41 protein-coding genes and 1 pseudogene (1 of these 42 running past the window's edge) are annotated in these 57,671 nt (G+C 72.7%); 18 read left to right on the top strand and 24 right to left on the bottom strand.

What is annotated here, in order from left to right; all coding sequences use genetic code 11:
* Together ACH4OA_RS14465 and ACH4OA_RS14460 are read left to right on the top strand one after the other, a co-directional pair.
* Positions 1 to 306: the 3' end of a dihydroxyacetone kinase subunit DhaK gene (locus tag ACH4OA_RS14465; protein WP_397936013.1), read on the top strand. Its footprint begins 660 nt before the window's first position; only the last 306 of its 966 coding nucleotides appear in the window; the start codon falls outside the window, past its left edge; its stop codon occupies positions 304 to 306.
* Between the two features lie 29 nt (positions 307 to 335).
* Positions 336 to 1,109: a DAK2 domain-containing protein gene (locus ACH4OA_RS14460; RefSeq protein ID WP_397936012.1), complete on the top strand. Its 774-nt coding sequence runs from the start codon at positions 336 to 338 to the stop codon at positions 1,107 to 1,109.
* A gap of 906 nt (positions 1,110 to 2,015) precedes the next feature.
* On the opposite strand, the gene ACH4OA_RS14455 is transcribed toward ACH4OA_RS14460, so the two are convergent.
* The gene (locus tag ACH4OA_RS14455; RefSeq protein WP_397936011.1) at positions 2,016 to 2,765 is read right to left on the bottom strand and encodes an HAD family hydrolase; all 750 of its coding nucleotides are present in this window, start codon (positions 2,763 to 2,765) and stop codon (positions 2,016 to 2,018) included.
* A gap of 237 nt (positions 2,766 to 3,002) precedes the next feature.
* Complete coding sequence (locus tag ACH4OA_RS14450) at positions 3,003 to 4,019, bottom strand: ScbA/BarX family gamma-butyrolactone biosynthesis protein (protein WP_397969216.1); 1,017 nt, start codon at positions 4,017 to 4,019, stop codon at positions 3,003 to 3,005.
* A 121-nt stretch (positions 4,020 to 4,140) separates the two neighbouring features.
* On the opposite strand from ACH4OA_RS14450, the gene ACH4OA_RS14445 reads away from it, so the two are divergent.
* The 6 genes and pseudogenes from ACH4OA_RS14445 to ACH4OA_RS14420 all read left to right on the top strand — a co-directional run bounded on the left by ACH4OA_RS14445 (position 4,141) and on the right by ACH4OA_RS14420 (position 20,159).
* Complete coding sequence (locus tag ACH4OA_RS14445) at positions 4,141 to 4,818, top strand: ScbR family autoregulator-binding transcription factor (RefSeq protein ID WP_397969214.1); 678 nt, start codon at positions 4,141 to 4,143, stop codon at positions 4,816 to 4,818.
* A gap of 363 nt (positions 4,819 to 5,181) precedes the next feature.
* Positions 5,182 to 6,037, top strand: a pseudogene (locus ACH4OA_RS14440) (MerR family transcriptional regulator).
* Positions 6,038 to 6,193: 156 nt separating this feature from the next.
* Complete coding sequence (locus ACH4OA_RS14435) at positions 6,194 to 8,005, top strand: acyl-CoA dehydrogenase (RefSeq protein ID WP_397969213.1); 1,812 nt, start codon at positions 6,194 to 6,196, stop codon at positions 8,003 to 8,005.
* 660 nt (positions 8,006 to 8,665) lie between these two features.
* Positions 8,666 to 13,090, top strand: a complete 4,425-nt coding sequence (locus tag ACH4OA_RS14430; RefSeq protein WP_397969211.1) for a LamG-like jellyroll fold domain-containing protein — start codon at positions 8,666 to 8,668, stop codon at positions 13,088 to 13,090.
* Between the two features lie 151 nt (positions 13,091 to 13,241).
* Complete coding sequence (locus ACH4OA_RS14425) at positions 13,242 to 19,610, top strand: RHS repeat-associated core domain-containing protein (RefSeq protein WP_397969210.1); 6,369 nt, start codon at positions 13,242 to 13,244, stop codon at positions 19,608 to 19,610.
* Between the two features lie 108 nt (positions 19,611 to 19,718).
* The gene (locus ACH4OA_RS14420) at positions 19,719 to 20,159 is read left to right on the top strand and encodes a hypothetical protein (protein WP_397969208.1); all 441 of its coding nucleotides are present in this window, start codon (positions 19,719 to 19,721) and stop codon (positions 20,157 to 20,159) included.
* A gap of 28 nt (positions 20,160 to 20,187) precedes the next feature.
* Here ACH4OA_RS14420 and ACH4OA_RS14415 read toward each other — a convergent pair whose 3' ends face one another.
* Complete coding sequence (locus ACH4OA_RS14415) at positions 20,188 to 20,586, bottom strand: nuclear transport factor 2 family protein (protein ID WP_397935999.1); 399 nt, start codon at positions 20,584 to 20,586, stop codon at positions 20,188 to 20,190.
* Positions 20,587 to 20,684: 98 nt separating this feature from the next.
* On the opposite strand from ACH4OA_RS14415, the gene ACH4OA_RS14410 reads away from it, so the two are divergent.
* On the top strand, positions 20,685 to 21,308 hold the full coding sequence (locus ACH4OA_RS14410) for a TetR/AcrR family transcriptional regulator (RefSeq protein ID WP_397969206.1): 624 nt from the start codon (positions 20,685 to 20,687) through the stop codon (positions 21,306 to 21,308).
* 119 nt (positions 21,309 to 21,427) lie between these two features.
* Positions 21,428 to 22,132, top strand: a complete 705-nt coding sequence (locus ACH4OA_RS14405; protein ID WP_397969205.1) for a hypothetical protein — start codon at positions 21,428 to 21,430, stop codon at positions 22,130 to 22,132.
* Between the two features lie 14 nt (positions 22,133 to 22,146).
* Here the strand turns inward: ACH4OA_RS14405 and ACH4OA_RS14400 are convergent, their stop codons facing one another.
* Complete coding sequence (locus ACH4OA_RS14400) at positions 22,147 to 23,109, bottom strand: LysR family transcriptional regulator (RefSeq protein ID WP_397946485.1); 963 nt, start codon at positions 23,107 to 23,109, stop codon at positions 22,147 to 22,149.
* Between the two features lie 170 nt (positions 23,110 to 23,279).
* Between ACH4OA_RS14400 and ACH4OA_RS14395 the strand changes: the two genes are divergently transcribed.
* Complete coding sequence (locus ACH4OA_RS14395) at positions 23,280 to 24,524, top strand: MFS transporter (protein WP_397935993.1); 1,245 nt, start codon at positions 23,280 to 23,282, stop codon at positions 24,522 to 24,524.
* A gap of 73 nt (positions 24,525 to 24,597) precedes the next feature.
* Here the strand turns inward: ACH4OA_RS14395 and ACH4OA_RS14390 are convergent, their stop codons facing one another.
* The 4 genes from ACH4OA_RS14390 to ACH4OA_RS14375 are packed head-to-tail and all read right to left on the bottom strand — an operon-like array spanning position 24,598 to position 28,374.
* The gene (locus tag ACH4OA_RS14390; protein ID WP_397946483.1) at positions 24,598 to 25,515 is read right to left on the bottom strand and encodes a TauD/TfdA dioxygenase family protein; all 918 of its coding nucleotides are present in this window, start codon (positions 25,513 to 25,515) and stop codon (positions 24,598 to 24,600) included.
* A 54-nt stretch (positions 25,516 to 25,569) separates the two neighbouring features.
* Positions 25,570 to 26,415: an ABC transporter ATP-binding protein gene (locus ACH4OA_RS14385; protein ID WP_397946482.1), complete on the bottom strand. Its 846-nt coding sequence runs from the start codon at positions 26,413 to 26,415 to the stop codon at positions 25,570 to 25,572.
* Positions 26,402 to 27,448, bottom strand: coding sequence for an ABC transporter substrate-binding protein (locus tag ACH4OA_RS14380; RefSeq protein ID WP_397935987.1), 1,047 nt, complete (start codon positions 27,446 to 27,448; stop codon positions 26,402 to 26,404). Before ACH4OA_RS14380 ends, ACH4OA_RS14385 begins: the two co-directional genes overlap by 14 nt.
* A gap of 59 nt (positions 27,449 to 27,507) precedes the next feature.
* A complete protein-coding gene (locus tag ACH4OA_RS14375) occupies positions 27,508 to 28,374 on the bottom strand; it encodes an ABC transporter permease (RefSeq protein WP_397969203.1) in 867 nt (288 codons plus the stop codon).
* 494 nt (positions 28,375 to 28,868) lie between these two features.
* On the opposite strand from ACH4OA_RS14375, the gene ACH4OA_RS14370 reads away from it, so the two are divergent.
* The gene (locus ACH4OA_RS14370) at positions 28,869 to 29,612 is read left to right on the top strand and encodes a class I SAM-dependent methyltransferase (protein ID WP_397969202.1); all 744 of its coding nucleotides are present in this window, start codon (positions 28,869 to 28,871) and stop codon (positions 29,610 to 29,612) included.
* 412 nt (positions 29,613 to 30,024) lie between these two features.
* Here ACH4OA_RS14370 and ACH4OA_RS14365 read toward each other — a convergent pair whose 3' ends face one another.
* The 5 genes from ACH4OA_RS14365 to ACH4OA_RS14345 form a co-directional block, all read right to left on the bottom strand.
* Positions 30,025 to 31,026 carry a hypothetical protein gene (locus ACH4OA_RS14365; protein WP_397969200.1) on the bottom strand — a complete coding sequence of 334 codons (1,002 nt, stop codon included), beginning with the start codon at positions 31,024 to 31,026 and terminating at the stop codon, positions 30,025 to 30,027.
* A 242-nt stretch (positions 31,027 to 31,268) separates the two neighbouring features.
* The gene (locus ACH4OA_RS14360; protein ID WP_397969199.1) at positions 31,269 to 32,309 is read right to left on the bottom strand and encodes a LacI family DNA-binding transcriptional regulator; all 1,041 of its coding nucleotides are present in this window, start codon (positions 32,307 to 32,309) and stop codon (positions 31,269 to 31,271) included.
* Between the two features lie 101 nt (positions 32,310 to 32,410).
* Positions 32,411 to 34,921 (bottom strand): glycoside hydrolase family 3 C-terminal domain-containing protein, encoded by a 2,511-nt coding sequence (locus ACH4OA_RS14355; RefSeq protein WP_397969198.1) that lies wholly within the window; start codon positions 34,919 to 34,921, stop codon positions 32,411 to 32,413.
* 26 nt (positions 34,922 to 34,947) lie between these two features.
* Positions 34,948 to 36,699, bottom strand: a complete 1,752-nt coding sequence (locus ACH4OA_RS14350; protein ID WP_397969196.1) for a discoidin domain-containing protein — start codon at positions 36,697 to 36,699, stop codon at positions 34,948 to 34,950.
* Positions 36,700 to 36,855: 156 nt separating this feature from the next.
* Complete coding sequence (locus ACH4OA_RS14345; protein WP_397935975.1) at positions 36,856 to 37,950, bottom strand: DUF1996 domain-containing protein; 1,095 nt, start codon at positions 37,948 to 37,950, stop codon at positions 36,856 to 36,858.
* A 385-nt stretch (positions 37,951 to 38,335) separates the two neighbouring features.
* On the opposite strand from ACH4OA_RS14345, the gene ACH4OA_RS14340 reads away from it, so the two are divergent.
* The gene (locus ACH4OA_RS14340; protein WP_397935973.1) at positions 38,336 to 40,138 is read left to right on the top strand and encodes a coagulation factor 5/8 type domain-containing protein; all 1,803 of its coding nucleotides are present in this window, start codon (positions 38,336 to 38,338) and stop codon (positions 40,136 to 40,138) included.
* Here ACH4OA_RS14340 and ACH4OA_RS14335 read toward each other — a convergent pair.
* On the bottom strand, positions 40,129 to 40,704 hold the full coding sequence (locus ACH4OA_RS14335) for a GNAT family N-acetyltransferase (protein WP_397969194.1): 576 nt from the start codon (positions 40,702 to 40,704) through the stop codon (positions 40,129 to 40,131). The genes ACH4OA_RS14340 and ACH4OA_RS14335 overlap by 10 nt on opposite strands.
* 117 nt (positions 40,705 to 40,821) lie before the next feature.
* Here ACH4OA_RS14335 and ACH4OA_RS14330 point away from each other — a divergent pair, with 117 nt between their 5' ends.
* Positions 40,822 to 41,319 carry a hemerythrin domain-containing protein gene (locus tag ACH4OA_RS14330; RefSeq protein WP_397969193.1) on the top strand — a complete coding sequence of 166 codons (498 nt, stop codon included), beginning with the start codon at positions 40,822 to 40,824 and terminating at the stop codon, positions 41,317 to 41,319.
* Between the two features lie 96 nt (positions 41,320 to 41,415).
* Here the strand turns inward: ACH4OA_RS14330 and ACH4OA_RS14325 are convergent, their stop codons facing one another.
* The 3 genes from ACH4OA_RS14325 to ACH4OA_RS14315 are packed head-to-tail and all read right to left on the bottom strand — an operon-like array spanning position 41,416 to position 42,592.
* Positions 41,416 to 41,847 (bottom strand): PRC-barrel domain-containing protein, encoded by a 432-nt coding sequence (locus tag ACH4OA_RS14325; RefSeq protein WP_397935969.1) that lies wholly within the window; start codon positions 41,845 to 41,847, stop codon positions 41,416 to 41,418.
* Positions 41,844 to 42,449, bottom strand: a complete 606-nt coding sequence (locus ACH4OA_RS14320) for a PRC-barrel domain-containing protein (RefSeq protein ID WP_397969191.1) — start codon at positions 42,447 to 42,449, stop codon at positions 41,844 to 41,846. Before ACH4OA_RS14320 ends, ACH4OA_RS14325 begins: the two co-directional genes overlap by 4 nt.
* Complete coding sequence (locus ACH4OA_RS14315; RefSeq protein WP_397969189.1) at positions 42,446 to 42,592, bottom strand: hypothetical protein; 147 nt, start codon at positions 42,590 to 42,592, stop codon at positions 42,446 to 42,448. Before ACH4OA_RS14315 ends, ACH4OA_RS14320 begins: the two co-directional genes overlap by 4 nt.
* Positions 42,593 to 42,837: 245 nt before the next feature.
* Between ACH4OA_RS14315 and ACH4OA_RS14310 the strand changes: the two genes are divergently transcribed.
* A complete protein-coding gene (locus ACH4OA_RS14310; RefSeq protein WP_397935967.1) occupies positions 42,838 to 43,086 on the top strand; it encodes an XRE family transcriptional regulator in 249 nt (82 codons plus the stop codon).
* Between the two features lie 135 nt (positions 43,087 to 43,221).
* On the opposite strand, the gene ACH4OA_RS14305 is transcribed toward ACH4OA_RS14310, so the two are convergent.
* A complete protein-coding gene (locus ACH4OA_RS14305) occupies positions 43,222 to 43,785 on the bottom strand; it encodes a DNA starvation/stationary phase protection protein (RefSeq protein WP_365883559.1) in 564 nt (187 codons plus the stop codon).
* Between the two features lie 201 nt (positions 43,786 to 43,986).
* Between ACH4OA_RS14305 and ACH4OA_RS14300 the strand changes: the two genes are divergently transcribed.
* Positions 43,987 to 45,555 carry an FMN-binding glutamate synthase family protein gene (locus ACH4OA_RS14300; protein WP_397969371.1) on the top strand — a complete coding sequence of 523 codons (1,569 nt, stop codon included), beginning with the start codon at positions 43,987 to 43,989 and terminating at the stop codon, positions 45,553 to 45,555.
* A 14-nt stretch (positions 45,556 to 45,569) separates the two neighbouring features.
* The gene (locus tag ACH4OA_RS14295; RefSeq protein WP_397969187.1) at positions 45,570 to 47,333 is read left to right on the top strand and encodes a thiamine pyrophosphate-dependent enzyme; all 1,764 of its coding nucleotides are present in this window, start codon (positions 45,570 to 45,572) and stop codon (positions 47,331 to 47,333) included.
* 43 nt (positions 47,334 to 47,376) lie between these two features.
* Here the strand turns inward: ACH4OA_RS14295 and glgX are convergent, their stop codons facing one another.
* The 4 genes from glgX to ACH4OA_RS14275 form a co-directional block, all read right to left on the bottom strand.
* A complete protein-coding gene (gene glgX / locus ACH4OA_RS14290; protein ID WP_365941934.1) occupies positions 47,377 to 49,527 on the bottom strand; it encodes a glycogen debranching protein GlgX in 2,151 nt (716 codons plus the stop codon).
* A 193-nt stretch (positions 49,528 to 49,720) separates the two neighbouring features.
* A complete protein-coding gene (locus ACH4OA_RS14285; protein ID WP_397969186.1) occupies positions 49,721 to 50,497 on the bottom strand; it encodes a phosphatase PAP2 family protein in 777 nt (258 codons plus the stop codon).
* Positions 50,498 to 51,451 carry a YihY/virulence factor BrkB family protein gene (locus ACH4OA_RS14280; protein ID WP_397969184.1) on the bottom strand — a complete coding sequence of 318 codons (954 nt, stop codon included), beginning with the start codon at positions 51,449 to 51,451 and terminating at the stop codon, positions 50,498 to 50,500. It abuts the gene before it with no gap.
* Positions 51,452 to 53,191, bottom strand: coding sequence for a diacylglycerol kinase family protein (locus ACH4OA_RS14275; protein WP_397969183.1), 1,740 nt, complete (start codon positions 53,189 to 53,191; stop codon positions 51,452 to 51,454).
* 246 nt (positions 53,192 to 53,437) lie between these two features.
* Between ACH4OA_RS14275 and ACH4OA_RS14270 the strand changes: the two genes are divergently transcribed.
* Positions 53,438 to 54,631 (top strand): phosphatidylserine/phosphatidylglycerophosphate/cardiolipin synthase family protein, encoded by a 1,194-nt coding sequence (locus ACH4OA_RS14270; RefSeq protein ID WP_397935954.1) that lies wholly within the window; start codon positions 53,438 to 53,440, stop codon positions 54,629 to 54,631.
* A gap of 66 nt (positions 54,632 to 54,697) precedes the next feature.
* Here the strand turns inward: ACH4OA_RS14270 and ACH4OA_RS14265 are convergent, their stop codons facing one another.
* Together ACH4OA_RS14265 and ACH4OA_RS14260 are read right to left on the bottom strand one after the other, a co-directional pair.
* Positions 54,698 to 56,314: an MDR family MFS transporter gene (locus ACH4OA_RS14265; protein ID WP_397969181.1), complete on the bottom strand. Its 1,617-nt coding sequence runs from the start codon at positions 56,312 to 56,314 to the stop codon at positions 54,698 to 54,700.
* 58 nt (positions 56,315 to 56,372) lie between these two features.
* Positions 56,373 to 57,581 carry a glycosyltransferase gene (locus ACH4OA_RS14260; RefSeq protein WP_397969179.1) on the bottom strand — a complete coding sequence of 403 codons (1,209 nt, stop codon included), beginning with the start codon at positions 57,579 to 57,581 and terminating at the stop codon, positions 56,373 to 56,375.
* Positions 57,582 to 57,671: the final 90 nt, after the last annotated feature.

Genomic DNA, 57,671 nt, shown 5'->3' with positions numbered 1-57,671 from the left:
GCGCTGGACGAGCTGGTCACGAAGATGACGGAGGCACTGCTGACGGCGCTGGGCCGGACGGCCGGCGAATCGGTCATCGCCCTGGTCAACGGGCTCGGCGGGGTGACGCGGCTCGAACTGTACGGCGTGGCGCGGCAGCTCGCGCTGCGGCTGGAGCGGTGGGGACTGGTCCTCGAACGCGTCCTGGTGGGCGACTTCGTGACCGCGCTGGACATGCGAGGGTTCTCGCTCACGCTCATGGGGGCGGACCCCGAGACGGTCAAGTGGTTCGACGCGCCGGCGCACACGGCCGCATGGCCCCGGTGAAGGACCGAGGGCGGGCAGGAGGTGGCACGATGCTGGAACACTACTCGGCGGAGGACGACACGACATCAGCCAACACCGGGATCATCGAGACGACGTCGACGCACATCCCGGCCACGGACGCCGTGTTCACGGAAGGCTGGATACGAAGGTTCGCCACCACCGTCCGGGCCACCGAGGCCCAGCTCACCGCGCTCGACCAGCGGGTGGGCGACGGTGACTTCGGCACCAATCTCAGGGCGGGACTCGACGCGGCCGTCCGCGTCCTGGACCAGCAGGCGGCGGTGTCCGCGCTGGCGGCCGGCCGGGCCGCGCAGGCCGGCGGACCACTGCGCACGGCGGCAACGGCTTTCCTGGACGGGGTCGGTGGCACCAGCGGACCGCTCTTCGGGCTGCTGCTGGAGGAGTTGGCACTGGCAGCGTCCGGACCGGTCCTGGACGTGACCGCGCTGCGGGCGGGCCTCACCGGTGGACTCGCCGCCGTACAACGCGTCGGTGAGGCACGGCCGGGAGACAAGACCCTGGTCGACGCGCTGTACCCGGCCTGCGAAGCACTGCGGGTGTGCCCGCGGGAGGCCGGCAGCCGGGTGGCCCTCGCCCACGCGTCGCGCGCCGCGTGGGAAGGGGTACGTTCGACCGCGCGCCTGCGGGCGCGCCGGGGCAGGGCCAGTTACGTCGGTGAGCGGGGCAGGGGCGTGCCGGACCCCGGTGCGGTGGGCATCGGCCTGCTCCTCTCCTCGGCCGACGCCGTGGTCACCGAACTCCCCCCGTCCGCAACGAACCCGGTCCCGGAACAACCGGGTTGAGCCGGGCGCGCCCCCGGTGCCGGGTCGTCCGGCGCCTGGCCGTTCGGGGCCAGACCGTCCGGTGCCGGGTCGTCCGGTGCCCGGCCGTCCTGTGCCGGATCGGCTGGCGTGGGCTGTCCGGCGCCAGGCCGGTCCGCGCCAGATCGGCCGGTGTGAGGTGGTCCGGTGCGGGGCGTCCGGGCCGGACGGGCGGTCCGGTGCCGTAACGACCCAACCGGGCCGCACTGACCGCTGCTGTTGCAACGGCCGGGCAGGCCAGGCCGTTTGGCGCGAGCCCGGCCGGGTCGAGCCGGGGGCGTCCGTGCCAGCCAGTCCAGGCCGGACGGGTGGCCCGGCGCCGTAACGACCCAGCCGGACCAGACCGTCCGGCGCGAGGTCGTCGGATGCCGGGGCGCCCCAACCCGGGCGGCGACCCGGCGCCCAACAACCCTGCCAGGCCCGGACGTTCGGCCGACCACGCTGAGCCAGGGGCTCCCGTCCCAGGCCGTCAGACGCCGGAGTGCCCCGGCGGATCGGGCGGTCCGGAGCCGCAACGACCGCACCGCACCGCGTATTCGGTGTGAGGCCGACCGGGCCGAACCAGGTGCTCGGTATGAGGCCGACCGGGCGGTGCCCGCTGTTCGGTGTGGCGTCGACCGGACCGAACCGGGTGCTCGGTGTGGCGCTGGCCGAGCAGGACTCGGTGTTCGGTGTGGTGTCGAGCGGGCCGAGCCGGGTGTTCGGTGAGGTGCCGGGTCGGTCGGGCCGGATCTTCGGTGTGGTGTCGGCCTGCTGGGGCCGGCGGGGGATGTCGGTCCGCGTGGGTCCACCGGGCGGCGCGGGGCCCGGGCGGGTGGAGGGTGCCGCGCCGGCCGAGGGTGGGACCGGGCCCGCTTCACGGGCCGGCCGGGTGGTCCGCCGCCGTGTTCACTGGGCCGCGGTGCGCAGCCCGGCCCCGGTCGGCGAGGGCGCCTGCGCGGGCTTGGGCGGCGAGGTGCGCAGCGGCGTCCGCTCCGTGGCCCAGCGGATGATCCTCGGGTCGTCCAGCGTCTCGACCCACAGGTCGGTCAGGCCGGCGGTGTCGTCGCCCGGCCAGGGGCCGACGCCGAGTACCCGCAGTCCGGCCCGGTTCGCCGCGAGGATCCCGCACCGGGTGTCCTCGACGGCCATCGTGTCGGCCGGGTCCGCCCCGCAGTGCCGGGCGGCCGCCAGATAGACGTCCGGTTCCGGCTTGGGCCGCACCGTGTCGTCCGGCACCACCACGGCGCGGAAGTGACGGAGCAGCCCGGCCGTCTCCAGACCGGGTTCGACCACCTCTCGGGGGCAGTTGCTGGCCACGGCCAGCGGGGCGAAGGCGGCGGTGGCCCGTACGACGTCGCGGGCGCCCGGCATGGTCACCGGGTGTTCGCAGACGAGGGCACGGAAGTGCCGCAGCAGCCGGTCGGCGAGGTCCCGTCCCAGATCGGGACGGCCGCCTTCGTCGGCCATGAGCTGCCCGCACTCGGTGTAGTGCAGGCCCTTGGAGCGTTCCGCGAAGCCCGCCGAGACGGCGAGTCCCACGTCGTCGAGGACGCGCTGCCGAGCGGTCTCCCAGTGGCGTTCGCTGTCCAGCAGGGTGCCGTCGCAGTCGAAGACGACGGCCGCCGGGGTCCAGGAAAGGATGCGATGAAGCGTCATCTTTGTGCTTTCCGTTCGGAGGGGCCGCGTGACCGCGGGCCGGGCCGCGACGTCCTCTCACCGAACGAAGGCGAGGGGTGCCGACGGGTCACCCGGTGCGCGGAGCGGCACAGGGTTCCGGCAGGGCCGGGAGCCGTACGGACGGTCAGGAGCGCCGTACGAACCTGTCCCACCAGGGAACATAACGATCGTTACGCTAGGTTTGGTCACCTGTGGGAGTCAAGTGATCGCGCTGGGTTACGCTCGCACGAGTGACGGGTAGTGCAGAACACCGAAAGCGCGTTGCTGTCCGTCCTGGACGAACCGGAAGACACACGTGCGGTGATGCGGTACGCAGACGACCCGTGCGGACGGGGCGAACTCGGTGAAGCGCCGCGCCGTCAGCCGCGCACCGGTCGGCTGGGACAGCGCTCCGTCGCTCGCCAGCGCGGCGGCCTGCCGCGCCGCTTCCAGCAGGACCATCCCGGGGACGTGGTCGGTGTCGTGGTCGAAGAAGAAGGGATGCCAGGGGTCGGCCGCGTCCACCAGCACCTCCCGGGCGGGCGGCCGGAGCCGGGGGTGCCGGCCGTCCGCGCCGTCGGGCAGGGCGCGTCGGTGTTCTCCGGACAGGGCGCGTCCGTGTTCCCCGGCGAGTCCGACGACCACGTCCCGGGCGTGGGGCACGCCGAGGCGCGCCGGGTCGGGCCGCAGCAGTGCGTCCGACGCGGGCGGCTGGCGGGTGCCGGCGAACGGCCCGCGCAGGGCGGCGTACCGCTCGGGGGAGAGGAACCGCGCACCGCCGCCGGCCCTGGCGAACACCGCGCCGTCGGCCAGGAACTCCGTGTGCAGCCGCAAGCCGCCGGTGGCGCCGTCGGCGCCGGTGCGCAGCCCGGTGACCCGGACCCGGCAGGTCACCTCGGTCGCCGCGGGGCAGGCCCGCGGCTGCGCGTCGGGTTCCGTGGTGAAGAAGACGTCGGTGATGAGCATCCGGGTGTCCACCGGCAGGCCGAAGTACCGCAATGGGATGAAGATGCCGAGCTGCCGCAGCGTCTCGACCACCATCAGCGGATGATGGACGGCACGGCCGTCGACGGGGAACGTCGGGTGCGACCGGGACCAGCACGCGGCCGCCGTGAAACGGGTTTCGTCGAGGCGCAGTACGTCGGTGAGCAGCACCTCCGCCACCGAGACCCGGTGGACCAGCTCCCGGGCGACCGTGCGCGACCAGCTCAGGGCCCGCGGCTCTTCGACGGTGCCACGGATTCGAGCGTCCATTCCCCCAGCAGACCGCAGTTCGGCTGGTTCCGCACACCGACTCGACCCGTCCGGCGGTTTCAGGTATTACATTGCCTACCGGCAGGAGAGGTACGAGAACCCCGGAAAAAGGTTGCGACGCGTGCAAGCGAATCTGACACGGCGGGCTCTGCTGGAAACCGCGGCACAATTGTTCGATGAACGGGGTTACGCCGGGACCAGCATCAGCGATATCAGCGCCCTTTCGGGGCGTACCAGCGGCGCCATCTACTTCCATTACGCCAGCAAAGAGAAACTGGCGCTCGCCGTGGTCGAGGAGCACTTCGCCTCGTGGCCGCGCATGATCGAACGCCATCGGTCCACCGACGGCCCGGCCCTGGAGAAGCTGGTGGGGCTGAGCTTCACCGTCGCCCGTGCCTTCCGCGACGACGTTGTCGTACGGGCCGGTTCACGTCTCTGGATGGAGCGCAAGGCCATCGCCGCCCCGCTGCCCACCCCCTTCGTGGACTGGATCGAGGTCGTCGGCGAACTGCTCGCCGAGGCGGGCGCCCACGGTGAACTGGCTCCCGGAGTCGACCCGTTCACCGCCGCGCACAGCGTGGTCTGCGCCTTCTTCGGCATCCACACCGTCTCCGACGCGCTGGACGGCCGCGAGCACATCGAACAGCACCTGCACGACCTGTGGCGGCTGCTGCTCCCCGCGCTCCAGGCCGAGCCGGACCCGGCGGCCCTGCTGGACCGCGTCCCCGCCCAGCCGCCGGCCGCCGCGCCGGGGGGGCCGCCGGCCGACAGCGCCGTCCTCGCGCGGACGGAGGCGTAACCCTCCCGCGCGGCGCCGGCCACCTCCGTCAGCCGCGGATTTCCCGGACCCGGCCGGCCACCGCCGGCCGGGTCCGGCGCAGCGGCGACAACCTCTCCGGTCGGCGGGTCCGGCACCGTGCGCTGCCCGGAGTCCGTCGGCGGTTCCGGTACCGCGGGCTGCCCGGAGTCTGGCGGCGGTGCCGGTACCGCGCGCGCCCGGAGTCCGCAGGCGGGTCCGCACCGCGTACGCGCTGCCCGGAGTCGCGCGGCCGTAGCGGCCGGGGGCAGTGGCCCCGTCCGGCACACTGGCCGGGCACGCGCCCCCGCCCTGGTCCGGCCTCTTGACCCTCACACCGTGTCAGGCGGTCGACTCGGAGACATCATGTTCACCATCGGAGACTTCGCCCGGCACGGTCGCGTCTCGGTCCGGATGCTGCGTCACTACGACGCGACCGGCCTGCTGCGCCCGGCCCACGTCGACCCGGCCAGCGGTTACCGCTACTACACGGCCGCACCAACTCGCCCGCCTCAACCGGATCATCGCGCTCAAGGAACTCGGCTTCACGCTCCAGCGGGTCCACGACATCGTGGACGACAAGGTCGGAGCCGAGGAACTGCGCGGCATGCTGCGGCTGCGGCGGGCCGAACTGGAGACCGCCATGACCGCCGCGGCGGCCCGGCTGGTCCGGGTCGAGGCGAGGCTCCGAGCGATCGAGAGCGAGGGGCACATGCCCGCGAACGACGTCGTCATCAAGCCCGTTCCCGCCGTCCGGGTCGCGGAACTGACCGCGACGGCCGCGGGATTCCAACCCGAGGACATCGGCCCGGTCATCGGCCCGCTCTACCAGGAACTGTTCCGGCGCCTCGACGCGGCGGGCATCACGCCCACGGGTCCCGGCATCGCCTCCTACGAGGACGCCCCGGAGGGCGGCGGCAGGATCCGCGTCCACGCCGCCGTCCAGGTCTCCGCGCCCGTCCAGGACGGCGCCTTCCGCGTCCTCGACCTGCCGGCCGTCGGCCAGGCGGCGACCATCGTGCACCGCGGCCCGATGGACACCGTGGTCCCCACCGCCCAGACCCTCGCCCGCTGGATCGACGCCCACGGCTACCGGGCGACGGAGTATCCGCGGGAGGTCACCCTGGAATGCCCGGAGAACCTCGCCGACTGGGTGACGGAGCTCCAGGCGCCGGTGACCGCGGCGACCACGGAACCCCCGGCACCGGTGACCGCGGACTGACCGGCCGTGCCCTGAGCGGGGCCCCTTAAGGGAAGCGGCCTTCGGCGGGCGTCCGGGAGCCGGTGTGCGCCCGGGCCGCTTCCACACCTGGCCCGCGGCCAATCGTGTTGATCGTCACGCTGTTGGGGAGTGATCGATTCCACTATCTTTTCGATCGTGACTGCCTCTCAACTGCCGTACATACCAGGGATATCAGCAGAATTCGTCCGTATTCTGTTCGGGCCGCACGCGGAGCAGCTCCACGAGCCCTGGAAGCGTCTGTTCGACGGGCCCCGGTTCGCCTTTCAGGAGGGCCTGGGTCCGCAGGAGCGGACGGCGCTTTCCTACGAGCGGCTGCACTTCGTCAACGACGCGTTAAGGGATCCGGTCGCCCTGGCGTCGGACATCGAGGCGCTCACGGCGATGCACGAATGGGCCGGGGTCGTCGACCCCGGCATGGCGACGATCGCGAGCATCCACTGGAACCTGCACCTCGGCAGCCTCCTCGACCACGATCCCGGTGGCCGGGACCTGCACCCGTACAGGTGGATGGAGCGGGTCGGGACCTTCCTGTGCACCGAGCTGGACCACGGCAACGACGCCGCCTCGCTGGAGACGACCGCCACGTTCGACCGCGGGACGGGCGGGTTCGTCCTCGACACCCCGACGCCGGGTGCCTGCAAGTGGATGCCGAACACCTCCGGCACCGGTGGCGCCAAGAACGCCGTGGTGGCGGCGCGCCTGGTGGTGGACGGCACCGACCACGGAGTCTTCCTCTTCCTCACCCCGCTCACCGACAGCGAGGGCCGGCACTACGCGGGCGTGGAGGTACGGCCCCTCCCGCAGACCGCCAGCGCTCCCGTCGACCACTGCGCCACGTCCTTCCATGGCGTGCGGCTCCCGTTCGAAGCCATGCTCCAGGGCGAACACGGACGCCTGTCGCGGGACGGCGAGTTCGTCAGCACGCTGGGCAACCGGCGCAAGCGGTTCCTCGCCTCCGTCCGGCGCGTCCACGCCGGGAAACTGTGCATGAGCGCCTACAGCCTCGGTGTGACGCGGCACGCCCTGGCCGTCGCCATGCGCCACTCCCACCGGCGGCTCACCTCCGGGATGACGACCGGCCGCAAGGTCTCGCTCATCGAGCACCGCAGCCATCACGCCCCGCTGCTGTCCGCGGTCGCCACCACCTACGCGGCCACCTTGCTGCACCGCGAGGTCGTGCGGCGGTGGACGAACGGCGCGGAGGCCGAACGCGAGGAGACCGAGCGCCTGGCCGCCGTGGCCAAGGCATGGATCACCTGGCAGGCCAGGACGGTCATGACCGAATGCCGTGAGCGCTGCGGAGCGCAAGGTCTCCTGCTGTCGAACGGCATCGCCTACCAACTGGCCGCGAACGAGGGGACCATCACCGCCGAGGGCGACAACCGGGTCATCTGGGTGAAGGCCGCCGGCGAGATGCTCATGGGCGGGTTCACCCCGGCCCCGCCCTCCGAGGCGCCCGCGGCCGGCCGCCGCCTGGACGACTCGGGCCATCTCCAGGAACTGCTCGGCGACATCGAGCGGATCTGGCACGGCAGGGCACGCGGCCGACTGCGCGGCGGGCGCCGCGGTGACCCTCTCGCGCGCTGGAACGGCACCGTGACACCGGCCCTGCAGCTCGTCGAAGCCCATGTGCACCGTCTCGCTGCGCAGGCGCTGCTGGACGCCGTCGGCAAGGCGTCCGACCCGCAGGCCCGGGTGGTCCTCGCGCGACTGCACCGGCTGTTCGCCCTGCGCCAGGTGAAGGCGCACAGCGGCGACCTGCTGGCCGCCGGCCACCTCACCGCGGAGCACATCCACCACCTGCCCGACGCGGAGGAGGCACTGATGGAGACACTCGTGCCGTACGCCCTGCCGCTCACCGACGGTTTCGCCGTCCTGGAAGGTGTCATGGACGGGCATCCGGTGCTGGGCGCCGCCGCTCCCGCCGCCGAGAAGGTGCCCGCGTAACCGCACCGCCCCGGCCACCACCCGCCGGGGGGGCCCCCCCCCCCCCGGCCCGGCGGGGGGGGGGGGGGCGGGCCGGGGGGGGGGGGGCGCGGCGGGGGGGGGGGGGGGGGGGGGGGGCCGCCGCCCCCGCCGCGTATTTGGGGCCGGGCCCCCCCCCCCCCCCCGCCCCCCCCCGGCGGGGGGGCCCCCCCGGCGGGGCCCCCCCCGGCCGGCGCGCCGTCCGCACGCGGCGGAACGGAACGCGCCGGAGGTCATGTGCTTTCCCGGGACCAGCGGCAACTCACGGGCGGATCCGGTCCCCTGACTCTCGGCAGACCATGGGGCAGGAGCTCATCCAGGTGCCGGGACCGTTCACGAGACGCCATCACCGTCGGCCGGTCGGCCCCACGGCGCGGTGCCCCGCTCGGCGGCCGCACCCCGGCAGCGGCCAGAGGCGCCGTCGTCCGGACGGTACGCGTCGGCCGGGGAACTCCCGCGGGAGCGCTCGCTTTAAGCCAACGAGCCTGCATCGTCAAGGGTGTTCAGCGTCACTTGCGCCTCGGTGTAAATGCCCGATATGCAGCGCGGACGCGAGTAGCTCTTAACTTTTTCCTTACGTAGCATTCGCCCGTTGATCATTTCTTCAGTGGTTTCTCACTGATCTCTCACCAAGGGGCTTGAATGCGGGGGCGCGTGCTGACGCGAAGACATAGCCGGATCGTGGCCTTGGCGCTGACGCTGGTGACGGCCGCGGGGACCGCGCCCGCGGCCTCGGCGGCCGCCGGCCTCGGGGCGGTCCCGCTCCGTGCGGACACGGCGGCCGGGACCGGGACCGGTGCCGGCCCGGCCGCGCCGTCGACCACGGACGAGGCCCTGGCCCAGGCCAGGGAAACGGGCAAGAAGGTCGAGGTGGCCGCGCTGCGCTCGGAGAGCGCCGACGTCTACGCCACACCCGACGGGAACCTGGAAGCCCGCGAGTACCTGCGTCCCGTGCGGACCCGGGTCGACGGCGCGTGGAAACCGGTCGACACCGACCTGTCCAGGACGGCCGAGGGGACGGTGGCCCCCGGCGCCACCACGGTCGGGCTGGAGTTCTCCGCCGGCGGGGACGCCCCGCTGGTGCGCATGGAGAAAGCCGGCCGCGAACTGAGCCTGTCCTGGCCGGGCAAGCTGCCCGCTCCCGTCATCGACGGCTCGACGGCCACCTACCGGGACGTGCTCCCGGACGTGGACCTGCGCATGGGCGCCCAGGAGGACGGCTTCACCCAGCTGCTCGTCGTCAAGTCCGCCGAGGCCGCCGCCAGCGAGCAACTGGCCCAGCTGCGGCTGAAACTGTCCGCCGACGGCATGGACGTACGGGAGAACGCGCAAGGCGGTCTCGAAGCGGTCGACCCGGGCGCCGGGAACGCGGTGTTCGAGGCGCCCCGCCCGGTGATGTGGGACTCCAGCCCCGGCGCGGCCACCGCCCAGGACACCACCGGACGGACCGCCACCCGGCAGCCGGCCGCCAAGACCCCGGCCGTGAAGTCCGCTTCCCGCACGGCCACGACGGCGAAAACCGCGTCCTTGACGGCCACGGCAACGACGGCGAGGACCGCGTCCCTGACGGCCACGGCCGCGCCGGCGAGCACCGCCGCCCCGGTGGACGAGCCGGCCGCCGGACCGGGCGACGAGCCCGCGGCGGGGGAGTCGGCCAAGCTGGCACCCGTCGCCGTGGACGTCCCCGCCGGCGACAAGGAACTGGTGCTGACCCCGGACGCGAACGTGCTGAGGGGCAAGGACACCGTCTACCCGGTCTTCATCGACCCGCAGTGGTACTCGCCGCGTGCCTCGGCGTGGACCATGGTCTCCAAGTACTGGGCCTCCTCCCCGCAGTGGAAGTTCAACGGCGAGGACAACGCGGGCCTCGGCTACTGCGGCTGGTACTACTGCAAGCCGTACGACACCAAGCGGCTCTTCTACCGCATCCCGGTGTCGAAGTTCGCCGACAAGACCATCCTCGAAGCCGAGTTCGTGGTCCGCAACGTCTGGTCGGCCTCGTGCAGCGCGCGCAGCGTGGAGCTGTGGCGGACCAAGGACATCTCCTCGTCGACCACCTGGAACTCCCAGACGGCGAGCGGCTTCTGGATCGACAAGCTGAAGACGGACTCCTTCGCCTACGGCTTCGAGGGCTGCTCGGCCAAGGACGCGGAGTTCGACGTCAAGTCGGCGGTGCAGTCGGCCGCCAACGCCAGGTCGGCGACGATGACGTTCGGCATGCAGGCATCCAGCGAGACCGACATCTACGGCTGGAAGCGTTTCTCCGACAAGGCGTACCTGCGGGTGAAGTACAACCGCCCGCCCGCCCAGGTCAAGATGAGCCAGCTGACCATGGAGTACGGCGGCACCTGCAAGAAGCCGGAAGCCGCCGCGCGCGTGCGCACCCTCGGCAAGATCTACGCCAACGACATCACCGACCCCGACGGCGACACCATCGCCGTGGAGTTCCAGGCCGCCTGGGACACGGGCGACGGCAAGGGCAGCGTCGCGCGCTGGAAGCCGGCGCGCACCGGCTACAAGAAGTCCGGCTCGGACTTCGTGATCACCCTGCCCTCCTCCATCCCGGAGAACAAGCAGATCAGCTGGTACGTGCGCAGCTACGACGGCGCGCAGTACTCGCCGTGGTCCTACACCGGCGACCCCACCTCCTGCTACTTCGTCTACGACACGAAGGTGCCGAAGGCACCCTCGGTCACGTCCAGCGACTATCAGGCCTCCGATCCGGAGGACCCGGAGGACCCCTGGTACGACGGAGTGGGCCAGTACGGGGCGTTCACCCTCAAGGCCGCCGACACCGACGTGACCAAGTACTGGTTCGGCGTCAACGGCGACCCCACCTCCGCCAACGCGATCACCACCGCCTCCGGCGCCGCCAAGGTCGCCCGGATGCTGCCGGCCAAGCCGGGCCTGAACTTCGTCACCGCACGGGCCTTCGACACGGCCGGCAACGCCGGTGAGATCCGCACCTACCAGTTCCGCGTCAAGGCCGGCCAGCCCGAACGCGCGTCCTGGCAGCTCGACGACGCCGCCGGTTCCGCCGCGGCGAAGGGCCAGGCCGCGGAACGCACCGCCGAACTGCGCGGCGGCCCCGCCCCGCAGGCCGAAGGGGCCAAGGGCACCGCGGTGTCCTTCGACGGTACCGACGACTACGCGGTCACCGACATCCCCACCGTGGACACCTCCGGCAGCTTCTCCGTGTCGGCGTGGGCGAAACTGTCCGCCCTGCCGGACCACGCCGCGGTCATCGCGGCCCAGCCCGGCAACCACTCCCCGGGCTTCGAGCTGTACTACTCCAGCAGCCTCGACCGCTGGGTGTTCAACCAGTACACCGCCGACAGCCCCGACGCGGGCATCGTCCGGGCCATGCCGTCCGTCGCGGGAGGCGCCAAGGCCGGGGAGTGGACCCACCTGGTGGGCACCTACAGCTCCGGCAGCGACCAGTTGAGCCTGTACGTCAACGGCACCCTCGCCGGCACCACGGCGTACAGCACGCCGTGGAACGCGCGCCGCGGTCTGCAGATCGGCGCCGGTTCCTACAACGGTCGTCCGGGCTCCTTCTTCCCCGGCGCGATCGACGAGGTGCAGCTCTTCGACAAGCCGCTCTCCGGCGGCGAGGTGACGCGGCTCTACGGCAAGGACTCGCTCATCGGCGGCCGGGGCGCGCGAGCCCGCTTCCCGATGGACGAGCCCGCCGGCGCCACCAGCCTCACCGGCGCCGCCGAGGTCCCCGACGCCACGTTCTACGGCGGCCCGGCCGCGGGTACCCAGGGCATCGCCGGCAAGGCGCTGACCCTGGACGGCACCGACGACTACGCGAGCACCGGCCGGCCCCTGCTGAACAACCAGGCCAGCTTCGCCGTCTCGGCCTGGGCGAAACTGCCCAAGACCAAGCCGGACCACGCCGCGGTCGTCGTCACCCAGGCGGGCGTGCACCGGCCGGGCATGGAGCTGTACTACAGCAAGTCCTACGACCGCTGGGCGTTCAACCAGTACGCGTCCGACGCCTCGGACGCCCAGCCGGTCCGCGCGCTCCAGGCCGAGGGCCAGACCGCGTACGGCGACACCTGGACCCATCTGGTGGGCGTGCACGACACGGTCGCCAACAAGCTCATCCTCTACGTCAACGGCGTCCAGGCGGGCTCCACGGACCTCCAGGCCGGCTGGTACGCGGGCGGCGCGCTCCAGATCGGCGCCGGCAACTACGACGGCGCGCCCGGGTCCTTCTTCCCCGGGCAGATCGACGACGTCCGCCTCTTCGACCGGCCCGTCTCGGCCGACGAGGTGCGCCAGCTGTTCCGTCAGCGCCCGCTGCTCGGCGCACGCTGGAAGCTGGACGCCGGCGACAGCGCCGCTCCCTCGCCGGACGACGCCGGCCGCGCCTCCGCGCTCACCCTCCAGGGCGGCGCGAAGATCGGCACCGGCTTCATGGACGGCGGCCTGGAACTGGACGGCACCGCGGGCTACGCCAGCGCTCCGGCCGTACCGGTCGACACCAGCGCCAGCTTCACCGTGACCGCCTGGGCGCAGGCGGCCTCCACACCCACCCGGAACGCGACGGTGGTCAGCGCCGAAGGCACCAGCCAGAGCCCCTTCGCCGTACGCTTCGTGCCCGATCCGGCCCACCCGGACGGCCTGGGCAACTGGGAGATCGCGCTGCCCGACAAGGACGGCACGGACGCCTCGACGGTACGGCTGGCCAGCACCGAGTTCAGCAGCGTCACCGACTGGAACCACCTGGCGCTGGTGTACGACGGCTTCTCCAAGCAGGCCAGCCTGTACGTCAACGGCATCCTCCAGGAGGTGCCGTGCGAGGACGCCGACGGTGACGGGCAGGCCGACAGCGCCTCCTGCCAGGACCTGGTCGCCTGGGGCGAGAACGTCCTGACCGCCAAGGCCGGCAAGTCCTTCCAGGTCGGCCGGGTCAAGACCGGCAGCACCGGAGCCGAGTACTTCCCCGGGCTGATCGACGACGTGTGGGTCTTCCAGGGCGCGCTCGACGACAGCCAGGTCGAGGAACTCGCCGGCTCCTGGTTCGACGTGCCCACCGAGGTACCGGCCGGCAGCTGACGCCCGCCGGCACGGGTGGGGCCCGCGGTCCCCTGAACGGTCCACGGACCCCACCCGCCCCTCCTTCCGCAATCCGCCCTTATCGCACGGCGCTGCCGGTGCGCCCCGACCGGCGCACCGGCACGCCACTCAGCCATGGACGGCATCACGCATGAAACGCACACCACCACCACGCCTCGCCCCGGCGGCACTGCACAGGCCCGTCTCCCTGGTCCTGTCCGCCCTGCTGGTCGGCGGACTGATCCAGGCCGCCGCCTCACCCGCCGCGGCGGCCGGCCACCCGATGCCGGGCGTCCCCGCGGCCGACAAGCCCGTGCCCGGCACCAACGGCCTGGAGGCCCGGCCCCGCACCCTCCCCAAGGGCCCGCGGACCCCGGCCGCACCGCCCCACCGCTCCTGGCCCCGGCCCGGCACCGCCACCGTGGAGATACCGCGGCACGGCTCCGGCCGGCCCGGCGGCCTTCCGCTGCGCGTCGCCGCGCCGAAGACCCCGAAGCACGCCGCCCACGGCACCGTCGAGGCCCGGCTGCACAGCCGCGCCCAGGCCCGGCGCGCCGGCGTCGACGGGCTGCTGTTCACCCTCAAGGCCAAGGACCACGCGAAGAAGACCGCCCCGGCCGGCGCCGGCCAGGTCGCCGTCACCGTCGACTACGCCGGCTTCGCCCAGGCGTACGGCGGCGGCTACGCCTCGCGGCTGCACCTGGTCGAACTGCCCGCCTGCGCCCTGACGACACCCGCCAAGGACGCGTGCCGCAAGAGCACCCCGCTCGCCACCCGCAACGACACCGGCCGGCAGACGCTGACCGCGAGCGCGGTGAACCTCCGCTCCGCCGCGGCGACCGTCCTGGCCGCCGAGGCCGAGACCGGCGGCGCGAAGGGCGACTTCAAGGCCACCTCGCTGGCACCGTCGGCGACCTGGAGCACCCAGCTCAACACCGGTGACTTCACCTGGTCGTACGACATGCCCGTGCCGGACGTCCCCGGCGACCTCACCCCCGAAGTGGGCCTGGACTACTCCTCCGGCTCCATCGACGGCCGCACAGGCACCACCAACAACCAGGGCTCCTGGGTGGGCGACGGCTTCGAACTGTCCCCGGGCTTCATCGAGCGCCGCTACAAGCCGTGCGCCGACGACGGCGAGAAGAACGCCGACGGCAACAAGCCGGGCGACCTGTGCTGGGCCTACGACAACGCCTACCTGACCTTCAACGGCAAGGGCGGCGAGCTGGTCCCCGTCGGCAACGACGAGTTCAGGCTCCAGCAGGACGACGGCACCCGGATCGCCCACCTGACCAGCACCGAACGCGGCAACGGCGACAACGACGGCGAGTACTGGCGGCTGACCTCGCCCGACGGCACCCGCTACTACTTCGGCTACCACCGGCTGCCCGGCTGGGCCGACGGCAAGGAGACCACCGACTCCGCCTGGACCGTGCCGGTCTTCGGCAACAACACGGGCGAGCCCTGCCACGGCACCGACTTCGCCGGCTCCTGGTGCCAGCAGGCCTGGCGGTGGAACCTCGACTACGTGGTGGACACCCACGGCAACGCCATGGGCTACCACTACGCCAAGGAGACCAACTCCTACGGCCGCAACCTCAAGGCCGACGCCGACACCCCGTACGTCCGCGGCGGTTACCTCCAGCGCATCGACTACGGCCTGCGCTCCTCGCGCATGTTCGCCGACAAGCCGTCGGCCCAGGTCGTCTTCGACAGCGCCGAGCGCTGCCTGCCCCAGGACGGCGTCACCTGCGCGCCCGACACCATCGACACCAAGTCGTACTACTGGTACGACACGCCGTACGACCTGAACTGCAAGCCCGGCACCAAGTGCGACAGCGGCCGGCTGACGCCGTCGTTCTGGACCCGCAAGCGGCTGACCTCGGTCACCACCCAGCTGCTGAAGTCCGACGGCACCTACGGCAAGGTCGACTCCTGGCAGCTCACCCACCGCTGGGGCATGGCCGACACCGACTACCAGCTCCTCCTGGACAGCGTGCAGCACTCCGGGCACACCGCCACGCCGTCGATCACGCTGCCCAGGACGACCTTCGCGTACACGCAGCTCGCCAACCGGCTGGACCGCACCGGCGACGGCTACGCGCCGTTCATCAAGGCGCGCCTGTCCACCGTGGCGGACGAGTCCGGCGGGCAGATCGACGTCAACTACTCCGCCCCGGCGTGCGACGCCGACGCGCTGCCGACGCCCGAGACCAACACCACCCGCTGCTTCCCGCAGTTCATCGGCGGTGACAGCAGCGACGCCCCGGACCGCGAGTGGTTCAACAAGTACGTCGTCACCTCGGTGACGGGGACCGACCGCACCGGCGGAGCCCCGGACCAGGTCACCGCCTACGACTATCTCGACGGCGCCGCCTGGCACTTCGACGACGACGACGGCCTGACCAAGGAGAAGTACAAGACCTGGTCGCAGTGGCGCGGCTACGGACACGTCCGGGTCCGCACCGGCGGGCAGGGCGGCGCCGCGGCCATGAAGTCGCAGCAGGAGCACTACTTCCTGCGCGGCATGGACGGCGACCGCAAGACCACGACCGGCGGCACCAAGTCCGTCAGCGTCCCGCTCGGCACGGGCGAGGGCGACCCGATCACCGACGACGAGACGGCCGCGGGCTTCGAGTACCGCACGCTCGCCTTCGACCAGCCCGGCGGCAAGGTCCTGGAGAAGACCGTGAGCCGGCCCTGGCACCACGAGACGGCCCGCAAGGTCCGCGACTGGGGCACCCTCACCGCCGACTTCACCGGCACCTCCGAGACCAGGCACTTCACCTCCCTGGACGACGGCGCCGGCGCCAAGTGGCGCACCACGGCCGCCTCCACCGGCTACGACACCGTCGCCGGCCGGCCCACCCGGGAAGAGGACCTGGGCGACCTCTCCACGACCGACGACGACCAGTGCAAGCGCACCACCTACGCCACCAACACCGACAAGAACATCCTGCTGCTGCCCGCCCGGGAGGAGACCGTCGCCAAGGCCTGTGACGCCACGGTCGACCGCAGCAAGGACGTCGTCGAGGACATCCGCACCGCCTACGACGGCGGCGCCTACGGAGCGGCACCCGTCAAGGGCGACGCGACGGCCACCGCGCCGCTGAAGAGCCACGACGGCACCAAGGCGACCTACCTGGAGGCCGGCGCCGCCTACGACGACTACGGCCGCGAGACCGCCACCACCGACCTGACGGCCAACGTGACCGTGACCGGTACCGCCGACCCGGTGCGCACCGCCCGCACCGACGGCCGCACCACCACCACGGCCTACCTCCCGGCCACCGGCCTGCCCACGCAGACCAAGACCACCACGCCGCCCGCCGACCCGGCCGACGCCGCGAGCGCGCAGACCACCACCAAGGACCTCGACCCGCTGCGCGGACTGCTGCTGAAGCAGACCGACACCAACGGCAACGTCACCACCTACGCCTACGACGCCCTCGGCCGCTCCACCAAGGTGTGGCTCGCCGACCGGGCGACGACCGGCGTGCCGACGTACGAGTACGGCTACTCGGTCACCGAGGGCAAGCCCGTCACCGTGGCCACCAAGCTGCTCAACAACGAGGGCGGCCAGATCACGTCGTACAAGCTGTACGACGGCTTCCTGCGGGAGCGGCAGTCGCAGGCGCCCGGCCCGGACGGCGGCCGGATCATCTCCGACGTCTTCTACGACGAGCGGGGACTGACCACCAAGACCTTCGCCCCGTACTACGCCACCGGCAGCCCCGTCGCCGAGCTGTTCCAGCCGGCCGACGCGCTGGGCGTGGAGACCCAGACCCGCACCTTCTACGACGGCCTGGGCCGCCAGGTCGAGGAGCGGCAGATCGCCGGCAACGGCGACGGCGGCACCGTCCTGTCCACCAGGAAGACGATCTACGGCGGCGACCGCACCACCCTGATCCCGCCGGTGGGCGACACCACCGTCACCTCGCTGGTCGACGCCCGCGGCAACGTCACCGAACTGCGCCAGCACCACACCCGGGACCCGCAGTCCGCCTACGACAGCACCACCTACGAACACACTCCCTCCGGTGACCTGGAGCGGGTCACCGACCCGGCCGGCAACCACTGGAGCTACACCTACGACCAGCTCGGCCGCCAGGTCTCCTTCAGCGACCCGGACCGCGGCGACACCGACACCACGTACGACGACCACGGCCAGGTGATCTCCAGCACCGACGACCGCGGCACCACCCTGGTCACCGCCTACGACGGACTGGGCCGCAAGACCGAGGTGCGCGAGGGCTCCGCCACCGGCAAGCTGCGGATCAAGTGGACCTACGACACCGTCACCGGTGCCAAGGGCCAGCTCGCCGAGTCGATCCGCTACGTCGACGGCCAGGCGTACACCACCGCCGTGACCGCCTACGACAAGCTGTACCGGCCCGTCAAGACGGCCACCGTGATCCCGGCGGCCGAGGGCGCGCTGGCCGGCACCTACCAGTCCGGCACCGCCTACAAGCCCTCCGGCCTGGTCGCCTCGCTCAGCTACTCCGCCGCCGGCTCGCTGCCGGGCGGCTCGATCAACTACACCTACGAGGACCAGACCCTGCGGCCGGTGTCCGTCTACGGCCAGGGCATGACCTCGACCGCCACCTACAGCCAGACCGGCAAACCGCTGGTGTACAGCTTCGGTCTGACCAGCGGCGGGAAGAAGACCCAGGTCACCAACACCTACGAGTTCGGCACCCAGCGCCTGGCCACCACGCGCGTCGACCGCGAGGGACAGGCCGGCGTCGACCAGAACGTCAGCTTCCGCTACGACGAGGCAGGCAACGTCCTCTCCCTGCGCGACGTCTCCCGCACCGGCACCGACAACCAGTGCTTCGGCTACGACTACCTGCGCCGGCTGACGGAGGCGTGGGCCCAGGGCGACCAGACCTGCGCCGCCGCCCCGTCCGCCGACAAGCTGGGCGGTCCGGCCCCGTACTGGCAGTCGTACACCTACGACAAGGCCGGCAACCGGCTGACCGACACCCGGCACGACCTCGGGGGCGACTCCGCCAAGGACGTCAGGCACACCTACGCGTACCCGCCCGCGGGCACGCCGAAGGCGCACCAGCTGACCTCGCTCACCACCCAGGCGCCGACGGGCACCAGCCGTACCGACTACGTCTACGACGCGACCGGCAACACCACCGACCGCGGCAGGCAGCACCTCGACTGGGACGCCGAAGGGCTCCTGGCCAAGGTCACCGAGCCCGTCGACGGCAAGCCGGACAAGGTCACCGCGTACCTGTACGACGCCAACGGCAACCGGCTCATCGACCGCACGGGCGACCGGACCACCCTGCACCTCGGGCACACCGACGTCACCCTCGACAAGGGGGCGGCCAAGGCCAAGGCGACCCGCTACTTCGACCTCGGCAGCGGCCACCAGGCCGTGCGCGCCGACGACGGCAGCTTCTCCTTCACCCTGGCCGACCACCACGGCACCGGTCTGCTGGCCGTCGCCGCCACCGACCTCGCCCTGACCCAGCGCCGCGTCCTGCCCTTCGGCGAGACGCGCGGCACGGCACCGGCCTCCTGGCCCGGGACCAAGGGCTTCGTCGGCGGCATCGACGAGACCAAGGACACCGGTCTCACCCACCTGGGGGCCCGCGAGTACGACCCGCAGACCGGCCGGTTCCTCTCCGTCGACCCGATCATGGACCTGGCCGACCCGCAGCAGATCAACGGCTACACCTACGGCAACAACAACCCGCTGGTGTACTCCGACCCGGACGGGAAGTTCTTCGGCTTCCTGGACCTGTTCAAGCTGCTGAAGAAGACGATCGACTTCTTCCTCAACAAGGTCCCGAACAAGAACCCGGGCTTCATGCAGCGCCGGGCGCAGGCACCCGCCGTGAGCAACACCAGACTCCGCGGCGCGCTGCAGCAGATCTACCCGAAGGCGCAGGCCAAGCAGGTGTTCGGCAACGGCAAGCTGTCGACGGCCCTCATCCACGAGTTCAACACCGGCAAACCCCTGCCGTCCAAGACCCAGCTGCACCTGCAGAAGGGCTGGGAGACCATGAACGCCCTCTCGGACATCCTGGAGAACGACCGCAAGGCCAGGGAGACGGGCAAGAACACCAAGAAGACCCCCATGCTGTCCGACGCCGATCAGAAGGTGGCCAAGGCCGAGGCCCGGGAGCTGTGGGACGCGCTCAACTCCCGCGACGTCACCGGCAACATCAGGAAGCGGATGGACGCCGACACCAGCATGAAGGAGGCCGTCAAGACGGGCTTCGACGAGGTGGCCAAGACACCGGCCGTGAAGGACCTCACGGGAACGGAGTTCAAGCCGGTCAAGTTCAAGAGTCCCGAGCCGATCGGCCAGCCCACCCGGCTGCGCGGATTCTCCCGGACCCTCGGTATCGTGGGCAGCATCGCGACGGTCGCCGAGACGCCTTCCTACGTACGCCAGTACGGATGGAAGGACGGAGTGTGGGAGCTGACCAAGGACACCCTGGACCCGTTCGGGTTCCACGAGGCCCTGGAGCCTTCCACGACCGAGAACTGGGCCTGACCCCGATCACCGAGGGCTAGTCTGGCGATGAGAACGGGGTCCGCCGTGCACCTGGCACGGCGGGCCCCGCGTCGTGGGACCCGGCCACCGCACACACGACAGGAAGCCATGAGCGACACCCCCGCCGAGAAGATCCCGGTCGAGGAGATCCCCTCTCTGCTGCTGCGCATGATCCCGGAATCCGCCGAGGCCATCGCCGAGCTGTACGACCGGCCCGCGGAGGCGGTCGTCAGGGCCGAGGACACGTGGAAGCGGCTGTACCGGCTGCTGGCCGAATGCTTCACGACACCCGTGCTGATGCCCGAGCTGGAGAGCGGCAGTCCCGACGCCGAGCTGCTCGGCCGGTGCTGGGACTTCGTGGAGCGCATCGTCGTCCACCCCAGCGAACTCGTCAGCGGCGCCGTCTACTTCGAGGTGCTCGAACAACTGCTGAACGCCGAGGGGCTGGTCGAGGCGGCCTGGCCCTATATGAAGGACCGCACGCGGACCGCAACCCTGCGCATGCTGGACGGCTACGACGTCCGCCTCCCCGGCATCAACCGCCGCTGAGCCGCCCGGCGCGGGACTGCCGGAGTGGTCAGACGAAGAACGCGTTCATGCCTTGGACGTCGGACAGGTACGTCTCGATGCTCGCGATCCTGCCGTCGCGCAGCCGGCAGACGGTGGACAGGTGCTCGTCGAGCCGGACGTCGCCGCGCCGGGCGGTGTTGTGCAGGGACAGCGCCATGTTCTCGCGGCTGACCAGGATGTGCAGCAGCCGGAAGTCGAGGCCGTAGGAAGCGATCTTCCTGGCCCGCTCCACGACCGCGTCGGCGCCCACCGCCGTGCCCGAGACGGTGTTGTCGCCGGGCAGCGTCCAGGTGGCGTCGTCGGTGAGCAGGCTGCGGATACCGTCCCAGTCGCCGGCGGCGAGGAAGGCGTGGAACCGCTTGCCGAGCTGGTGGGCGGCCTCGTACCGGTCCTCGTGCTGAGGCATGTCTCCTCCACGGAAAACAGTTAAAGCGGTGATCATTGCGTTAGTCAGCGTAGGACGTTCGCTCGCTAAAGCGCAAACTTTTGCTTTAAGCTGGGGGTATGCCCGCCAAAAGCAACGACAGCCGCCCCGGAGGCCGCAGTGCCCGCGTCCGCGCCGCCGTGCACCGGGCGGTGGTGGACCTCGTGCGGGAAGTCGGCGCCGACAAGGTGACCGTCCCCGCGGTCGCGCGCCGGGCCGGCGTCAACCCCAGCTCCGTGTACCGCCGTTGGGGCACGACCGCCGCCCTCCTGGCCGACGTGGCCGCCCGGCGCCAGGACGAGGAGACACCCGAACTGCTCGGCGACCTCCGCCAGGACCTGGAGCGGGTGGCGGTGTGGACGCTCCGGGACCTGTCCCGGCCGGACGGCGTGGCGTTCTTCCGCGCCGAGGTGGCACCGGACGTGGACGAACGCCGGGCCGGACTGCGCGCCTGCCTGGACCGGGTCAGCGCCCGCTTCCGGGCCCCGCTGGACGCCGCCGCCCGGCGGGGCGAGACGCCGCCCTCGCTGGAGCGCGTACTCGACCGGATCGTCGCCCCCCTCTACTTCCGCGTGGTGTTCTCGGTCCCCGGAACGGACGAGCGGTTCGCCCGGGAACTGGTCGCCGGCTTGTGCGGCCCCGGCCGCGCGGCCGCCGCGTCTCCCGGCCCGGCCGGCGACAGCGACGTTCCTTCCTTCGGGTGATCTCCTCGTGGACCGGCGGCGCCCGGACCCGGCGGGCGCGGATCGTGGGACGGGGGCGGTCCGTCGGCTGACCGCCTTCGGGACGGCCTCACCCACACCACCACCGCCGGGAGCACACCGTGACCTCCACCGCGGCCACCCTGGCCCAGGTACGGAGCAGCCTCGCCACGGGCCGGGCGGTCGTCCTGCCCAATCCCGCGCCGCTGACCCACGTGATCACCGCCACCGGGCCGCGGGCCGTCAACGAGGCCAAGGGCCGGCCCCCCGGCCGGCCGGTCGCCCTCTGGGCCCACCACCCCGGCACCCTGCGCGCACTCGACCCGCTGTGGGACCTCACCCCGCGCTGCCGGACGCTGGCCCGGTGGCTGCTCGCCGAGGAGCACCTGACCGTCCTCCTGCCGCTGCGCCCCCGCGCCACGTGTCCCGCCTGGCTCGCCCCGGCGGAGAAGGACGGCTGGATCCTGCTGTTCGGCGCCCGCTGGGACCCGCTGCGCCCGGTACTGGACGCACACCCGCTGCTGTACGTCAGCAGCGCCAACCGCACCGGACGCCCGCCGGCCGCCACCACGGCCGAAGCCCTCGCCATGTTCCCCGCCACCGTGCCCGTCCTCGCCCCGCCGCCCGCCGCCGGCCCGGACACCCCGCGCGAGGCGGTGCCCCGGCAGGCGACCACCACCGTGCGGCTCCACCCCGACGGACGGCTGCTGCTGCACCGCGACGGAGCCCAGAACCGGCCCTACCCCCGCCCCGAGGACTACCTCGCCCGCCTGCGGGCCCGCGCCGGCGGCCGGGACACCGGCCGGCCCGGCCCGCGCCGCACCTGAGCGGGAAGGCGTGATCAGCGCGGGATCACCCAGTCCGGCGTCCAGGTCCCGGCGGCGTCGTGGCCGGCCGCCGCGGCGGCGAGGTGCGCGCGGAGCGTGACCAGCGCCGGGTGCGGGTTGTCGCGGTGCCACAGGAGCGCATGCGGGTAGACCGGCGTCGGGTCGGTCACCGGGATGCGGCGCAGTCCGTGACCGGCGGGCCCGACAGCCTCGTCACCGGCCGGCGGCAGCCGCGGGAGGGTGTGCTCGCCCATGAAGGTGGCCAGGTCCGGGGTGCCGGCGATGGTGTCGAGCAGCGCGTCGGAGCCGAAGTTGGGCCCGGTCGCCTCGATGGTGAGGCCGAACTCGGCGACCAGATCGTCGTAGTAGGCGCCCCACTCGGTGCCGGGGACGACACCGGGCATCCAGATCCGGTGCCCGGCGAGCCGCGCGAGGGGCACCGACCGGGCACCCGCGAGCGCGTGGCCGGGGCCGGTGAGGAGCTGGAGCGGCTCGTCCAGCACCCGGACGCACGCGATGTCCCGGGGGAGGGGCCGGCCGGGCGCGGCGACGGCGCGGAAGGACGCGTCGATGCTGCCGGACCGGAGGGCGGCGACGGCCGTCTCGACCTCGTGCAGCATCACCACGTCGAGGTCGATCCCGGGGTGCGCGCGGTGGAAGTCGCGCATCAGGCCCGCCGGCGCGACGCGCGAGGCGATCACGTCGACGCGCAGGGGACGGCGGCCGGTGTGCACGGAGGCGGCCGCGCGCTCGGCGACGCGCAGCAGTTCGCGTGCGTGCGGCAGGAACGCCTGTCCGTCGATGGTCAGCCCGACGCCGCGCGCGCCGCGGGTGAACAGCCGCACGCCGAGGCCGCGCTCCAGCGCGGCGATGCGCTTGGAGACGGCCTGCTGGGTGACCGCCAGCTCGACGGCGGCCTCCTGGAACCGTCCCGTGTCGGCGACGGCGACGAAGGTCCGGACGGTGTCGAGATCCATGGCGCCCACCCTACGGCCACAACCGTTGGTTGTGGCGGGCGTCTCCGCGGTTGTTTGCTCCCGGGCCGCCGGGCTCGCTTGGATGTCCCGAACGCGGATCGAACGCGGATCGGACGCGGATCGGTCGGTCGCGGGCACGGACGGTGGCACGAGTGGCGGGGCGTGGTGGCATGAGCAGCGGGTACCGGCTGGGGCGACGGTTCGGGTGGCTCTGGGCGGCGTACGGAACCAGCGCGCTCGGCACCTGGCTCGCCTTCGGCGCCTTTCCGCTGATCGCCGTCCACGTGCTGCACGCCGGGCCGGCCAAGGTCGCCGCGCTGTCCTCCGCGGGCGTCGCGGTGGGCGCGGCCGTGGCGGTGCCGCTGGGCCCCTGGGTGGAGTTCCGTCGCAAGCGGCCGGTGCTGATCGCCATGGACCTCGTGCGGTGCGCGGCGCTGCTGACGGTCCCCGTCACGTTCGCCCTCGGCGTGCTCACCTTCGTCCAGCTCCTGCTGGTGTCGGTCGTCGTCGCGGCGGCCGACATCACCTTCCGCGCCGCCTCCGGGGCGTATCTGAAGGGGCTGCTGCCGGCCGAGGACCTGCTCGTCGCCAACGCCCGGCTGGAGTCAACGTCCTGGACGACCACGATCATCGGGCCACCGCTGGGCGGCGTCGCGTTCGGGCTCCTCGGTCCGGTGGCCACGGTGCTGGCCGACGCGGTCAGCTATCTGCTCTCGGCCCTGGGCATCCGCGCGACGGGCGGCCCCGAACCGCGCCCCGGACACCGAAAGGCCCCGCGCGTACGGGTCCGGGACCTGCGCGACGGCTGGCGCTCCCTCCTCGCCGACGCGACCCTGCGCCCGCTGTTCTTCCACACCGCCCTGTTCAACGGCCTGGTGATGGCCACCGAGCCGCTGGTGGCCTTCCTCCTGCTCGCCCGGCTCGGGTTCACCCCGTGGGAGTACGGCCTCGCCTTCGCCGCGCCCTCGGTCGGCGGGCTGCTCGGCTCCCGGCTGGCCCGGCCACTGGTCACCCGGTTCGGGCAGCACCGGGTCCTGCTCGTGGCCGGCACGGCACGCGCGGTCTGGCCCCTCGGCCTGGCCTTCCCCGGGCCGGGCACCGGCGGGCTGCTGCTGGTGATGGGCGTCGAACTCGGGCTGATCTTCTGCTGCGGCGTCTTCAACCCCGTCTACGCCACCTACCGCCTCGAACGCACCGCCGCCGGCCGGGTCACCCGCACGCTGTCCGCCTGGACCGTGACGACGAAGGCCGCCACCGCGCTGCTGACGGCCGTCTGGGGTGTGCTGGGCGGTCTGCTCGGCCCGCGCACGGCCATCGGCCTGGCCGGCGTGCTCCTGCTGGCGACCCCGCTGCTGCTGCCCCGCCGCGTGACACCGCTGCCCGCCGCACCGGAACCGGCCCCGGCCCGTACCTGACCGGGCGGCCCCTGGCCGCCCGGTCAGGCGACATACGGCGGGATACGGCGGGATACGGCGGGATACGGCGGCCCTAACCGAGGAAGCCCGGCGTCCCGGAGGCGGGACCCTCCCCGGCGGCGGCCGGTCCCACCGGGACGTCGCCGCGCAGGGTGATGCGGTGCATGACACGGTGCTGGTCGCCGTAGTCGCGGTTGGCGTAGTGCGCCGTGCCGCGGTTGTCCCACAGCGCCACGTCACCGGGCTGCCAGCGGTGCCGTACGACGTGTTCGGGCTTGGTGAGGTGGGCGTAGAGGATGTCGAGGATGCCCCGGCTCTCGTGCTCCGAGACACCGACGATGTGCGAGGTGAAGCCGGGGTTCACGAACAGGCCCTTGCGGCCGCTCTCCGGGTGCACCCGCACCACGGGGTGCTCCACCGGGGTCAGCTCGGTGAAGACCTCGCCCTCCCACAGGTTGCCGCGGCCCTTGCGGCGCTGGGCCAGGTAGTAGCCGAACTCCCGGGTGCCGTCGTGGACGGCGGTGAGCGTGTCGACGTACGCCCGCAGCCCGGGCGACAGCGACGCGTACGCGAGCTGGCTGTCGGCCCAGTTCGTGTCACCGCCGCTCGGCGGCAGGACCACGGCCCGCAGCACGGAGATCGCGGGCGGCCGCCGTACGAACGTCACGTCCGTGTGCCACACGTCGGCGAACCCGTTGTCCTGGCTGTCCAGGGAGTACACCTCGGGCGCCACGTCACCGGAGTCGTGCACCGGATGCCCGGTCGTGACCTCGCCCAGCCTCCTGCCGAACTCGATCTGCGCGGCGTCGTCGAGGCCGTGCTGTCCGCGCACGAAGAGCACCTTGTACCGCACGAGTGCTTCCCGGACCGCGCGGACCTGCTCGTCGTCGAGCCGGCCGAGGTCGATGCCGTGGATCTCGGCGCCGAAGTGCGGGCCGAGTTCCACGACCGCGAGCCCGGCCGCCGCGGGCCGGTCGCTGAGAACGCTCATCGGGGTGTCCTTTCTGCTGCCGCGAGGCAGGGATACGGGAAAGGGGTACGGCGGTCAGGCCGCCGCCGCGGACTTCACCGCGTGCGCCACCCGGGCGCGCAGCTCGCCGAACTCGCGGGACTCGCGCAGTTCCTCGGCGTCCACGTCGCCGCGCGGCAGCGGGATCGGCAGATCGAGGGCGACCGTGCCGGGGCTCTTGGTGAGCACCACGATGCGCGAGCCGAGGAACACCGCCTCGTCCGCCGAGTGCGTCACGAACACGGTGGTCCGCCCGGTCTGCGCGGCCACCTGGCGCACGTCCTCCTGGAGCCGTTCCCGGGTCAGCGCGTCCAGCGCCGCGAAGGGTTCGTCGAGCAGGAGGAGCGGACGTTCCGCGGCGAGGGCCCGCGCGATGGCGACGCGCTGCTGCTGGCCGCCGGAGATCTCCCACGTGCGCCGCTTCGCGGTCCCTTCCAGACCGACGCGGGCCAGCAGCCGCGCCCGCCGCTCGGCCCGCCGGTCGGGTGCCACGCCCGCGTACCGCAGGGCCAGGTCGATGTTGCCGCCCACCGTCCGCCACGGGAACAGCCGGGGCGTCTGGAAGACCACACCGGCCGTCTCCCCGGGCCGGGGCGCGGTGCCGGACACCCGCACGGAGCCGTGCGTGGGCTGCTCGAACCCGGCGATCAGCCGCAGCAGGGTGCTCTTGCCGCAGCCGGAGGCGCCCACCAGGACGAGGAACTCCCCGGCGGGAACGGTCAGATCGACGGGACCCACGGCGGTGACGGCGCCGTACCGGTGCGTGACCTCGCGCAGCCGCACGGCACCGGTCCGCTCACCGCCGCCCGCGCCCTCACCGGAATCGGCGGTCCCGGCGGTCCGGGCGTTGTCGGCGGTCTCGGCGGTCTCACTTGAGGACATCGGGCAGCCCCTTCAGATAGAAGGCCTTGCGCACGGCGTCCTCGGCCGGTGCCGCGTCGATCTGCTTCTGGCCGGCCAGGAAGCGGGCGGTGTCGGTGACGTAGGAGAGCAGCTTGCCCGGAGCGCCGTCCGTGCCCAGCCAGTCGGCGGACACCACCTGTTCCGGAGTGAGGAACACGCCCTGGTCGAGCTGCGCCTTGGCGTCCGCGGCGCTGATGCCCAGTTCGGCGGCGACCGCCTTCACCGAGCCGTCCGGGTCGGACTTGAGCAGGCGCAGGGCCTGTGCCTCGGCCGCGCGCCAGGCGTCGATCGCCTTCGGATCGCGGGCGATCAGCTCGTCCGAGACGACGGCCAGGTCCAGGGTCGGCTTGCCGGCGGCGCCTATCCGTCTGCTGCTGGTGAGCTGGGTGCCGGTGCGGCGCAGCTCGTCCAGGGTGGGCAGCCACACATACGCGGCGTCGATGTCACCGCGCTGCCAGGCGGCGAGGATCGCCTGCGGCTGGAGGTCGACCAGCTTGACGTCGGAGGTCTTCAGACCGGCCGTGTCCAGGGCGGCGAGCAGACTGTAGTGCGAGGTGGAGGCGAACGGTGTGGCGACCGTCTTCCCCTTGAGTCCGGCGACCTCCAAGACACCGGCGCCCTTGCGCGCCACGAGCGCCTCGTTCTCACCCGCCACGTCCAGGATCCAGGCGACCTTGTAGGGGATCGGCGACGGCCCGGACACGCCCCGGGCGAACGGGCTGGACCCGAGGGCGGCGATGTCCAGGGACTTGCCGACGAAGGCCTGGTTGACGCTCGCACCGGAGTCGAACTTGATCCAGGTGATCGTGTGGTCCGGCAGCGCCTTCTCCAGCAGCTTCCTGTTCTTCATGACGAGGTCGCCGCTGGGGAAGGCGAAGTAGCCGATGCGCAGCCGCTTGCCGCCGGACGAGGTGTCACCGTCCGAGGAGCAGCCGGTGAGTGCGGCCGAGGCGGCGGCGAGAGCGCCGGTGAGCAGCAGCCGGCGGGAAGGGCCTTGGGGGACAGGGGACATGGCGGAGCCGTTTCTGTGCAGGGGGACGAGTGCGCGGTGCGGGGAGGGGAGCGCGGGGCTCACACGCGGCCGCGCCAGGGGACGACGGCGCGTTCCAGCCGTAGCAGCAGGCCGTCGATGACCAGGCCGGATATCCCGATGGCGATGATGCCGACGAGCACCACCGGGGTGTTGTTGTAGTTGGCGGCGTCCTTGACCATGCCGCCGATCCCGGGCAGCCCGTTGACCAGTTCGGCGGCCACCAGGGAGGAGTAGGCCACGCCCACGGCCAGCCGGATGCCGGTGAGCGTCTCCGGCAGGGCGGACGGCACGACCACGTCCCTGACGGCGTCCCACCGGGAGGCGCCGAGCGCGCGGGCCGCCTCCACCAGACTCCGCGGTACGGCGGCCACGGCCGTGGTGGTGGACACCGCCACCGGCGGGAAGGCGGCCACGGCGAGCAGCGTGATCTTCGGCTCCTCGTTGATGCCGAGCCAGATGACGAGCAGCGAGAAGTACGCCAGCGGCGGCAGCGTCCGCAGGAAGGTGATCCACGGCTCGAACAGCGAGCGCAGCGGGCGGACGGTGCCCATCAGCAGTCCGAAGACGACCCCGGCGGCGATGCCGAGCCCGGCCCCGAACGCGATCCGGCGCAGACTGATGCCCAGATGCTCGATCAGATAGGTGCCGTTGTAGCCGCGTACGCCGTCGTGCGTGGTGGACACGGTGACGAACGCGTCCCACACCTTGGCCGGCGGCGGCACGAGCGTCTCGCTCCACGTCCCGCTCGCCGCCAGTGCCTGCCACAGCACGAGGAACAGCACCAACGAGCCGAGCGGCAGGGCGAGATGACGTATCCGTTCCGGCGCGCGGGAACGGCGGCGCACCGGCTCCCCACCGGGCGCGGCGAGGGGATCGGTCTCTTCCGGCAGGGATGTCGGGGACACGGGCGGCCTCCAGGGGGCACCGGGGCAGGGCGGGCAGCCGTCCGCCGGGCGACGGCGGACGGCCCCGCGCCCGGGCGGGGACGGTCAGGGTGCGGAAAACGACCCCATGACGAGGCAGGGGTGTGCGCAGCGGCGGCCGGGTGGCATCACCGGCCGGGAGGCGGCGTCAGGGACGCGCGGTCACGGACAACACGAGACGGGACGGCGGCACAGGTCGATGACCAGGCGGCGTACCAGCGGCTCGGGCGTCATGAGGCCTATTTCTACAGCAGCCCGCCGCGCCACACCAACCACCCGTCCACCTGCTGGAACACCGGCCGCGCCGCCGGGACGAGCGGCGTGCCGCCGGCCGGGGCATCGCGAGAACCCCGGCGGTCGGCGTTGGGTGAAACGAAGGTCACCGGCCGGGTTCTTCGTGTCATCCGCCAGTACGGCGGCCGGACGGACGCGGTGGAGACTTCCTGCCACCACGAACCACACGAGGGGGGCCGCACATGAGCGTGCAGCAGTACGACGAGATCGGCGAGGCGTTCGAGGGGTTCAAGTCCCTGCCGGTCATCCGCTACGGCGAGGTGCCCAGCTTCCTGGACATGGCCGGGGACGTGCGCGGCAAGTCGGTTCTCGACCTGGCGTGCGGCACCGGCTTCTACAGCAGGGAGTTCAGGCGGCGGGGCGCCTCGGAGGTCCTAGGCGTCGACATCTCCGGCGAGATGATCGCCGCGGCGCGGCAGTTCGAGCGGCGCGAACCGCTGGGTGTGCGCTACGAGGTCGGTGACGTGGCCGAACTGCGGCCGCTCGACCGGCGCTACGACATCGCGCTGGGCGTGCAGTGCCTCAACTACGCGCCGGACATCGCGACGTTGGAGCGGATGTGCCGCGCCGTCCACCGGAGCCTGGTGCCGGGCGGCGAGTTCTTCGTGTTCGCGCAGAAGCCCGACTACCGGTTCGACTGTCCGTCGCTGGACAAGTACGGGTTCCGCTGCGAGCCGACCGGCGAGGAGGCCGAGGCGGGTCCATGGGTCCGGGTCACCGCCCTGCTCGAACCGAAGCCGATCAGCATCCTCGGCGTGGTCCCGCGGCGCGAGGTCTACGAGGACTGCCTGCGGGCGGCCGGGTTCGGCGCGCTGGAGTGGCTTCCGCTCCGGGTGTCCGAGGCCGGCATCCGCGCCTTCGGTGCGGACTTCTGGGCGGACCTCCTCGCCCACCCGCCGCTGGAACTGCTGCGCTGCCGCGCCTGACCGGACCCCGGGCCGCCACCGGCCGACCGGCAGGGCCCGCAGCGTGTCCGGTCGACGGCCCGCCGCATGGCCGGTGCCCGGACCGCCGCCTGCCCGGACCGCGGGCCTCGGGCGCGGCGGGGCGCCGATGGCGGGCACCTTCCCGCCGTCGGCCGGCCCCGGTCCGCACCGTGCCCGCGCCCGGTGCCCGCACCCTCGCGCTCGGCGTGAGGCGGCCTGCGGACCTAGGGCCTCTCGTCTGGATCATGCCGGGCTCGCGGGCCCTGGCACCTCCCCCAAGCTCTTCGAGCAGGGGGTGCCCCCAGCGGCGTTGTCGTCGGTTGCCATGGCTCCGCCATGGCGCCCTCCTCCGCCTTGCGATGCACGGCACCAGACCCCGCTCCCTGATCCGGCCTGATCCAGACGAAAGACCCTAGTCCTGCGGGTAGTCCGCGCCGGTCGAGTCGTGGCCCTCGGACACGGCAACGCCCACCGCGCCGGCGAAGAAGCCCTTCATGAGTTCGCCGAGGTCCAGCTTCTTGGCACCGGCCGGGGCGGTGGGCGTGGTGCCGTCGCCCACCCGCAGGGTCAGGCCCAGCTTCTTCACCTTGGCGTCCTCGGCCAGCTTGGCGAGGTCCACGTCCACCTCGGACAGCTCACCGTTCTTGAGCGTGAAGTCCGCCGTCACCTTGGAGTTGGGAGCGTCCTTCAGGTCCTTGTCCGTCGGCAGGTCCATACCCGGCGGCAGGTCCTTGGCCAGCGGACGGATCTCGCCGAACAGCTCGGTGACCAGCGTGCGGAACGGAGCCGTGGCGGTGATGTGCTCGGTGCCGTCCTCGCCGCCGGCCGTCTTGAACCGCACCTCGCGGGCGACGACCTCGCGCAGGGACTTCACCAGCTTCTTCTGCGTCCCGGCGTCCAGGGACGGGGCGGGCGCCGGACCGCCCGAGGCCTTCCTGCCGTCGGCGGCGGCCTTCTCCATGTCCTTGGTGCTGAACTTCACCCACTTGCCCGCGAGGACGTCCTTGAACGCCCCGGCCTCCGGAGGCAGGTCGGCGGCGGCCGGCACAGGGCTGCCCATCAGCGTGCCGAGGGTCTTCATGTCGGCCCGGACGTAGGCGTAGTCGCCGACGAGCCGGTACTCGGCGAGGTCGCCCTCCGGGCTGCTGATCTTCATGGCCATGCCGACGAAGTCCTTGTCCCCGGACTCCTCGAACGGCTTCTTCGACTGGACGGTCAGCGCGATCTTCGCGCCGCTCATCAGCTTGGCGGCCTCGTCCGGGATCTCTTCGCCGGGCTCGGGATCGGACTTGGCGTCCAGCGCCTTCAGGGAGGCGACGTCGGTGTCCAGGTCGAACTCGAAGGAGAGCGTCTTCTTCTTGCCCAGCTCGTCGAAGGCACGGTCCAGCTTCTTGCCGGCGGAGAGCTGCTCCACCGTTCCGCAGGCGGCGGAGCCCGCGAGGACGACACCGACGACGGCGGCGGCGGTCAGGGTCTTGTGTATGGCGCTGATGATGGTCTCCTTGTTGTCCGATCACCGGGTGATCGATCAGAAGACTCACCACCGGCCCGCATGGTTGCCCCCGGAGTCGGTGCGGTGTCCGCGCGGGCGCGTTTCCCCGTGCGGAGCCGGTCCGGCGCCTCGGCATACCGGACCGCCGCGCGTGACCGGCACGCCTACGCGGAGACCCGTACGACCAGTTCGGGGTCGAAGACGACGGACGTGGGCTCGGTCCGCTCGCCCCGGATGTGTTCGTCGAGGAGCCCGGCCATCCGCGCCGCCATGCGCTCGACCGGCTGGCGGACCGTGGTCAGCGCGGGGCGGCAGGCCAGGGCGATGCCGGAGTCGTCGAAGCCGACGACCGCGACGTCGTCGGGCACGCGCCTGCCGTGTTCCCACAGCACCTGGCAGACCCCTTGGGCCATCAGGTCGTTGGCCGCGAACACCCCGTCCACGTCGGGCCGTTCGGCCAGCAGCCGGATCATGGCCGCGACCCCGCTGTCGAAGGTGAAACCGCCCTCGACGACAGGCGTGTACGGATGGCCGTGGCGGGCCAGCGTGTCCCGGAAGCCGGCCAGCCGGTCCTGGCTCGCGCCGACGGCGAGCGGCCCGGCCACCGTGGCCGGCCTGCGGCAGCCGCGCGCCAGCAGGTGCTCCGCGGCGAGCCGGCCGCCCTCCCGGTGGTCCAGGTCCACATAGCTCAGCGGCACCGGGCCGGCCGGCCGGGCGAACAGCACGGTGGGCAGCCCCGCCTCGGCCAGCAGTCCGGGCAGCGGGTCGTCGGCGTGCGTGGAGACGAGGAGCGCGCCGTCGGCGCGGCCCTGCCGCAGATAGGTGAGGACCTCGCAGCGGTCCGCGGCCGACTCGGCGAACATCAGGACCGGATGCATGGAGCGCGGACGCAGGAAGCCGACGACCCCGGCGACCACCCGCCCGAAGAAGGGGTCCGCGAAGACCCGGGCCGCGAAGGCCTCCTGGCTGTCCTCCGGGGCGTCCCCGGCCCCGGAGACCACCAGCGCGACGGTCTCGGTGCGCCGCGTCACCAGCGACCGGGCCGCCCGGTTGGGGGCGTAGCCGGTCTGCTCGATCGCCCGGCGGACCAGCTCCTGGATCGTGGGATCGACATTGCGGACGCCGTTGACGACCCGGGACACGGTCGCCCGGGACACCCCTGCCTCGCGGGCGACGTCCTCCAGCGTCGGGGCCTGTTTGCTCATGGCCTGCACCCTAACGGCACGCCGGGCGCACCGTATAGAGCGCTCTCCCGGAGGCCGGCGCCCCGCTCTCCGGCCGCCCGTCCGCCCGGCCCCCGGCCCGGTCAGCCCTCCGCGCGCACCTCCGTCACCGAGGCGGCCGGCAGGTCACCCTGCACCTCCGTCACCGAGGCGGCCGACAGGTCGCCCAGCAGCTCCGTCACCGACGCCAGCGGCAGGTCGCCCGCCGACCGGCCCGCCAGGACCCGGCACGCGCCGGGCTCGGTGCGCCAGCCGCCCGCCCGCTCGTCCCAGTGCCGCAGCACTCTGGCCGGGACGCGTACCCGGGCGGTCACCGCCTCACCCGGCCGGGCGCGCACCGCCGCGTACCCCGCGAACCACCGCTCGGGGTACTCCACGGCGGCGCCGGGCCGGGCCAGATACACCTGGACGACCTCACGGCCCGGGCGGGCACCGGTGTTGCGCACCCGGACCCGCACGGTGAACGGCTCGCCCGCGCGGACCGTGGCCGGCCCCGTCAGCTCCTCGTACGCCCACGTCGTGTAGCCGAGCCCGTGTCCGAACCAGTAGGCCGGCGTCCGCCCGGCCCGCAGCCAGCCGCGGTGGCCGATGTGCAGGCCCTCGGTGTAGTCGAGGCGGCCGTCCACGGGCCGGGTCCCGGTGACGGGAGCGTCGCCGAGCACGGCCGGCCAGGTGGTGGGCAGCCGTCCGCCGGGCTCGGTACGGCCGAAGAGCACATCGGCCAGGGCGCCGCCGCCCTCCTGTCCCGGGAACCAGGGCAGGAGCACGGCGCCGACCTCCTCCCGCCAGGGCATCTCGACGGGACCGCCGCTGTTGACGACGGCCACGGTGCGCGGGTTGGCGGCGGCCACCGCGTGGACCAGCGCGTCCTGGCCGGGCTCCAGGGCGATCCGCAGCCGGTCGCGGCCCTCGCACTCGTCGTGCTCGGTGGTGCCGACGACCACGATGGCCGCGTCCGCCTCGCGCGCCGCCCGGGTGGCCGCCTCCAGTGCCGCGTCCTCGTCGGGGGCGGGCGGTGCCGCGCTGACCACCACCGCCCGCCCGGTGCCCGGGACCAGCGCGCGGCGGGCGACGAGGAGCACGTCCTCGCCCGCGGCCAGGTGCGCGGTGGCGCAGTGGGCCGGCGGGCTGACGTGCACCAGGGCCGGGTCGTCGGTGTCCTGGGGGAAGTCGCCCTCCAGCAGGGTCCGGCCGTCGACGCGCAGGCTCATCCGCCCGAACCCGGCGATCCCCAGGGTCCACGCCCCCGTCACCCGCGGGCGCAGCCGGGCGCTGATCTCCACCGTGTGCGCACCGGGCACCAGCCGTGGTTCCAACAGCCGCCCGGTGGAGCGGTGTTCGGCGTACAGCTCGCTTCCGCCGGCGTCCAGCATCCGCAGCAGCACGCCGGGCGCCCCGGACCTCGGATCGGTGCACAGCTTCGTGTCCAGCGCAGGCGGCGGCCCCGCGGGGACCGGACCCGGGACGTGCAGCACCCTGGCCCGGCCGCGCAGCCGGGCCCGGATGCCGCGCAGCGCGCTGATCTCGGCCTGGGGGAACACCCCGGCGCTGCCGCCGCCCTGGCCGCGGGTGCGCGCGGCGTGCGCACCGATCACCGCCACCGTCGCCAGCCGGCCGGCGTCCAGCGGCAGCACACCGCGGTTGGCCAGCAGAACCGTGCCCGCGGCCGCGGCCCGGCGCGCCAGCGCCCGCACCGCACCGGGACGCACGCCGGGCCCGGGCCGGGGGTCGGGCCGGCCGAGCGCGCCCAGCCGGTCCGCGTGCCTCAGCAGGCGCCGCACCTTGTCGTCGACCACCTGCTCCGCGAGGTGTCCTTCCTCCACCGCGCGCACCAGCGCCTCGCCCCAGGCTTCCGCGGGCCCCGGCATCACCAGGTCCAGGCCGGCGGCCGCGGTGTCCAGGGTGGTGCGCACCGCTCCCCAGTCGGAGACGACCACGCCGTCGAAGCCCCACGCGGTGCGCAGGGGATCGGTCAGCAGCGGGCTCGCGGTCATGGTGGTGCCGTTGACCGCGTTGTAACCGGCCATGACCATGCGGACGCCCGCCGCCACGGCCGCCTCGAACGGCGCCAAGTACACCTCGTACAGCGCCCGTTGGCCGACGCGTACGTCCACGGTCAGCCGGTCGGTCTCGGAGTCGTTGGCCACGTAGTGCTTGGCGGTGGCGGCCACGCCGCACGCCTGGATGCCGCGCACCAGCGCCGCTCCGATACGGCCGGTCAGCTCGGGGTCCTCGGAGAAGCACTCGAAGTGCCGGCCGCCGAGCGGGCTGCGGTGCAGATTGAGGTTGGGGGCGAGGACCGCGTGCACGCCCTTGCGCTCGGCTTCCAGGGCGAGGAGGGCGCCGAGCCGCTCGACCAGTGGCTCGTCCCAGGTGGCGGCGAGCGCGGTGGCCGAGGGCAGCAGCACGGAGGTCCGCCGCTCGTCCCACGACGGCCCGCGCACGCCGGCCGGCCCGTCCGACATCACCCACGGGCGCAACTGGACGGCCGGTTCCGCCGCCGTACGCCAGGTGTCGGCGCCGGTGAGCAACCGGACCTTGGCCCGCAGCGTGAGCTTGTCGATCAGCCGGTCCCGCTCGTCCTCGTCGTGCATCCCCGCCCCCTCCTCGTACCGCGTGGTCAGTTGTAGACGCCGAACTCGTACAGCGAGTAGCCGTAACCGGTGCCGCGCTGCGTGCCGTTGACACGGACGTAGCGGCCGGTGCCGCTGACGTCGAAGTCGTCCACGCCGCCGTTGCCGTCGCTCACCGTGCGCAGCGTCTGCCAGGTCTGGCCGTCGTCGGAGGTCTGGATGGTGTACGCCTTGGCGTAGGAGGACTCCCACACCAGCTGGACGTGCTTGAACGCGGTGCGGGTGCCGAGGTCGACCCGGAGCCACTGCGGGTCGCTCCAGTCGCTGGCCCAGCGGGTGGCCGGGTTGCCGTCCACCGCGTTCGCGGCGGTGCACGGGCAGTCGCCGTAACCGCCCTGGAAGGAGGAGGCGGTGGCGGGCTTGCCGAGCGCGATGTTCGTGCCGTTCACGACGGGCGGTACGACCCGGATGGAGCGGGTCTCGACACCGACGTTGCCGTGGCCGTCCGTGGCCTTGACGTAGACCTTCCACACGCCGGGCCGGTCGGGTGCCGTGAACCGCAGCCGGCCGCCGCCCGGCGCGGTGACGGGCAGGGAGACCAACTGCTTGCTGCCGTCGAGGTAGTTGCTGTTGTCGAGGACCTCGTAGGTGATCGGGTCGCCGTCGGGGTCGGCGGCCCGGACGGCCAGGGTCACGTCGCGGCCGGCCTGCACGCTGCCCGCGCCGCCTTCGACGGACAGGCCGGAGATGACGGGCGGGGTGTTGTCGTGCGAGGTGTCACCGCCGTAGGCCCGCTTGACCGCGTAGTACGACAGCCGCCTCTGGCCGGCCGGCAGCAGGTTGAACCAGATGCCGCCGAAGTCGTACTCGGTGCCGTAGTGGAACATCGTGGCACCCAGCGCGACGCCCTTGTGCCCGGTGATACAGCCCCAGGCCTTGGTGTACCCGTCGGCCTTCGCCTGGTCGGACGGCTCCTGCGGCACGCCGTTGGCGTCGCCCGGCACCTCCCACTCGCCGGCGGGCCCGGTCTCGGTGACGATGTACGGCTTGGTGTACCCGCCCTGCTCCCACGCGGACCTGACATCGCAGACCGCGTTGTAGGAGTTGACGGCGTACAGGTCGAGGTCGGGGGCGTTCTTCTTGAAGTACGGCCAGGCGCCGGCCCAGGCGTCGGTCGAGGTGACCGGGTGGTTCGGGTCGATGCCGTGGATCTTCTTGGCGATGTCGTTGACGAGCGTGGTGTAGGCGGTGCGCTGGCGCTCCAGCTCGTCGCCGCTGTAGCAGTTCTGCAGACCGAGCACGGACTCGTTGCCCACGTCCCACATCAGGACGCCCGGGTTGTCCTTGTACGTCTGCACCCACTTCGGGAACTCGGCGAGCACCTGGTTCTTGTACGTCGTGTCCGTCAGGTAGTTGACGCAGCCACCGGCGCCGGGGCCGCCGCCGGGCTGGAGCCAGAAGCCGGCGATGACCTTGATGCCGTGGGCCGCGGCGGAGTCGAACAGCGGCTTGCTGGACGCGTCGGTGCCCCAGGTGCGGATGGTGTTGACGCCCATGGACTGGAGGTCGGGCAGGTACTTCTCGGCGTCGGCGACGGCGGGCCCCCAGGTGAGGCCCTTGATCTGGTACGGCCTGCCGTCCACGGACAGCTGCCAGTTGCCCTGGGTGCCGGTCACCTTGACGACGCTGCCCGCGGCGTGCGCGGTGGCGGCGGGCAGCGCCGCCAGGGCGCCGGCGGTCAGCACCGAGGCGGTCAGCGGGGCCAGGAGACGGCGTGCGGGGGAGCGGGGTGGGGTCATGGGGTTCCTCTTCGCGGGTGCGGGTGCGGGTGCGGGTGCGGGTGCACGGTGGGGCTGGGGTCGGGGGAGGAGGGGAGCGGGACGGCCCGGCCGCGGCGGGGCGGGAGGGCGGCCGGACCGTCCCGGGCCGGGGAGGTCAGCGGTGGCGCGGCACGGTCACGGGAGCCGGTAGTCCGGGCCGAGCGCCGCTCCCGCCTCCGGGTGGGTCTGGTCGTAGCCGCGCGCGTCGCACTGGAGGCCGCCGACGATGCAGTGGCCGACCAGCGCCTTGAGCGTGGCGTCGTCCCAGGCGTTGAAGAAGTCGTAGTGGAAGCTGTGGCCCGGTCCGCTGGCCAGCCGCACCCGGGACATGTCGCCGTTGACCGGGAACGCCATCTTGAACTCGATCATCGGCAGCGCCACCGGATGGTCGGCGGGGCAGACGTTGTCGTTCGTGCCGGGCCTGACCACCGGGTAGGCCATGTGACTCCGGTGGTCCGGTGTGTCGAGGTACTTCCCGTCCCAGCAACTCGGCGCCTGGAAACGGATGTTGAGCTGGACGTCGGCCCGGTCGGGGCAGGTCGCCGGGAAGTCGGTGTTGAAGTAGCTGTCACCGCACTCCCAGCCCTCGACGAAGCCGGGGTGGTGCCGGAACGCGTCGGCGCTCTGCATCGGGTCGCCCACGACGAACCGCAGCCCCTTGGGGAAGGGACGGACGCTGGTGTAGTCGGTGACGCCGGACTTGTAGTAGATCGTCTGGGGGCCGACCGGGAGGACTGGCTTGTCGCCGTCGGACAGGGTGGGCATCCAGTACGCCGACTTGTCGCCGGGCGCCTTGCAGGTGGTGCCGGCCGCGTCGAGCGAGGCGGTGGTGCTGTTCGCGTTCGTGGTCGTGTTGCCCATGAAGGTGTGGTCATGGGACTTGCCCGGCTGCTGAGGGTAGACGATCGGGTCGTCCGGGGCGGTGTGCGTGACCGAACAGTTCGCCTGGAACTCGTGGAAGTAGCGGTGCGGCGGGTTCTGGGTGGACGGGGTCACGCCCGTGACCGGCGGGTTCGCCGGGATGTAGCCGTCGCCGTCCGGGTCTTCGGGCGAGGAGGCGGTGGACACCGCCATGGTGTGACCGGAGTGGGTGGCCGCGAAGGCCGCCGCGGCCGCGGTGCCCGGCGCCGGGGCACCGGCGCTCAGTGCGGCACCGCCCAGACCGAGCGAGGCCGCGAGGAGCGCGCCCGTGATCAGTGTGCCGGAGAGGATTTTCGATCTCCGTGGCATGGAGACCTCCTGAGGAGGGAGGGGGATGGGGGATGAGCGGCCACCGCGCCGCCGGCGGGACAGCGCGGGCGGCAGTGGCTGGGAGAGCGCTCTCCCGACACGGAGTCTCACGTCGGCCATGCGGGGTGTCAAGGTCTCCCGCAGCAGAAGACGGGAGCCGTCCGCAGGCCCGCCGGGGAACGCAACGGTCAGGCGCCTTCAGGCCATTGAGGTTCTTTGCGGGCGAGGGCCGCCGTATGCGGTGGAACCGACGGAAGATGAACGCGAACCTCGGGGATTTCCGTCGCAACTCTTGACGTTGCGTTCAACGGACTGAAGCATTCCCGGCCAGAGAGCGCTCCCCCACCCCCACACCGTTCAGGTTCCGAACCAGGAGAGCCGTACCATGCCCCCTGCCTTCCCCGAGTCCACCGCCTCCGGCCGGTTTCCCGTCACGCGCCGTACCGCCCTCGGTGCCGCCGCCGCGGCGGCGACGGCCCCGTTCCTGACCGGCCCGGCCACTCCCGCCGCGGCGGCCGGCCGGACCGTCCGGCCGGCCGCTCTGGCCGGCGGCGGCGACCTCGGCCCCAACGTCCTCGTCTTCGACCCCGCCACGCCCGGCATCCAGGCCAAACTGGACCAGATCTTCCGGCAGCAGGAGTCGGCGCAGTTCGGCACCGGCCGCTACGCCCTGCTGTTCAAGCCCGGCACCTACAGCGGTCTCAACGCCCAGCTCGGCTTCTACACCTCCATCGCCGGCCTCGGTCTGTCCCCCGACGACACCACCATCAACGGCGACGTGACGGTCGACGCGGGCTGGGCGGGCGGCAACGCCACGCAGAACTTCTGGCGTTCGGCCGAGAACCTGGCCCTGGTCCCGGCCAACGGCACCAACCGCTGGGCCGTCGCCCAGGCGGCTCCCTTCCGCCGGATACACGTGCGCGGCGGCCTCAACCTCGCCCCGGCCGGCTACGGCTGGGCCAGCGGCGGCTACATCGCCGACTGCCGCGTCGACGGCCAGGTCGGCCCGTACTCGCAGCAGCAGTGGTACACCCGCGACAGCGTGATCGGCGGCTGGACCAACGCCGTGTGGAACATGGTGTTCTCCGGCGTCCAGGGCGCTCCCGCGCAGAGCTTCCCCAACCCGCCCTACACCACCCTCGACACCACTCCCGTCTCCCGCGAGAAGCCGTTCCTGTACCTGGACGGCAGCGAGTTCCGCGTCTTCCTGCCCGAGAAGCGCACCAACGCGCGCGGCGTCACCTGGGGCAACGGCACACCCCGCGGCACCTCGCTGCCGCTCTCGCAGTTCTACGTCGCCAAGCCGGGCGTGAGCGCGGCCACCCTCAACCAGGCCCTGGCCCAGGGGCTCCACCTGCTGCTGACCCCGGGGATCTACCACGTCGACCAGCCGGTCCGGGTCGACCGGGCCAACACCGTGGTCCTCGGCCTCGGTTACGCCACGATCGTGCCGGACAACGGCGTCACGGCCGTGAAGGTCGCCGACGTGGACGGCGTCCGGCTGGCGGGCTTCCTGATCGACGCCGGGCCGGTCAACTCCGCGACCCTGCTGGAGGTCGGCCCCACCGGCGCCTCCCGCGACCACTCGGCCAACCCGACCACCGTGCAGGACGTGTTCGTGCGCATCGGCGGGGCGGGCGCCGGCAAGGCCACCACCAGCCTGGTCGTCAACAGCCGGCACACCATCGTCGACCACACCTGGGTCTGGCGCGCGGACCACGGCACCGGCGTCGGCTGGGACACCAACCGCGCCGACTACGGCATCGTCGTCAACGGCGACGACGTCCTGTGCACCGGCCTGTTCGTGGAGCACTTCAACAAGTACGACGTGCAGTGGTACGGCCAGCGGGGCCGCACCATCTTCTTCCAGAACGAGAAGGCGTACGACGCCCCGAACCAGGCCGCGATCCAGAACGGCGCCGTCAAGGGCTATGCCGCCTACAAGGTCGGCGACAACGTCACCGCCCACGAGGCGTGGGGGCTGGGCAGCTACTGCAACTACACGGCCGATCCGGGCATCGCGCAGCACCACGGCTTCGCCGCCCCGAACACCTCCGGCGTGAAGTTCCACGACCTGCTCGTGGTCTCCCTCGGCGGCAACGGCCAGTACGAGCACGTCATCAACGACACCGGGGCACCGACCTCGGGCACGTCCACCACGCCGTCCACGGTGCTGTCCTACCCCTGACCCGGGGCCGGCTCCCGGCCCGTGACGGCAGGCCGGACCCGGCGGGGTTCCGGCCTGCCGTCACAGAAGCGGGCGTAGCAGGTGAGGACCGGTCGCAGGCCCCGGCGCTCGTACAGGCGCCGGGCGCCGGTGTTGGCCGCGAGGGCCGCGACGAAGAGGTCGCCGACGCCCAGCCTCTCCAGTTCCTCGTCCACCGCGTCGAGCAGGAGGGTGCCGATGCCCTGGCCGCGTGCCGCGGGGGCGACGGAGAGCGTCTGGAGTTCGGCGACGCGAGGGCCGGTCACCCAGGTGTCGTCGGGGCCGGGCCGGATCTCCACGAAGGCGTAGCCGACCGCCCGGCCGTGCCGTTCGGCGACCAGGACGAAGGAGTCCGCCGCCTGGAGCCAGCGCACATAGCAGGAGCGGCGCAGCTCCCAGGACCGTCCGTCCGGGTGGTAGGCGAAGCCCGGCTGGACCGACTGGTGATGGGCGTGCAGCGCCCGCCACAGCGGCTCCAGCCGGTCGAGGGACTCCGGGCCTCCCTGCTGTACGGTGAGGTCACCGCGGCTGTCACGGACCCGGCTCATCTCCACGCGCCTCTTCTCGCCTCGTCCTGGTTTCCCGCTGATGCCCGACGCCTGACCTGCGGCGACCGGGGTATCCGCGACAGCGGGCCGCTACCGTACGAGCCGTAAGGAGTCACCGTGCCGACCACTGACGTCGTCGAACTCATCCTCCAGGACCACCGGCGCATGGAAGATCTTTTCCGTACCATGCGCAACGCCGAAGCCGACCGCGCCGCCGCCCTCGAGGAATTCGCCCATCTGCTCATCGCCCACGCCTCGGCCGAGGAGGACGAGGTCTACCCGGCGTTGCGGCGCTACAAGAACGTCGACGGCGATGATGTCGATCACAGCGTGCACGAGCACCAGGAGGCGAACGAGGCGCTGCTCGCGCTGCTCGAAGTCGAGGAGATCGGCTCCGACGAGTGGGACGAGAAGCTGGAGGAACTCGTCACGGCGGTCAACCACCACGCCGACGAGGAGGAGCGGACCCTCCTCAACGACGCGCGGGAGAACGTCGCCGACGAGCGCCGTGCCCAGCTGGGCGAGGCGTTCCGCACGGCCCGGGCGAAGTACCTGGACGAGGGCTGCGGCAGCGTCGACAAGGTGCGCGAACTGGTCGCCTCCGGCGGCGCGTGAGCACATGCCCTGACCTGCCGCGTCGATGACCGTCGGGCTGCCGGTGCCGCTGCGTGCGGGCGCCGGCAGCCCGACGGTCGTTTTGCCGGGACCGCCTCACGCCGTTTCGGCGCGTACCACGACCGCGTAGGAGCCGAGGCCGAGGAGGCGGTCGCCGGAGATCTCGCCGAGGGCGGTGTACAGCGTGTGGACGTGTCCGCTCGTGTGGTCGAAGGCGACGTCCTTGACCGTGCCGTGCTCGGTGCCGAGTTCCGTCAGGACCCGGTGGCCGAGGGCTTCGTGGTGGGTGGGGAGGCCGCCCTGCCCGGGGTCGGCGGCGGCGCGGGAGCGCACGATGACCGCGTCCCGTCCCACCGCCTCGACCGCGTGCCAGGCGATGACCGCGGCGTGCTTCGGGGCTCCGGACAGGCGCAGGCAGGCGATGCTCGCGGTGTGCGCGTCGATGGTCAGGCTCTCCACCCGCCCGAGCGGTTCGGCCGCGTCGGCGGTGATCACCGGAAGGCCCCGGGTCTGCGTGAACAGCATCATGCCGGGCCTCCCGCCGCGGTCGTGGGGCTGTCCCCGCACGGCTGTGCGGGGTGGGCGCGGAACGCCTCGACCTGGGCGCCGAAGCTGGGCAGGTCGTCGGCGACGAAGTGACGGGCGTGCGCGGGGACCACCAGGGCCCGCCCGGAGACGGCCAGTGTCTCGCCGCGGGGGATGAAGACCTTGCGCTCGCGGCGGTCCCCGTCCTCGGCGGCGGCGATCTCGAAACCGGCGACGCGTCCGCTGCCGCCGGCCTCGAGCACCACGTCCAGGACGGTGCCGGTCTCCGTGCCCTGGTCGGTGAGGACGGGCGCGCCGATGACCTGGCCGTGTCCGGCGTCGCCGGCTCCCGCTACCAGGTCCCGCCTCTCCAGGGCCGTCTCGCCGGTGATCATCACGGCGGCCGGTCCGATCGCGTGCACCGCGGAGAAGGGCAGGCTCTCCTTGAGCGGTCCGGCCAGCAGACCGCGCCCGCTCAGGGTGAAGCCGGTGACGCGGCCCGCGCGGGCGTCGAAGACCGTGTCCCTGACCTGGGCCACCGCCTCGCCGTCCAGGGTCACGACCACCCGCTTGGTCAGTTCGGAGGCGAGCATGAGAGTGATCACGGCCGGCCCTCCCGGCCGGCCGTGTGGTCCGAACGCACCGCGATCACCGTTCCGCTGCGCCGCCTGGCCTGCACCGCCACGGCCGTCGCGGCGACCACCCCCGCCACCGCGACCACCAGGACCACCCAGCCCCACCACACCATCGCCGACCTCCTCGTTCGCGTCTTCGCCCCGCCGTCGTCCTGTCCGGCGGCCCCGGGCTATCCGGTTGCCCGCCGTACGGCCTCGCACGCCTTGCCGCCACCGGGTGGCCGGAACCCGGCCGGCCCGTTCACTCCTGGGAGTGATCGGGCCGGGTGAGCGGGCGGACGTGCCAGGGAGGCGTCGAATCGGTCACCGAGGGTAGCTGCTCCGTTACCAGCGGAGGAGGGGGGCGAAGGAGTCGGAGATGGACGCACTCGCACGGCTCATCCAGAAGGCCATGCACCGCAAGCGGATGTCGGCCGAGGCGGTCGCCCTGCGTACCGGAATTCGCACGCCACGGGTCAAGGCGTTCGCGGAGGACGGGGCGGAGGGGCCCGTACGGCCCACCGAGGAAGAGCTGACGGCACTCGCCCGGATGCTGTCCCTGCCGGCGACGGAGGTGCTGGTGGCGGCGCGCGGCACAGACGGGACAGGAGCGGACCCCGCGAGGTGAGAACCCGGTCCGGCCGGCGCGCGGCGCGCAGCGCGGTCGCCGCTCCTGTCCCGTCGCCCGTCCGCGCCCGTCACCGCCGGCGGCCGGACCCGACGCGCGGGAACGCCGGCCGCCGGCCGGGCGGTGGCGGGCGGTTCAGCCCAGCCCGGCCCCCTTGGCCGCGGCCTCCTCCTCCGTCCGGGCCTGCCCCGTGGCGAGCGCGCCGCCCGCGTTCTCCAGGTGGGCCCGCACGAACCACTGGAACTGCTCCAGGTCGCGCAGCTGCTCGATGAGCAGGTCCTCGGTGGCGGGGTCGATGTCACCCGCCGTCTTGACCGCGGCGCGGAGGTCTTCGATCAGGCCCGTGTAGACGACGTCGAGCGCGCCGAGATGGGCGATCGCGTCGGCCCGGCCGATGGAGTAGTCGTCCCAGGTGCGCTCCGCGACGAGCGTGCCCGGCGTGCCGTGCGCGACGCCACCGAGCGCGGCGATGCGCTCCGCCACGTCGTCGGCCATGTCCCGGACCCGGTCGACCTGCGGGTCGAGCATGCTGTGGACGGCGATGAAGTGCGGCCCCACGACGTTCCAGTGCACATGCTTGAGGGTCAGGTGCAGATCGTTGAGCGCGTGCAGACGCAGCCGCAGCAGATCGATCAGCTGTCCGGCCGCCTCGCGCTCGATGCCGGGAACCGTGTACTTCGGGGTCGCGTTCTGCGTCATGGCTCACCTCGTTCTTCCGTGGACAGTGTGGACAGCGCCTAGGTGCATCAGCACTGCTGCCCCGGTTCTCCCAGGTCAGACCTGGACGATCGGCAGCCGCACCGGACGCGCCACTCCGAGACGGCCGGAGGCGGCCGGAACCCGGCCGCCACGCATGGCGACCGGTAACCGGGCAAGGCGCCAGGTGTGACACGCGTGGGAATCATCGTCCTGATCCTGGTGGCCGGCCTCGGCGCACTGGCCGCGGCGGCCGGCAGCTCGCCCTACTGGTGGGCCGTGGCCCTGCCGCTGCTGGCCGTGGGTGCCCTGGGCGCCTGGGACCTGGTGCAGCGCCGGCACTCCGTGCTGCGCAACTACCCCGTCCTCGGCCACCTCCGCTTCCTCATGGAGCGCATACGCCCGGAGTTGCAGCAGTACTTCGTCGAACGGAACTACGACGGGCGCCCCTTCGACCGGGACGTGCGCAGCATCGTCTACGAGCGGGCCAAGGGCGTCGACGCGGAGGAGCCCTTCGGCACCGAGCGGGACGTGTACGAGCCGGGCTACGAGTTCCTGGTCCCGTCGATGGCGCCGTGCCCGGTGCCGGACGACCCGCCGCGCGTGCGGATCGGCGGCCCGGACTGCACCCGCCCGTACGACATGGCGCTGCTCAACGTCTCGGCGATGAGCTTCGGTTCGCTGTCCGCCAACGCGGTCCTCGCGCTCAACGGCGGTGCCGCCGCCGGGGGTTTCGCCCACGACACGGGGGAGGGCGGGCTGTCCGCCTACCACCTGCGTCCGGGAGGCGACCTCGTCTGGGAGATCGGCACCGGCTACTTCGGCTGCCGCACCGACCAAGGCGAGTTCGACCCGGCCGAGTTCGCCGACAAGGCCGCGCACGACCACGTCAAGTGCGTGTCCCTGAAGCTGTCGCAGGGCGCCAAGCCCGGCATCGGCGGGGTGCTGCCGGGCGCCAAGGTGAACGCGGAGATCGCCGGGGTGCGGGACGTGCCCGAAGGACGGACGGTCATCTCCCCGCCGTACCACCGCGTGTTCTCCACCCCGCGCGAACTCGTCCGCTTCATCGCCCGCATGCGCGAGCTGTCCGGCGGCAAGCCCGCCGGGTTCAAACTGTGCGTCGGCTCGCGCCGGCAGTTCCTGGCCGTGTGCAAGGCCATGCTGGAGGAGGGCACCGCGCCCGATTTCATCATCGTGGACGGCGCCGAGGGCGGGACCGGTGCCGCGCCCCTGGAGTTCGCGGACCACGTGGGCACCCCGCTCACCGAGGGGCTGCTCACCGTGCACAACGCGCTGGTGGGCACCGGCCTGCGCGACCGGATCAGGATCGGCGCGAGCGGCAAGATCGCCACCGGCACCGACCTGGTCAAACGCATGGTGCAGGGCGCCGACTACGGCAACGCCGCCCGGGCGATGATGTTCGCCGTCGGCTGCATCCAGGCCCAGCGGTGCCACACGAACACCTGCCCCACCGGCGTCACCACCCAGGACCCCCGCCGCGCCCGCGCCCTCGACGTCCGCGACAAGACGGCGCGCGTCCGGCGCTTCCAGGAGGCCACCGTCGCCAGCGCCTTGCAGATCATGGCGTCCATGGGCGTCACCGACCCCGCGGACCTGCGCCCGCACATGCTCCGCCGACGCGTCGACCCCGTCACCGAGCGCTCCTACGAGGAACTGTACGAGTGGCTCGGGCCGGGGCAGTTGCTCGCCGGGCCGCCGGCCTCGTGGGCGGCCGACTGGCAGGCCGCCGACCCCGACCGTTTCACCGTATGACCTGGAGGACTCACATGGCCCGTACCGTAGCCCGCGTCATCGTGGACGCGCTGAGCGAACTTGGCGTGCGCCAGGTGTTCGGCGTCGTGGGAGACGCGCTCAACCCCCTGACCGACGCCATCCGCACCACCGAGGGCCTGGAATGGGTGGGCTGCCGGCACGAGGAGGCCGCCGCGTTCGCGGCCGGCGCCCAGTCGCAGCTCACCGGAACCCTCGGCGTGTGCATGGGCACCGTCGGACCCGGCTCCGTCCACCTTCTCAACGGACTGTACGACGCGGCCAAGAGCCACACCCCGGTCCTGGCCATCGCCGGTCAGGTACCGCTCGCCGAAATCGGCAGCGACTACTTCCAGGAAGTCGACAACGACGCCCTCTTCAGCGACGTGGCCGTCTTCCGCGCGACCGTCACCTCGGCCGACCAACTGCCGCAGATGCTGGAGACCGCGGTGCGCAACGCGCTGGGCCGCAAGGGAGTCGCGGTCCTCACCGTGCCGGGCGACCTGGGCGAGCGGGAACTGACCGCCGACCGGCCGGCCCGCTTCTCCCTGAACGCGCCGGTGAGCCGGCCGGACGAGGCCGCCGTCCGCCGCGCCGCGGAACTCCTCGACCGCTCCGAACGCGTCACCCTGCTCGTCGGGCAGGGCGCCCACGCCGCCCGCGAGCACGTCCTCGCCCTCGCCGACCGCCTGGCCGCACCGATGGTCCTCACCCTGAAGGCCAAGGCGGGCTTCGAGGGCGACGCCAACCCCTTCCAGGTCGGCCAGACGGGCCTGATCGGCAACCCCGCCGCGGCGGCGGCCCTCCAGGACGCGGACACCCTCCTGCTGCTCGGCACCGACTTCCCCTACCGGGACTGGTATCCCGAGGGCCGGACCGTGATCCAGGTGGACACCGAGCCCACCCACATCGGCCGCCGGGTACCGGTGGAGGTCGGACTGGTGGGGGACACCGGGGCCACCGTGCGCGACCTCCTGGACCACCTGACCGCGGCGCCGCCCGGCACCGACGGCGCACGCGACCGCGCGCACCTGGACAAGGCCCGTGAACGCTTCGGCCAGTGGCGCGCCGGCCAGGCCCGGCTCGCCGACCCCGCGCACGACAAGGGCCTCGTGGGCCGTATCCGCTCCGCGCTGGACAACCGTGCCCACGACATCCGCCCGGAGGTCCTGGCCGCGGCCGTCGACCGGCTCGCGGCCGACGACGCGGTCTTCACCTCCGACACGGGCATGGCCACCGTGTGGCTGTCGCGCTTCGTCGAGATGCGCGGCGACCGGCGGCTCATCGGCTCCTACAACCTCGGCTCGATGGCCAACGCCATGCCCCAGGCCCTGGGCGCCCAGGGCCTGGACCGCGAGCGCCAGGTGGTGGCCTTCTGCGGCGACGGCGGACTGAGCATGCTCCTCGGCGACCTCATGACGCTGAAGACGTACGACCTTCCCGTCAAGCTGGTCGTCTTCGACAACCGCCGACTGGGCATGGTCAAACTCGAACAGGAACAGGCCGGACTGCCCGAGTTCGGCACCGTGCTGGACAACCCCGACTTCGCCGCCGTGGCCGAGGCCATGGGCATCACCGGCATCCGGGTGACCGATCCGGCCGAGGTGGACAGCGCCGTGCGCCGCGCCTTCGCCCATCCGGGCCCCGTGCTGCTGGACGTGCTCACCAACCCCGACGAGATCGCCGTACCGGCCAAGCCGACCGTCGAGCAGGGCTGGGGGTTCGCGGTGGCCAAGATGAAGGAGGTCGTGCGCAGCCACGGAGAGCCGGGCGACGACTGACCCGGTCCGGGCCGCCGCACCCGGGTGCGGCGGCCCCGCGGGGTCACTCCTCGTGGTGACCGCGCAGCACGAACAGGGAGTGCGCCTCGACCTCCAGCTCGCTGCCGCCCTTGATCAGCGGCCGGTACTCCGTGTACGGGATGGCGGTGTCCACCTCCACCGCCCACCACGGGCCCAGCTCCTCCGGAACGGTGAAGGTCAGGGGCTGGCTGTGGGCGTTGAACAGCAGCAGGAACGAGTCGTCCGTCACCCGCAGGCCCCGCAGGTCCGGTTCCGTGATGGCCTCGCCGTTGAGGTGGACCATCAGGGACCTGGCGAACCCGGTGTCCCAGTCGGTGTCGGTCATCTCGCGCCCGGCGGGGGTCAGCCAGGCGATGTCCTTCTCCCCGGCCTCCCCGGCCGTGTTCCCGTGGGCGGCACGCCCCTTGAAGAACCGTCGGCGGCGGAAGACCGGATGGTCGCGGCGCAACGCGATCAGCTTGCGGGTGAAGTCGAGCAGTTCGCTTCCCTCGGCGACGTGCGCCCAGTCGATCCAGGACAGTTCGTTGTCCTGGCAGTAGGCGTTGTTGTTGCCGTGCTGGGTGCGGTCGAGTTCGTCGCCGTGGCTGATCATCGGCACGCCCTGGGAGAGCAGCAGGGTGGCGATCAGGTTGCGCTGCTGGCGGGCGCGCAGGGCGAGGATCCCGCGGTCGCGGGTGGGGCCCTCCGCACCGCAGTTCCAGGAACGGTTGTGGCTCTCGCCGTCACGGTTGTCCTCGCCGTTGGCCTCGTTGTGCTTGTCGTTGTACGACACGAGGTCGCGCAGCGTGAACCCGTCGTGGGCGGTGACGAAGTTGACCGACGCGTAGGGCCGGCGGCCGTCGTTCTGGTACAGGTCGGAGGAACCGGTCAGCCGGGAGGCGAACTCGCCCAGGGTGCCGCCCTCGCCCCGCCAGAAGTCCCGCACGGTGTCGCGGTACTTGCCGTTCCACTCGGTCCACAGCGGCGGGAAGTTGCCGACCTGGTAGCCGCCGTCGCCGACGTCCCAGGGCTCGGCGATCAGCTTCACCTGGGAGATCACCGGGTCCTGCTGGACGAGGTCGAAGAACGACGACAGCCGGTCCACCTCGTGGAACTGCCGGGCCAGGGTGGCCGCGAGGTCGAAGCGGAAGCCGTCGACGTGCATCTCGGTCACCCAGTACCGCAGCGAGTCCATGATGAGCTGGAGGGTGTGCGGGTGGTTCATCCGCAGGCTGTTGCCCGTGCCGGTGGTGTCCCAGTAGAAGCGCGGGTCCTCCTCCGACAGGCGGTAGTAGGCGGCGTTGTCCAGGCCCCGCAGCGACAGCACCGGCCCCAGGTGGTTGCCCTCGGCGGTGTGGTTGTAGACGACGTCGAGGATGACCTCGATGCCGGCCTCGTGCAGGGTCTTCACCATCGACCGGAACTCCTGCACCTGTTCGCCCCGCTGGCCGGAGGAGCAGTAGGCGTTGTGCGGGGCGAAGAAGCCGATGGTGTTGTAACCCCAGTAGTTCGACAGGCCCTTCTCCACCAGCCCGTGGTCCTGGACGAACTGGTGGATCGGCATCAGCTCCACCGCGGTGACGCCCAGCTTGACGAAGTAGTCCACCATGGCGGGGTGCGCCAGCGCCGCGTACGTGCCGCGCATCGCCTCCGGGATCGCGGGGTGGGTCTGCGTCATGCCCTTGACGTGCGCCTCGTAGACGACCGTCTCGTGGTACGGGGTCCGCGGCGGGTGGTCGCTGCCCCAGTCGAAGAAGGGGTTCACCACCACGGACTTCGGCATGTACGGCGCGGAGTCCAGGTCGTTGCGGGTGCCGGGGTCGTCGAAGTGGTAGCCGAACAGCGCCTCGTTCCACTCGACCCCGCCCTCGATCGCCTTGGCGTACGGGTCGAGCAGCAGTTTGTTCGGGTTGCAGCGCTCGCCGCGCTCGGGCCGGTCCGGTCCGTGCACCCGGAACCCGTAGCGCCGGCCCGGGCCGACGTCCGGCAGGTAGACGTGGTGGACGAAGCCGTCCACCTCGGTCAGCGCGATCCGTTCCTCGGTCCCGTCCTCGTCGAAGAGACACAGCTCCACCCGCTGCGCCGCTTCGGAGAACACGGCGAAGTTGGTCCCGGCGCCGTCGAACGTCGCGCCCAGAGGCGACATCCGTCCGGGCCGGGGGCCCACCTCGGTGTTCTCCTGCCAGATACGCATCACTACGCCCCTCCCAGGCCAGGATGGTGCGCACCCCGCACCCGTCATTCCCTACTGCCCGCGTCACCGGCCGGCATGCCCGCACGTCATCGCGTGCCCGGCGCGCATGTCGTAGCCGTAGCCGTAGCCGCCGGCCCCGCCCGGCCGGTGCGCGGTTCGTGCGCCGCGCGTCACGGCCGCCGGGCCGGCCGGTTCACCGTTCGGGGGCGGGCTCGGTGAGTTCGGGTTCCAGGCCCTCGGCCACCGGGGCGCGCTGCCGGCCGGCTTCGGCACGCCACGCCTCGAAGGCCCAGGTGGTCAGGGCGACGACGGCCAGGCCCAGCAGCCAGCCGCCCAGCACGTCGCTGAACCAGTGCACCCCCAGGGCGACCCTGGTGAAGCCGACACCGAGCACCGAGACCACGGCGACGCACCAGCAGGCGGTCCGCAGGGCCCGCGGGATCACGGGCAGCAGCACCAGCAGGAGGACGGCGAAGGACGTGGTGGCCGTCATCGCGTGACCGGACGGGAAGGAGTAGCCCGGGGCGTGCGCCACCGGGTCGTGCAGCGCGGGCCTGGCCCGCTCCACCACCGCCTTGACCAGCACGCCCACGAGACCGCCGGCCACCGCGGTCGCCGCCGCCCAGGCCGCCAGGCGCCACGCCCTGCGGTGGAGAAGCCAGCCGGTCAGGACCGCGACGGCGGCGCGGAGGGTGACGGGGTCCCAGACCCGGTCGGACAGCAGGTGCAGGACGCCGGTCCAGGCCGGGTGGCGGACGGCGACTTCGTGCAGGTGCCGCGCGGCACCGACGTCGACGCGCCGCAAGGGCCGCCACTCTCCTTCGACCAGGGTCAGCAGCAGCCCGAAGGCCACCGCGGACACCGCGGCGACGGCCGCGGCGGCGAGCAGCCGTGCGCCGAACCTGCGGTCGGCCCGCCGGCGGCGGGCGCCGAGGCGTCGCAGGGCGGTCCGTGTGGTCCGTGTGGTCATTCAGACTCCCGGATCGGCTTGGACCGGGCCGGGGCGCCGGCCGCGCGCCGCTTCCAGCTGGGCGGCGAAGGACAGTCCGAGGAACAGGGCGATGGAGGTCAGGTAGGCCCACAGCAGCAGGGACATGAAGGCGCTGAGCGGGCCGTAGACGGTGTTGAAGGAGCCGCTGAGGTCCAGGTAGAGGCTGAGCAGCCAGGTCAGTGTCATCCACAGCACCAGGTACACGGCGGCGCCGAAGGCGAGCCAGGTGTAGCCGGGCTGTTTGCGGCGCGGCGCGCGGCGGAAGACGGTGCTGGCGGAGATCAGGGCGAGCAGCAGCCCGAAGGGCCAGCGCAGCAGGGTCCAGGCCCGCTGGGCGCTGTCGTCGAGGTGGTAGACGGCGACCGCAGCGGAGGCGAGGTCGTCGCCGGCGACCATGACGACGAAGCCCAGGCCGAGCGGGAGCCCGGCGCCGACCGACATCACCAGACCGCGCAGGTACTTCCGGTGGAAGGGGCGGTCGCGTTCGTTGCCGTAGATCCGGTTGGCGCCGCGTTCGATCTGGCACATGGCGGTGGTGACGTTGACCAGCGAGAAGACGGCGCCGAACCAGAGGGCGACCGCGGCTCCGTCGCCCGCGGTGCGCCGGCTGCGGGCGAGCGCGTCGTCGACGACGTCGGCGCTGGGGCCCCGGGCGATCCGGTGGATCGTCAGTTCCGCGAGCCGGCCGATGCCCTCGGTGTGCAGCGCGGTGGACAGGCCGACGAAGGCGATCGCCAGGGGGACGACGGCCAGCACCGTCTGGAGGGCGAGGGCGCGGGAGTGACTGAACCCGTCGGCGTAACGGAAGCGGAGGAAGGCGTCCCGCAGCAGGGGCCAGCCGCCGTAGCGGCGCAGGGCCGCCCACGCCTCGTCGGCGGACAGCTCCTCCCCGCTCATGTCCCGCGTCTCGGGAACCTTGGTCGCGGTACCCATTCATTCCCCCCGGGCCGGCAGCAGCATGGTCAGGGCGCCGGGCCTGACCTCCGCGGTCAGCCGGCGCCCGGATGTCACCGGATCGCCGTCCAGTTCGCGCGGCTGGGGCGTGCCGAAGGTGAACTCGGCACGCCGGAAGGTGAAGAACTCCACCGGCGCGCCGCCCGGCCGGCCCGTCCGCTGCGGGACGGTGTCCGCCGCCGGGGCCGGGCGGGCCGCCCCGCCCCGCCACAGCGTCCACACCGCGCGCAGCCAGCCGGCCGGCCCGTGCGGGTTCAGGAGCAGCAGGTCGAGCCGTCCGTCGTCGGGACGGGCCTCCGCCAGCAGCCTCAGACCGCCCTGTACGGTGCCGACGTTGCCGAGGAGCACCATGCGGGCCGTCCGGCGCAGGACCGGCGCGTCGTCCAGCCGGACGCTCACCTCCATCCGGGGGGTGCGGAGCACGCGCAGCAGCGCCACGGCGTAAGCGGGCCAGCCCAGCAGGGACTTGGTCCGGCCGCCGGCGTTGGCCCGCTCCAGCATCGCGGCGTCCAGACCCGCGCCGGACATGGCGGCGAAGTGGGTCGCGGGCAGCCCGTCGCCCTCGACGCGGCCCAGGTCGACGCGGTGGACGGCACCGCGTAGCGCGGCGTCGAGCGCACCGGCGGGGCTGAGGGGCAGACCGAGGTTGCGGGCCAGCAGGTTGCCGGTGCCACAGGGCACCAGGGCCAGCGGGATCCCGCTGTCCGCCAGGGCGTCGGCCGCCGCCCGGAACGTACCGTCCCCGCCGCAGACCACCACGAGCGCCGCGCCCGCGCGGGCCGCCTCGGCCGCCTGTCCGCCGCCGGGGTCGGCGGCGGTGGTCTCCAGGAACACCGGTGCGGTCAGGCCGTGGTCGTGCAGGACCCGGCGCAGGGCGTCGCGGTCGGCCCGGCCGGTGACGGTGGGGTTGCAGATCACGGCGGGGTGGCCGGGCAGCGGCTCCGGGCGGGACGCGAGGGCGGAGAGCGCGCGTGCCCCGGGAGCGGTCACGCGACCGTCCGCGAGCACGGCGGACCCCACGACCAGCAGCGACAGGGTGCCGTTCACGACACCGCCCACGACGTCGGTGGGGTGGTGCATGCCCCGGTAGAGCCGGGAGGCGCCCACCAGGAGGGGCAGGACGCACAGCAGACCGGTCACGATCCCGCGCCACGGGCCGCGCAGCCGGGTGAACGCCAGCACGGCCAGGCCGCCGTAGAGCGCGGTGGCCGCGCCGGTGTGACCGGAGGTGTAGCTGGAGGTCGGCAGCGAACCGTCGAGACGGTGCACGTCCGGGCGGTGCCGGTCCACCACGACCGTGATCACCAGGAAGACCAGCGACTGCGCGGACACGGCGAGGGCCAGGAACACGGCCTGCCGCCACCTGGGCAGTCCGGGCAGCAGGAGCAGGGCCAGACAGCTCACCACGGTGACGCCGATCACCGTCCCGGTGTTGCCGGCCTCCGACACGACCGAGGACAGGGCGGTGAGGGAGCCCGTGCGCATCCGCTCAAGGGCCTCGTCGACCCGGTCCTCGGCCGTCAGGGGCCACAGACCGCGGGCGGGGCCGGTGATCAGCAGACCGATGCCCACCAGCAACGCGGTCTGGCAGGCGGTCAGCGCGACCATCCAGGCGGCGGCCCGGCCGGTCCCGCGCGCCCCGCCCACGGCCGCGACGGCGCCTTCCCCGGGTCTCTCACCGTGCAGCTCGGCGGGTGTCCCCGATACAGCGGTCGGCATGCGTACTCCCGTGGTCGACGTCTCGCGGTGATGCGGCGGTGAGCCGGAGGTGCCGCCCTCCGGCTCACCGCGTATGCCCGCTGAACACGGGAGCAGACAGGACCCGTGCGGCGCACCGCCGCACGGGGTGGGCCGCCGGGAGTGCGGGAGGGCCCGCAGGGCATGCTGCTTCTCGGACCCCCGCGGGCACCCGCACCGCATCCGGCCCTGTGAACGAACGGGAGAGACGACGTGATACTCGACGGCATGCCGACGGCCCCTGCCCGCGGCTCCGCGGCCGACGCGGCGGCACGCAAGCAGCGGTTGCGCCGCCGCCTGGAGCGGCTGATCGGCATCGCCGCCACCGAAGGCAACGAACTCCTCCCCTTGCGCAACGGCGACGAGATCTTCCCCGCGATGCTCCGGGCGATCGGTTCGGCCCGGCACACGATCGACATGATGACGTTCGTGTACTGGCGCGGCCAGATCGCCCGGGACTTCGCCCACGCCCTCGCCGACCGCGCCCGCGCGGGGGTGCGCGTCCGGCTGCTGCTGGACGGGTTCGGCGCCAAGGAGATCGAACGGGACCTGCTGGACGTCATGGACACGGCCGGCGTGCAGGTGGCCTGGTTCCGCAAGCCGGTCTGGCTGTCGCCGTTCAAGCAGAACCACCGGTGCCACCGCAAGGCGCTCGTCATCGACGAGCACACCGCGTTCACCGGGGGCGTCGGCATCGCCGAGGAATGGTGCGGGGACGCCCGCGGCCCGGAGGAGTGGCGCGACACCCACGTCCAGGTCCGCGGCCCCGCCGTGGACGGCATCGCGGCCGCCTTCGCGCAGAACTGGGCCGAGTGCCACGACGAACTCTTCGACGACCGCGACCTCTTCACCGAGCACCCGCAGCCGGGCTCCTCGGTCGTCCAGGTGGTGCGCGGCTCCGCCAGCATCGGCTGGCAGGACATGCAGACCCTCATCCGGGTGATGCTCACCTCCGCCGAGGAGCGCTTCCGCCTCGCCACCGCCTACTTCGCGCCCGACACCTACTTCATCGACCTGCTGTGCCGGACCGCCCGGCGGGGCGTGCGAGTGGAGATCCTGCTCCCCGGCCCCCACACCGACCAGCGTGCCTGCCAGCTCGCCGGCCAGCACCACTACACCCGGCTGCTGGAAGCGGGCGTGCGCGTCCGCCAGTACCAGCCGACCATGATGCACGCCAAGATCATCACCGTGGACTCGGTCGCCGCGCTGATCGGGTCCACCAACTTCAACCGGCGCTCCATGGACCACGACGAGGAGGTCATGCTCGCCGTACTGGACGAGAAGTTCACCGCCGTGCTCGACCGCGACTACGACGCGGACCTGCGGCACAGTGTCGAGATCGACCTCGACCGCTGGAGACGCCGGAACATGCTCCAGCGCGCCAAGGAAGCCGCCGTCACCCCGATCCGGCGCTTCCTGTGACCGGACGCCCGCCGGGCCGGCGCGGGGCGCGGACCGCTCGCCTCCGCACCCGCCGCGCCGGGCGGCCTACTCGTCCGAGAGCGTGAGGTCCGGTACCCGCCAGGCCGCGATCAGGAAGGCGACAAGGGCCACCGCGGCGCCGGCCAGGAAGACGACCCGCATCGAGGCGACGTACCCCTCCAGGAAGGGCAGCGCCGCACTCGGGTCGAGCGCGCGCAGGAAGGCCGAGTCCTCCAGGTCGACACCGCCGGCGGGCCGCACCACACCCGCCAGGGCGTGCGCGTTGCCGGGTTCGGCCAGCAGCCGGCGGTAGCCCGGGTCGTGGCGGGCGTCGGCCAGCCGGTCGGCGATCCGGCCGGCCGCCGTGGAGAACAGGACGGACAGGAACGCGGCGGTGCCGACCGTGCCGCCGTTGGACCGGAAGAAGTTGACCGAGGCCGTCGCCGCGCCCATGTCCGCACGGGGCACCTCGCTCTGGGCGAGCGTGGTCAGCGTCTGCATCGTCGCGCCGAGCCCGGCGCCCATCAGGGCCATGCCGAGCGCCACCTGCCAGAACGGGCTGTCCACGCGCAGCGTCGCGAAGACGGCCATCGCGGCGGTGAGCGCGCCGGTGCCGGCGACGAGATGGACCTTGAACCGGCCGGTCCGCGAGATCAGCCGGCCCACCAGCAGCGTCACCGCGAGATTGGCGAAGACCGTGGGCAGGCCGGCCACGCCCGCCGCCATGGGGCTCATGCCGCGGACGAGCTGGAGGTAGAGCGGCAGCGTCGTCATCGCGCCGAACATGGCTATGCCGACGACGAAGTGCAGCCCCACCCCCAGCCGGAACGCCCGGATGCGGAACAGCCGCCCCGGCAGCAGCGCGGCGTCCCCCGCCCGCCGCTCCACCAGGACGAACACGGCCAGCCCCACCGCGCCGACCGCGTACAGCGCCAGGGCGCCGGGCGAGGCCCAGCCCCAGGCACGGCCCTGCTCGGCGACGGTCAGCAGCGGCACGAGCCCCACCGCCAGGGCGAGCGCCCCCGGATAGTCGAGCCGGTGGCGGACCCGGCGGTGCGGGAAGCGCAGCACCCGGACGATCGTCACGGCCGCCGCCGCGGCGAGCGGCACGTTCACCAGGAAGATCCAGCGCCAGCCGGCGATGCCGAGCAGCTCGGCCCGGTCCGCGAACGCGCCGCCCACCAGCGGTCCGGCGATGCTCGCGCCGCCGAACACGGCCATGAAGTAGCCCTGGTAGCGGCCTCGTTCGCGGGGCGTGGTGATGTCGGCGACGATCGTCATCGCCAGCGACATCAGCCCACCCCCGCCGAGCCCCTGCACCGCGCGGAAGGCGGCCAGTTCGTAGACCGACGTGGCCGCACCGCACAGCAGCGATCCGACGGTGAACAGGGCGATCGCGGCGAGGTACACGGTGCGGCGGCCGTGGATGTCGGACAGCTTGCCGTACAGCGGTGTCGCGAGGGTCGCGGTGATGAGGTACGCGGTGGTCACCCACGCCTGGGCCGTCAGCCCCTGGAGGTCGTCGGCGATGGTCCGCAGCGCGGAGGAGACCACCGTCTGGTCCAGCGCCCCCAGGAACATGCCGAGCACCAGACCGGACATGACGGTGGTGATCTGCCGGTGACTGAGCCGCGGGGACGCGTCCCCGGAAGCGCCCTGCCGCCGGGTGTCGGAGAAGGTCACAAGTCGTCCTAGGGGAAGGGATCGTCAGGAGGTCTCGGGGGCGGTCCCGCGTGCCCGGCTAGCCGGCGATCCCCTCCAGGTCGTCGACCGCCTGCTCGACGTCCGGCAGGGTCAGCATCGCCAGCCGCGCCGAGCGGGCCCGCGCCCGGGAGACGGGGTCGGCGAGCAGCTCGCGGCACACTTCGGCGATCCCGCCCGCGCCGCGGTCGGTGATGTGCCGGCCGAGGCCCAGCTCCACCACGCGTTCCGCGTTGGCGTGCTGGTCCCCGAAGTGCGGCAGCACCGCCAGCGGTGTGCCCGTGCGCATGGCCTCGCGGATGCTGTTGAACCCGCCGTGGGTGACGAACAGGTCGACCGACTCCAGCAGCAGCGGCTGCGGCACGCGCTCGGTGACATGGACGTGCCCGGGCAGTGAGCCGGTGTCCAGGGGAACCCCCGACGTCGACACGACCACCGTGCAGTCGTCCAGCTCGGCCGCCGCGTCCGCGAACGCGCGCAGGGTCTCGGCGGTGTCCGGCACCTTCACCGGCAGCGACGCGGCCGGGTCCGCCAGGTGCTCGCGGATCGACGGCAGGGCGGTGCCGATCGCGGCGTACACCAGCGCGCGGTCCGTGGGCAGCTCGGCCGCCCACGGGGGCAGCACCGCGCCGCGCTCGACGTCCACCGTCTGCCGGTAGGACCAGGTCGGCGGCAGGTGCCGGGCGAAGGAGAAGGCGGGCGGTACGTAGTCGACCCGGCCGTGCGGTACGACGGACAGCGGGTCGTCCGGCGCCGCGAGCCCCAACTCCTCGCGCCGCTCGTTGAGCTGGGGCAGCAGCTCGGCCGGGTCCATGATGTTGCTGAACCCGGAGGGCGTCGGAAGCTGCGGCACACCGAGCAGCTCGGCCGTGAGCACCGCGCTCATGTCCATGCCGTCCCGCAGGATCAGATCGGGGCGGAACTCCCGGGCGAGGGGCAGCAGGATGTCCAGCTGCGTCTTGACGCCCGGTCCGGCCAGCCCGCGCGTCAGCAGCCGGGACATCTCCGGGGACGGCTGGGTCATGTCGAGGGTTTCCGGGAGCGTGGAGAGGTAGGGGCCGATCATGGCCAGCGGGTTGAACCGGGGCAGCGCGGCGGTCACCTCCACGTCGTCGTCACGGAAGACCGCGACGAGGGACTCGGTGGTGGCCACCAGCACCTGGTGCCCGGACTTGGCCAGCGCGCGCAGCAGAGGGAGCTGGGCACGCCCGTGGGAGGGGCTGCCGAGCGTGGTGCACAGAACCCGCATGGGGTGAACCTTTCCGTCGAGGACTTCGGGAGCCTGGGACCGGTGGGACGCCGAGGCCGTGAGTCGGTGGAACGCCGGGAATGTGAGGGA

Source organism: Streptomyces sp. NPDC017095 (assembly GCF_044332325.1).
Taxonomy (GTDB): domain Bacteria; phylum Actinomycetota; class Actinomycetes; order Streptomycetales; family Streptomycetaceae; genus Streptomyces.
The sequence above is the reverse complement of the archived record's forward strand: the minus strand, read 5'-3'. Positions and strand labels throughout refer to the sequence as shown.

Bases quoted from the DNA above. Each gene is read 5' to 3' on its own strand.
- ACH4OA_RS14460 (WP_397936012.1), top strand. From the start codon at position 336: ATGCTGGAACACTACTCGGCGGAGGACGACACGACATCAGCCAACACC.
- ACH4OA_RS14455 (WP_397936011.1), bottom strand. From the start codon at position 2,765: ATGACGCTTCATCGCATCCTTTCCTGGACCCCGGCGGCCGTCGTCTTC.
- ACH4OA_RS14450 (WP_397969216.1), bottom strand. From the start codon at position 4,019: ATGGACGCTCGAATCCGTGGCACCGTCGAAGAGCCGCGGGCCCTGAGC.
- ACH4OA_RS14430 (WP_397969211.1), top strand. From the start codon at position 8,666: ATGCGGGGGCGCGTGCTGACGCGAAGACATAGCCGGATCGTGGCCTTG.
- ACH4OA_RS14425 (WP_397969210.1), top strand. From the start codon at position 13,242: ATGAAACGCACACCACCACCACGCCTCGCCCCGGCGGCACTGCACAGG.
- ACH4OA_RS14420 (WP_397969208.1), top strand. From the start codon at position 19,719: ATGAGCGACACCCCCGCCGAGAAGATCCCGGTCGAGGAGATCCCCTCT.
- ACH4OA_RS14415 (WP_397935999.1), bottom strand. From the start codon at position 20,586: ATGCCTCAGCACGAGGACCGGTACGAGGCCGCCCACCAGCTCGGCAAG.
- ACH4OA_RS14410 (WP_397969206.1), top strand. From the start codon at position 20,685: ATGCCCGCCAAAAGCAACGACAGCCGCCCCGGAGGCCGCAGTGCCCGC.
- ACH4OA_RS14400 (WP_397946485.1), bottom strand. From the start codon at position 23,109: ATGGATCTCGACACCGTCCGGACCTTCGTCGCCGTCGCCGACACGGGA.
- ACH4OA_RS14395 (WP_397935993.1), top strand. From the start codon at position 23,280: ATGAGCAGCGGGTACCGGCTGGGGCGACGGTTCGGGTGGCTCTGGGCG.
- ACH4OA_RS14390 (WP_397946483.1), bottom strand. From the start codon at position 25,515: ATGAGCGTTCTCAGCGACCGGCCCGCGGCGGCCGGGCTCGCGGTCGTG.
- ACH4OA_RS14385 (WP_397946482.1), bottom strand. From the start codon at position 26,415: ATGTCCTCAAGTGAGACCGCCGAGACCGCCGACAACGCCCGGACCGCC.
- ACH4OA_RS14380 (WP_397935987.1), bottom strand. From the start codon at position 27,448: ATGTCCCCTGTCCCCCAAGGCCCTTCCCGCCGGCTGCTGCTCACCGGC.
- ACH4OA_RS14370 (WP_397969202.1), top strand. From the start codon at position 28,869: ATGAGCGTGCAGCAGTACGACGAGATCGGCGAGGCGTTCGAGGGGTTC.
- ACH4OA_RS14360 (WP_397969199.1), bottom strand. From the start codon at position 32,309: ATGAGCAAACAGGCCCCGACGCTGGAGGACGTCGCCCGCGAGGCAGGG.
- ACH4OA_RS14355 (WP_397969198.1), bottom strand. From the start codon at position 34,921: ATGCACGACGAGGACGAGCGGGACCGGCTGATCGACAAGCTCACGCTG.
- ACH4OA_RS14350 (WP_397969196.1), bottom strand. From the start codon at position 36,699: ATGACCCCACCCCGCTCCCCCGCACGCCGTCTCCTGGCCCCGCTGACC.
- ACH4OA_RS14345 (WP_397935975.1), bottom strand. From the start codon at position 37,950: ATGCCACGGAGATCGAAAATCCTCTCCGGCACACTGATCACGGGCGCG.
- ACH4OA_RS14340 (WP_397935973.1), top strand. From the start codon at position 38,336: ATGCCCCCTGCCTTCCCCGAGTCCACCGCCTCCGGCCGGTTTCCCGTC.
- ACH4OA_RS14335 (WP_397969194.1), bottom strand. From the start codon at position 40,704: ATGAGCCGGGTCCGTGACAGCCGCGGTGACCTCACCGTACAGCAGGGA.
- ACH4OA_RS14325 (WP_397935969.1), bottom strand. From the start codon at position 41,847: ATGATGCTGTTCACGCAGACCCGGGGCCTTCCGGTGATCACCGCCGAC.
- ACH4OA_RS14315 (WP_397969189.1), bottom strand. From the start codon at position 42,592: ATGGTGTGGTGGGGCTGGGTGGTCCTGGTGGTCGCGGTGGCGGGGGTG.
- ACH4OA_RS14310 (WP_397935967.1), top strand. From the start codon at position 42,838: ATGGACGCACTCGCACGGCTCATCCAGAAGGCCATGCACCGCAAGCGG.
- ACH4OA_RS14305 (WP_365883559.1), bottom strand. From the start codon at position 43,785: ATGACGCAGAACGCGACCCCGAAGTACACGGTTCCCGGCATCGAGCGC.
- ACH4OA_RS14295 (WP_397969187.1), top strand. From the start codon at position 45,570: ATGGCCCGTACCGTAGCCCGCGTCATCGTGGACGCGCTGAGCGAACTT.
- glgX (WP_365941934.1), bottom strand. From the start codon at position 49,527: ATGCGTATCTGGCAGGAGAACACCGAGGTGGGCCCCCGGCCCGGACGG.
- ACH4OA_RS14285 (WP_397969186.1), bottom strand. From the start codon at position 50,497: ATGACCACACGGACCACACGGACCGCCCTGCGACGCCTCGGCGCCCGC.
- ACH4OA_RS14280 (WP_397969184.1), bottom strand. From the start codon at position 51,451: ATGGGTACCGCGACCAAGGTTCCCGAGACGCGGGACATGAGCGGGGAG.
- ACH4OA_RS14275 (WP_397969183.1), bottom strand. From the start codon at position 53,191: ATGCCGACCGCTGTATCGGGGACACCCGCCGAGCTGCACGGTGAGAGA.
- ACH4OA_RS14270 (WP_397935954.1), top strand. From the start codon at position 53,438: ATGCCGACGGCCCCTGCCCGCGGCTCCGCGGCCGACGCGGCGGCACGC.
- ACH4OA_RS14260 (WP_397969179.1), bottom strand. From the start codon at position 57,581: ATGCGGGTTCTGTGCACCACGCTCGGCAGCCCCTCCCACGGGCGTGCC.